53 protein-coding genes and 3 pseudogenes (2 of these 56 only partly in view) are annotated in these 55,586 nt (G+C 62.8%); 26 read left to right on the top strand and 30 right to left on the bottom strand.

Annotated features, from left to right (window positions below; translation table 11 throughout):
- The 3 genes in view from kdgD to WIX39_RS22925 are tightly spaced (at most 13 nt apart) and all read left to right on the top strand, a layout consistent with a single transcriptional unit that may run on beyond the window.
- Positions 1 to 416, top strand: partial view of a 5-dehydro-4-deoxyglucarate dehydratase gene (kdgD, locus tag WIX39_RS22935; RefSeq protein WP_081268616.1) — the 3' end only. The gene continues 496 nt to the left of window position 1, outside the view; the window shows 416 of its 912 coding nt (coding positions 497–912); its start codon lies beyond the left edge, outside the window; it ends in the stop codon at positions 414 to 416.
- Between the two features lie 8 nt (positions 417 to 424).
- Positions 425 to 1,750, top strand: coding sequence for a glucarate dehydratase (gene gudD, locus WIX39_RS22930; RefSeq protein WP_409195920.1), 1,326 nt, complete (start codon positions 425 to 427; stop codon positions 1,748 to 1,750).
- 13 nt (positions 1,751 to 1,763) lie between these two features.
- Entirely contained in the window at positions 1,764 to 3,200 is a 1,437-nt protein-coding gene (locus WIX39_RS22925; RefSeq protein WP_285414458.1) for an aldehyde dehydrogenase family protein, read from the top strand.
- A gap of 137 nt (positions 3,201 to 3,337) precedes the next feature.
- Here the strand turns inward: WIX39_RS22925 and WIX39_RS22920 are convergent, their stop codons facing one another.
- Entirely contained in the window at positions 3,338 to 3,610 is a 273-nt protein-coding gene (locus WIX39_RS22920) for a hypothetical protein (protein ID WP_409195919.1), read from the bottom strand.
- A 414-nt stretch (positions 3,611 to 4,024) separates the two neighbouring features.
- Positions 4,025 to 5,581 carry a glycine betaine ABC transporter substrate-binding protein gene (locus WIX39_RS22915; RefSeq protein ID WP_409195918.1) on the bottom strand — a complete coding sequence of 519 codons (1,557 nt, stop codon included), beginning with the start codon at positions 5,579 to 5,581 and terminating at the stop codon, positions 4,025 to 4,027.
- 110 nt (positions 5,582 to 5,691) lie between these two features.
- Between WIX39_RS22915 and WIX39_RS22910 the strand changes: the two genes are divergently transcribed.
- On the top strand, positions 5,692 to 6,792 hold the full coding sequence (locus tag WIX39_RS22910) for an ROK family protein (RefSeq protein WP_234382451.1): 1,101 nt from the start codon (positions 5,692 to 5,694) through the stop codon (positions 6,790 to 6,792).
- A 15-nt stretch (positions 6,793 to 6,807) separates the two neighbouring features.
- Here WIX39_RS22910 and WIX39_RS22905 read toward each other — a convergent pair whose 3' ends face one another.
- From WIX39_RS22905 to WIX39_RS22890, 4 genes are all read right to left on the bottom strand, one after another.
- The gene (locus WIX39_RS22905; protein WP_409195917.1) at positions 6,808 to 8,454 is read right to left on the bottom strand and encodes an Ig-like domain-containing protein; all 1,647 of its coding nucleotides are present in this window, start codon (positions 8,452 to 8,454) and stop codon (positions 6,808 to 6,810) included.
- A gap of 340 nt (positions 8,455 to 8,794) precedes the next feature.
- Positions 8,795 to 10,177, bottom strand: a complete 1,383-nt coding sequence (locus WIX39_RS22900; RefSeq protein WP_409195916.1) for a phospholipase D-like domain-containing protein — start codon at positions 10,175 to 10,177, stop codon at positions 8,795 to 8,797.
- Between the two features lie 25 nt (positions 10,178 to 10,202).
- A complete protein-coding gene (locus tag WIX39_RS22895) occupies positions 10,203 to 10,874 on the bottom strand; it encodes a glutathione S-transferase family protein (RefSeq protein WP_409195915.1) in 672 nt (223 codons plus the stop codon).
- Between the two features lie 191 nt (positions 10,875 to 11,065).
- Positions 11,066 to 12,187: a 5-methyltetrahydropteroyltriglutamate--homocysteine S-methyltransferase gene (locus WIX39_RS22890; RefSeq protein ID WP_106937390.1), complete on the bottom strand. Its 1,122-nt coding sequence runs from the start codon at positions 12,185 to 12,187 to the stop codon at positions 11,066 to 11,068.
- Between the two features lie 147 nt (positions 12,188 to 12,334).
- Between WIX39_RS22890 and WIX39_RS22885 the strand changes: the two genes are divergently transcribed.
- From WIX39_RS22885 to WIX39_RS22850, 8 genes are all read left to right on the top strand, one after another.
- Positions 12,335 to 13,453, top strand: a complete 1,119-nt coding sequence (locus WIX39_RS22885; protein WP_106933843.1) for an aromatic ring-hydroxylating dioxygenase subunit alpha — start codon at positions 12,335 to 12,337, stop codon at positions 13,451 to 13,453.
- A complete protein-coding gene (locus WIX39_RS22880; RefSeq protein ID WP_409195914.1) occupies positions 13,450 to 14,232 on the top strand; it encodes a GntR family transcriptional regulator in 783 nt (260 codons plus the stop codon). Before WIX39_RS22885 ends, WIX39_RS22880 begins: the two co-directional genes overlap by 4 nt.
- 40 nt (positions 14,233 to 14,272) lie before the next feature.
- On the top strand, positions 14,273 to 15,259 hold the full coding sequence (locus WIX39_RS22875) for a PDR/VanB family oxidoreductase (protein WP_409195913.1): 987 nt from the start codon (positions 14,273 to 14,275) through the stop codon (positions 15,257 to 15,259).
- Positions 15,260 to 15,426: 167 nt separating this feature from the next.
- Complete coding sequence (locus tag WIX39_RS22870; RefSeq protein WP_081268627.1) at positions 15,427 to 16,599, top strand: ABC transporter substrate-binding protein; 1,173 nt, start codon at positions 15,427 to 15,429, stop codon at positions 16,597 to 16,599.
- Between the two features lie 140 nt (positions 16,600 to 16,739).
- The gene (locus tag WIX39_RS22865; protein ID WP_081268628.1) at positions 16,740 to 17,612 is read left to right on the top strand and encodes a branched-chain amino acid ABC transporter permease; all 873 of its coding nucleotides are present in this window, start codon (positions 16,740 to 16,742) and stop codon (positions 17,610 to 17,612) included.
- A complete protein-coding gene (locus WIX39_RS22860) occupies positions 17,613 to 18,611 on the top strand; it encodes a branched-chain amino acid ABC transporter permease (protein WP_285414467.1) in 999 nt (332 codons plus the stop codon). It abuts the gene before it with no gap.
- A complete protein-coding gene (locus tag WIX39_RS22855; RefSeq protein WP_409195912.1) occupies positions 18,608 to 19,369 on the top strand; it encodes an ABC transporter ATP-binding protein in 762 nt (253 codons plus the stop codon). Before WIX39_RS22860 ends, WIX39_RS22855 begins: the two co-directional genes overlap by 4 nt.
- On the top strand, positions 19,362 to 20,066 hold the full coding sequence (locus WIX39_RS22850) for an ABC transporter ATP-binding protein (RefSeq protein WP_106933848.1): 705 nt from the start codon (positions 19,362 to 19,364) through the stop codon (positions 20,064 to 20,066). Before WIX39_RS22855 ends, WIX39_RS22850 begins: the two co-directional genes overlap by 8 nt.
- A gap of 7 nt (positions 20,067 to 20,073) precedes the next feature.
- Here WIX39_RS22850 and WIX39_RS22845 read toward each other — a convergent pair whose 3' ends face one another.
- From WIX39_RS22845 to WIX39_RS22835, 3 genes and pseudogenes are all read right to left on the bottom strand, one after another.
- Positions 20,074 to 20,805 carry a DsbA family protein gene (locus WIX39_RS22845; RefSeq protein ID WP_409195911.1) on the bottom strand — a complete coding sequence of 244 codons (732 nt, stop codon included), beginning with the start codon at positions 20,803 to 20,805 and terminating at the stop codon, positions 20,074 to 20,076.
- Positions 20,799 to 21,701 (bottom strand): annotated as a pseudogene (locus WIX39_RS22840) (MBL fold metallo-hydrolase); the annotation flags it as partial. The gene WIX39_RS22845 and the pseudogene WIX39_RS22840, both read right to left, overlap by 7 nt.
- Before the next feature lie 140 nt (positions 21,702 to 21,841).
- Positions 21,842 to 22,744, bottom strand: coding sequence for a LysR family transcriptional regulator (locus WIX39_RS22835; protein WP_409195910.1), 903 nt, complete (start codon positions 22,742 to 22,744; stop codon positions 21,842 to 21,844).
- 110 nt (positions 22,745 to 22,854) lie between these two features.
- On the opposite strand from WIX39_RS22835, the gene WIX39_RS22830 reads away from it, so the two are divergent.
- From WIX39_RS22830 to WIX39_RS22820, 3 genes are read left to right on the top strand one after another with little or no spacing between them, the layout of a single operon-like run.
- Positions 22,855 to 23,802, top strand: a complete 948-nt coding sequence (locus tag WIX39_RS22830; RefSeq protein WP_106933851.1) for a hydroxymethylglutaryl-CoA lyase — start codon at positions 22,855 to 22,857, stop codon at positions 23,800 to 23,802.
- Positions 23,799 to 25,004, top strand: coding sequence for a CaiB/BaiF CoA transferase family protein (locus tag WIX39_RS22825; protein WP_409195909.1), 1,206 nt, complete (start codon positions 23,799 to 23,801; stop codon positions 25,002 to 25,004). Before WIX39_RS22830 ends, WIX39_RS22825 begins: the two co-directional genes overlap by 4 nt.
- A 47-nt stretch (positions 25,005 to 25,051) precedes the next feature.
- The gene (locus WIX39_RS22820; RefSeq protein WP_409195908.1) at positions 25,052 to 26,041 is read left to right on the top strand and encodes a tripartite tricarboxylate transporter substrate binding protein; all 990 of its coding nucleotides are present in this window, start codon (positions 25,052 to 25,054) and stop codon (positions 26,039 to 26,041) included.
- Between the two features lie 91 nt (positions 26,042 to 26,132).
- Here the strand turns inward: WIX39_RS22820 and WIX39_RS22815 are convergent, their stop codons facing one another.
- The 3 genes from WIX39_RS22815 to rpoD all read right to left on the bottom strand — a co-directional run bounded on the left by WIX39_RS22815 (position 26,133) and on the right by rpoD (position 30,801).
- On the bottom strand, positions 26,133 to 27,260 hold the full coding sequence (locus tag WIX39_RS22815; protein WP_409195907.1) for an HPP family protein: 1,128 nt from the start codon (positions 27,258 to 27,260) through the stop codon (positions 26,133 to 26,135).
- Between the two features lie 19 nt (positions 27,261 to 27,279).
- Positions 27,280 to 28,515, bottom strand: coding sequence for a multidrug effflux MFS transporter (locus WIX39_RS22810; RefSeq protein WP_409195906.1), 1,236 nt, complete (start codon positions 28,513 to 28,515; stop codon positions 27,280 to 27,282).
- 102 nt (positions 28,516 to 28,617) lie between these two features.
- The gene (gene rpoD / locus WIX39_RS22805) at positions 28,618 to 30,801 is read right to left on the bottom strand and encodes an RNA polymerase sigma factor RpoD (RefSeq protein ID WP_234382454.1); all 2,184 of its coding nucleotides are present in this window, start codon (positions 30,799 to 30,801) and stop codon (positions 28,618 to 28,620) included.
- Between rpoD and WIX39_RS22800 the strand changes: the two genes are divergently transcribed.
- Entirely contained in the window at positions 30,794 to 31,123 is a 330-nt protein-coding gene (locus tag WIX39_RS22800; protein WP_234382456.1) for a hypothetical protein, read from the top strand. The genes rpoD and WIX39_RS22800 overlap by 8 nt on opposite strands.
- Before the next feature lie 123 nt (positions 31,124 to 31,246).
- On the opposite strand, the gene dnaG is transcribed toward WIX39_RS22800, so the two are convergent.
- Positions 31,247 to 33,268 carry a DNA primase gene (gene dnaG / locus WIX39_RS22795; RefSeq protein WP_106937392.1) on the bottom strand — a complete coding sequence of 674 codons (2,022 nt, stop codon included), beginning with the start codon at positions 33,266 to 33,268 and terminating at the stop codon, positions 31,247 to 31,249.
- Between the two features lie 82 nt (positions 33,269 to 33,350).
- Between dnaG and WIX39_RS22790 the strand changes: the two are divergent.
- Positions 33,351 to 34,193, top strand: a pseudogene (locus WIX39_RS22790) (YihY/virulence factor BrkB family protein); the annotation flags it as partial.
- 52 nt (positions 34,194 to 34,245) lie between these two features.
- Here the strand turns inward: WIX39_RS22790 and WIX39_RS22785 are convergent.
- A pseudogene (locus WIX39_RS22785) lies at positions 34,246 to 34,326 on the bottom strand (3-hydroxyacyl-CoA dehydrogenase); the annotation flags it as partial.
- Positions 34,327 to 34,501: 175 nt separating this feature from the next.
- Here WIX39_RS22785 and WIX39_RS22780 point away from each other — a divergent pair.
- A complete protein-coding gene (locus WIX39_RS22780; RefSeq protein ID WP_409195905.1) occupies positions 34,502 to 35,272 on the top strand; it encodes a restriction endonuclease in 771 nt (256 codons plus the stop codon).
- A gap of 11 nt (positions 35,273 to 35,283) precedes the next feature.
- On the opposite strand, the gene WIX39_RS22775 is transcribed toward WIX39_RS22780, so the two are convergent.
- The 14 genes from WIX39_RS22775 to WIX39_RS22710 all read right to left on the bottom strand — a co-directional run bounded on the left by WIX39_RS22775 (position 35,284) and on the right by WIX39_RS22710 (position 50,410).
- Positions 35,284 to 35,796, bottom strand: a complete 513-nt coding sequence (locus tag WIX39_RS22775; RefSeq protein WP_409195904.1) for a hypothetical protein — start codon at positions 35,794 to 35,796, stop codon at positions 35,284 to 35,286.
- A 16-nt stretch (positions 35,797 to 35,812) separates the two neighbouring features.
- The gene (locus WIX39_RS22770; protein WP_409195903.1) at positions 35,813 to 39,226 is read right to left on the bottom strand and encodes a hypothetical protein; all 3,414 of its coding nucleotides are present in this window, start codon (positions 39,224 to 39,226) and stop codon (positions 35,813 to 35,815) included.
- Complete coding sequence (locus tag WIX39_RS22765) at positions 39,226 to 41,454, bottom strand: hypothetical protein (protein WP_409195902.1); 2,229 nt, start codon at positions 41,452 to 41,454, stop codon at positions 39,226 to 39,228. The genes WIX39_RS22770 and WIX39_RS22765 overlap by 1 nt, the downstream gene beginning before the upstream one ends.
- Positions 41,454 to 42,062 carry a hypothetical protein gene (locus WIX39_RS22760; protein ID WP_409195901.1) on the bottom strand — a complete coding sequence of 203 codons (609 nt, stop codon included), beginning with the start codon at positions 42,060 to 42,062 and terminating at the stop codon, positions 41,454 to 41,456. Before WIX39_RS22760 ends, WIX39_RS22765 begins: the two co-directional genes overlap by 1 nt.
- Positions 42,063 to 42,074: 12 nt before the next feature.
- Entirely contained in the window at positions 42,075 to 42,536 is a 462-nt protein-coding gene (locus WIX39_RS22755; protein WP_409195900.1) for a GNAT family N-acetyltransferase, read from the bottom strand.
- A 41-nt stretch (positions 42,537 to 42,577) separates the two neighbouring features.
- The gene (locus tag WIX39_RS22750) at positions 42,578 to 44,548 is read right to left on the bottom strand and encodes a hypothetical protein (protein ID WP_409195899.1); all 1,971 of its coding nucleotides are present in this window, start codon (positions 44,546 to 44,548) and stop codon (positions 42,578 to 42,580) included.
- 2 nt (positions 44,549 to 44,550) lie between these two features.
- Complete coding sequence (locus WIX39_RS22745) at positions 44,551 to 45,117, bottom strand: hypothetical protein (RefSeq protein ID WP_409195898.1); 567 nt, start codon at positions 45,115 to 45,117, stop codon at positions 44,551 to 44,553.
- Between the two features lie 180 nt (positions 45,118 to 45,297).
- Complete coding sequence (locus WIX39_RS22740) at positions 45,298 to 46,152, bottom strand: phage capsid protein (RefSeq protein ID WP_409195897.1); 855 nt, start codon at positions 46,150 to 46,152, stop codon at positions 45,298 to 45,300.
- A 171-nt stretch (positions 46,153 to 46,323) separates the two neighbouring features.
- The gene (locus WIX39_RS22735; protein ID WP_409195896.1) at positions 46,324 to 47,088 is read right to left on the bottom strand and encodes a hypothetical protein; all 765 of its coding nucleotides are present in this window, start codon (positions 47,086 to 47,088) and stop codon (positions 46,324 to 46,326) included.
- Between the two features lie 24 nt (positions 47,089 to 47,112).
- A complete protein-coding gene (locus tag WIX39_RS22730) occupies positions 47,113 to 47,319 on the bottom strand; it encodes a hypothetical protein (RefSeq protein ID WP_409195895.1) in 207 nt (68 codons plus the stop codon).
- A complete protein-coding gene (locus WIX39_RS22725) occupies positions 47,316 to 47,534 on the bottom strand; it encodes a hypothetical protein (RefSeq protein ID WP_409195894.1) in 219 nt (72 codons plus the stop codon). The genes WIX39_RS22730 and WIX39_RS22725 overlap by 4 nt, the downstream gene beginning before the upstream one ends.
- A gap of 37 nt (positions 47,535 to 47,571) precedes the next feature.
- Positions 47,572 to 49,227: a portal protein gene (locus tag WIX39_RS22720; protein ID WP_409195893.1), complete on the bottom strand. Its 1,656-nt coding sequence runs from the start codon at positions 49,225 to 49,227 to the stop codon at positions 47,572 to 47,574.
- 17 nt (positions 49,228 to 49,244) lie between these two features.
- Positions 49,245 to 49,955, bottom strand: a complete 711-nt coding sequence (locus WIX39_RS22715) for a hypothetical protein (RefSeq protein WP_409195892.1) — start codon at positions 49,953 to 49,955, stop codon at positions 49,245 to 49,247.
- 11 nt (positions 49,956 to 49,966) lie between these two features.
- Positions 49,967 to 50,410 (bottom strand): hypothetical protein, encoded by a 444-nt coding sequence (locus WIX39_RS22710; protein WP_409195891.1) that lies wholly within the window; start codon positions 50,408 to 50,410, stop codon positions 49,967 to 49,969.
- 1,025 nt (positions 50,411 to 51,435) lie between these two features.
- On the opposite strand from WIX39_RS22710, the gene WIX39_RS22705 reads away from it, so the two are divergent.
- Both WIX39_RS22705 and WIX39_RS22700 read left to right on the top strand, forming a co-directional pair.
- The gene (locus WIX39_RS22705) at positions 51,436 to 51,624 is read left to right on the top strand and encodes a hypothetical protein (RefSeq protein ID WP_409195890.1); all 189 of its coding nucleotides are present in this window, start codon (positions 51,436 to 51,438) and stop codon (positions 51,622 to 51,624) included.
- Between the two features lie 47 nt (positions 51,625 to 51,671).
- Positions 51,672 to 52,037 carry a hypothetical protein gene (locus WIX39_RS22700; protein WP_409195889.1) on the top strand — a complete coding sequence of 122 codons (366 nt, stop codon included), beginning with the start codon at positions 51,672 to 51,674 and terminating at the stop codon, positions 52,035 to 52,037.
- A gap of 12 nt (positions 52,038 to 52,049) precedes the next feature.
- On the opposite strand, the gene WIX39_RS22695 is transcribed toward WIX39_RS22700, so the two are convergent.
- Positions 52,050 to 52,355 (bottom strand): hypothetical protein, encoded by a 306-nt coding sequence (locus tag WIX39_RS22695; protein ID WP_409195888.1) that lies wholly within the window; start codon positions 52,353 to 52,355, stop codon positions 52,050 to 52,052.
- An 885-nt stretch (positions 52,356 to 53,240) separates the two neighbouring features.
- Here WIX39_RS22695 and WIX39_RS22690 point away from each other — a divergent pair.
- The 3 genes from WIX39_RS22690 to WIX39_RS22680 all read left to right on the top strand — a co-directional run bounded on the left by WIX39_RS22690 (position 53,241) and on the right by WIX39_RS22680 (position 54,003).
- Positions 53,241 to 53,402 (top strand): hypothetical protein, encoded by a 162-nt coding sequence (locus WIX39_RS22690; RefSeq protein ID WP_409195887.1) that lies wholly within the window; start codon positions 53,241 to 53,243, stop codon positions 53,400 to 53,402.
- The gene (locus WIX39_RS22685; RefSeq protein WP_409195886.1) at positions 53,395 to 53,646 is read left to right on the top strand and encodes a hypothetical protein; all 252 of its coding nucleotides are present in this window, start codon (positions 53,395 to 53,397) and stop codon (positions 53,644 to 53,646) included. Before WIX39_RS22690 ends, WIX39_RS22685 begins: the two co-directional genes overlap by 8 nt.
- An 84-nt stretch (positions 53,647 to 53,730) precedes the next feature.
- Positions 53,731 to 54,003 (top strand): hypothetical protein, encoded by a 273-nt coding sequence (locus WIX39_RS22680; protein ID WP_409195885.1) that lies wholly within the window; start codon positions 53,731 to 53,733, stop codon positions 54,001 to 54,003.
- A 59-nt stretch (positions 54,004 to 54,062) separates the two neighbouring features.
- Here the strand turns inward: WIX39_RS22680 and WIX39_RS22675 are convergent, their stop codons facing one another.
- Positions 54,063 to 54,662: a hypothetical protein gene (locus WIX39_RS22675; protein ID WP_409195884.1), complete on the bottom strand. Its 600-nt coding sequence runs from the start codon at positions 54,660 to 54,662 to the stop codon at positions 54,063 to 54,065.
- 274 nt (positions 54,663 to 54,936) lie between these two features.
- On the opposite strand from WIX39_RS22675, the gene WIX39_RS22670 reads away from it, so the two are divergent.
- The 3 genes in view from WIX39_RS22670 to WIX39_RS22660 are tightly spaced (at most 1 nt apart) and all read left to right on the top strand, a layout consistent with a single transcriptional unit that may run on beyond the window.
- Positions 54,937 to 55,146, top strand: coding sequence for a hypothetical protein (locus WIX39_RS22670; protein ID WP_409195883.1), 210 nt, complete (start codon positions 54,937 to 54,939; stop codon positions 55,144 to 55,146).
- 1 nt (position 55,147) lies between these two features.
- Complete coding sequence (locus WIX39_RS22665; RefSeq protein ID WP_409195882.1) at positions 55,148 to 55,333, top strand: hypothetical protein; 186 nt, start codon at positions 55,148 to 55,150, stop codon at positions 55,331 to 55,333.
- Positions 55,330 to 55,586, top strand: the 5' portion of a protein-coding gene (locus tag WIX39_RS22660) for a hypothetical protein (RefSeq protein ID WP_409195881.1). The gene runs 91 nt beyond the window's last position; 257 of the gene's 348 nt are visible here — the first part of the coding sequence; its start codon is at positions 55,330 to 55,332; the stop codon falls past the right edge of the window. The genes WIX39_RS22665 and WIX39_RS22660 overlap by 4 nt, the downstream gene beginning before the upstream one ends.

Genomic DNA, 55,586 nt, shown 5'->3' with positions numbered 1-55,586 from the left:
TCAAGGACGGCATCGGCGACATCGAGGCCATGGTCGCCATCTACCAGAAGATGGGCGACCGCTTCGCCTACCTGGGCGGCCTGCCCACGGCCGAGGTCTATGCCGCCGCCTACAAGGCGATGGGCACGCCGGTGTATTCCTCGGCCGTCTTCAACTTCATTCCGAAGACCGCCATGGACTTCTACAAGGCCGTGGCCGCCGACGACCTGCCCACGCAGCACCGCCTGCTGAAGAACTTCTTCATGCCCTACCTCGAGCTGCGCAACCGCGTGCCGGGCTACGCGGTGAGCATCGTGAAGGCCGGCGCAAAGATCGTCGGCCACGACGCCGGCCCCGTGCGCGCGCCGCTCACCGACCTGAAGCCGGCCGAGATGGAGCAGCTCAAGGCGCTCATCGACGCGCTCGGCCCGCAGTGAGCCGGGCCATGAGCACGCCCACCGTCACCGCGATGCGCGTGGTTCCCGTTGCGGGCCACGACAGCATGCTGATGAACCTCAGCGGCGCGCACGGCCCGTTCTTCACGCGCAACCTGCTGATCCTGACCGACAGCGCCGGGCGCACCGGCGTGGGCGAGGTGCCCGGCGGCGAGAAGATCCGCCAGACGCTGGAAGACGCGCGCGGCCTCATCGTGGGCCAGCGCATCGGCAACCACAACGCGGTGCTCAACAGCATGCGCAGCGCTTTTGCCGGCCGCGACAGCGGCGGCCGCGGGCTGCAGACCTTCGACCTGCGCGTGACCATCCACGCGGTAACGGCCGTTGAAGCCGCGCTGCTCGACCTGCTCGGCCAGTTCCTCGAAGTGCCCGTGGCGGCCCTGCTCGGCGAAGGCCAGCAGCGCGATGCGGTGCAGATGCTCGGCTACCTCTTCTACGTGGGCGACCGCAAGAAGACCGACCTGCCCTACGAGAGCGACCCCGGCGCCGACAACGACTGGTTCCGCCTGCGCCATGAAGAAGCCATGACGCCCGAAGCCATCGTGCGCCTGGCCGAGGCCACGCATGCGCGCTACGGCTTCACCGACTTCAAGCTCAAGGGCGGCGTGCTGCGCGGCGAAGAAGAAGTCGAGGCCATCCGCGCGCTGCACGAGCGCTTTCCGCAAGCGCGTGTCACGCTCGACCCGAACGGCGGCTGGCTGCTGCAGGACGCCATTCGCCTGTGCCGCGACCTGCACGGCGTGATGGCCTATGCCGAAGACCCCTGCGGTGCCGAAGGCGTGTTCTCCGGCCGCGAGGTGATGGCCGAGTTCCGCCGCGCCACCGGCCTGCCGACCGCGACCAACATGGTGGCCACCGACTGGCGCGAGATGGTGCACAGCCTCTCGCTGCAGTCGGTCGACATTCCGCTGGCCGATCCGCACTTCTGGACCCTGCAGGGCTCGGTGCGCGTGGCGCAGCTGTGCCAGGCCTGGGGCCTGACCTGGGGCTCGCATTCGAACAACCACTTCGACGTGTCGCTCGCGATGTTCACGCACGTGGCCGCTGCCGCGCCGGGCAAGGTGACGGCCATTGACACGCACTGGATCTGGCAGGACGGCCAGCGCCTGACCAAGGCGCCGCTGCGCATCGAAGGCGGCTTCGTGAAGGTGCCCACGCGCGGGGGCCTGGGCGTGGAGCTGGACATGGACGAGGTCGAGAAGGCGCACCAGCTGTACCTGAAGCACGGCCTTGGCGCTCGCAACGATGCGCAGGCGATGCAATACTTGATCCCCGACTGGACTTTCGACAACAAGCGACCGTGCATGGTCCGCTGAAGGAACAACCCTCATGCAGAACTTCGACAACCTCATCGCAGGCGAATGGCGTGCCGGCGCGAGCTACAGCCCCAACGTCAACCCGAGCAACCTGTCCGACGTGCTCGGCCAGTACACGCAGGGCGATGCCGCCCACGTGGACGCTGCCGTCGCGGCGGCTACCGCAGCCTTTCCGGCATGGGCCACGGGCAGCATCCAGGCCCGCTCCGACGCGCTCGACAAGATCGGCAACGAGATCCTCGCGCGCAAGGAAGAGCTGGGCACGCTGCTGGCGCGCGAAGAAGGCAAGACCAAGGCCGAAGGCATCGGCGAGGCCACGCGCGCAGGCCAGATCTTCAAGTTCTTCGCGGGCGAATGCCTGCGCCTGTCGGGCGAGGTGCTGCCGTCGGTGCGGCCCAACATCGGCGTGGAGATCACGCGCGAGCCGGTCGGCGTGGTCGGCCTCATCACGCCGTGGAACTTTCCCATTGCCATTCCGGCCTGGAAGATCGCGCCCGCGCTGGCATTCGGCAATTGCGTGGTGCTCAAGCCCGCCGACCTGGTGCCGGGCAGCGCCTGGGCGCTGAGCGAGATCATCAGCCGCTCGGGCATTCCGGCCGGCGTGTTCAACCTGGTGATGGGGCGCGGCAGCGTGATCGGCAATGCGCTGGTCAATCATCCGGGCATCCACGCGATCAGCTTCACCGGCTCGGTGGGCGTGGGCCGCAACATCGCGATCCAGTGCGTCACCAACCACAAGAAGGTGCAGCTCGAAATGGGCGGCAAGAACCCGCAGGTGATCCTGGACGACGCCGACCTCGCACAGGCCGTGGAGCTGAGCGTGCAGAGCGCGTTCTACTCGACCGGCCAGCGCTGCACCGCGTCGAGCCGCCTCATCGTCACGGAGGGCATCTATCCGAAGTTCATCGCCGCCATGAAGGAACGGATGGCGAAGATCAAGGTGGGCGACGCGCTCGCGCAAGGCACCGACGTGGGCCCGGTCTCGTCGAAGTCGCAGCTCGACCAGGACATGGAATACGTCTCCATCGGCAAGGGCGAGGGCGCCACGCTGGCGGCCGGCGGCGAGCTGCTGAAGCTGGAGACCGACGGCTACTACATGTCGCCGGCGCTCTTCAGCGAATCGGCGGCAGGCATGCGCATCAACAAGGAAGAGATCTTCGGCCCGGTGGCAAGCGTGATTCGCGTGAAGAACTACGAGGAAGCACTGGCCACCGCCAACGACACCGAGTTCGGCCTGTCGGCCGGCATCGCCACCACGTCGCTGAAGTACGCCACGCACTTCAAGCGCCACAGCCAGGCCGGCATGGTGATGGTCAACCTGCCGACGGCTGGGGTGGACTATCACGTGCCCTTTGGCGGCCGCAAGGGCTCGAGCTACGGTCCGCGCGAGCAGGGGCGTTATGCGCAGGAATTCTTCACGACTGTGAAGACTGCCTATACGCTGGCCTGATTCGTTCGTTCGTTCAGGGCGCGTGCACAGGCCATCGGGTACTCCCCTCCGCGAATGTCCCCCGGCCTGCGGCCTCCTCCTTTATTTCGCTGCGGGGAGCACCCGACGCCCTGCGCACAGGGACGCAGCTTGGGCTTTCAAGCCGAGCCAGTTCCGGGTTCTGCGCTGCGCGCCTTTTCGTTCAGCTGAAACAGTTGGGCCGCTTTGCGAGCCAGGTCGACCGCTAGCCAGAGCAGGTTGTCCAGCTGCCTGCGCCCGTCGTCGCTGCACCAGTCGATCTCTTCGCCGTGGCACACCCACAGCAGGGCTTCGAGTTGGGAGAGGGTGTTTTCGAAAAGATCCGCGGGGTCTTGGGCGGTGTCTTCGGGAGATGCCGGCGTGCGAGGCCGGGCTATAGTCTTGGTAGCCATTTTTGTGCGGTTCCTTCACGGTGATGCACGAACTTGGTTAGACGGCTGGGGTGCTCGTAACACCTCAGCCGTCGCCTTTTGATACCTCGCATTTGCATCGCTGCTGTCGCACCGACGACCTGCCGCGAGGCAAGCAGCCTTCGAACATACAAGTGGGTTGTGGAGTTGCCCCCCCTAGCGGGGTGTGGAGTGACAGGGGCATTCACTCTAGAGAAGAACCGGGCGAAACAGCCGCACCGCGCTGCACGAAGTCTCGCCAACCGCCAACAAATGCAGCTTCCACAGCGGCGCTCAACGATCAGGCCGATGGGGTGCCTTGCGCAGCGAAATAAAGGAGGAGGCCGAAGGCCGGGGGACATTCGCGGAGCAAGGTACCCCGTCGGCCTGATCGCGCCCTGAACGACACAAGCAAAGCTAGGCCGCAAGCGCCCCGCGCCCGCGCCGCATCCAAAGCTCGATCAACTCGAACAGCCCTTCGCTGACCAAAGCCAACGCAGCAGCCGGCAACGCGCCCGCCATCAGCAGCTCACGGTCGTTGAGCGCCAACCCCGTCACGATGCGCTCACCGAACCCGCCGGCACCGATGAACGCCGCAATCGTCGCCGTGCCGATCGCGATCGCCGTCGCCGTGCGCACCCCCGCGAGCAGCGTCGGCAACGCCAGCGGCAACAGCACCAGCCGCAGGCTCTGCGGCGGCGTCATGCCCAGCGCCGTGCCCGCCAGCCGCAGGCCGTCGGGCACCTCGGCCAGGCCCGTGACCGTGTTGCGCATGATCGGCAACAGCGAATAGAGCGTCAGCGCGATCAGCGCCGGCAACGCGCCGATGGCGCCGAGCATCGAGATCAGCACCGCCAGCAACGCCAGCGAAGGCACCGTCTGCAACAGGCTCGCGAAGCCCAGCACCAGCGCGCGCAGCCGCACATGAGGGAACACCAGGATCGCGATCGGCACGCCGATGAGAATCGCGATGCCCACCGACAGCGCCACCAGGAACAGATGCTGCCGTGCCAGCTTCCACAAGTCCGGCCCGAACAGCTTGGCGGTGAAGCCGCGGCGCTCTTCCTTCGGCTGCTGCTGGCCCGCCTTCGCTTCCTTGCCGGTGCTCGCGAGAAAGTCGCGCGCAATCACGTCGAAAGGCACGCTCTGCAGTTCGGCGCGGGCATTCATCGCGATCATCGCGTGCTCGTCCACGCGGCCTTCGAGCGTTTTCAAAGCAGCCCAGGCCTCGGGCAGGCGTTTGGGCAAATCGAGCTTGTAGAGCACCACCGCGTCGTAGCGCGGAAAGTACTTCCTGTCGTCCTCCAGCACGCGCAGGCCCAGGTGGTCGATCTTCGCGTCGGTGGTGTAGATGTCGATCGCGTCGATCTGCCTGGCCCCTATGGCGTCATATGCCAGCCCGTGGTCGAGCCCCGAGGGTGTCTGCTTGAAGCCGTAGCGCTCGGCGAGGCCCTTCCAGCCGTCGGCGCGGCCTATGAATTCATTGGATAGGCCCAGCTTGAGTTCAGGGTGCTTCGCCAGGTCGCTCAGCGTGCGCAGGCCCAGCCGGTCGGCATCCGCCGCGCGCACCGCGAGCGCATAGCCGTCGTTGAAGCCCAGCGGAATCGCCACGCCCAGGCCCATCGGCGCGAGCGCCGCGTTCATGGCCTCGCGCGTGTCCGCCGGCGACCCCTTGAGTATTTCCAGCGCGATGGTGCCGGTGTATTCGGCATACATGTCGATCGCGCCCGAGCGCAGCGCCTCGTACACGATGGCCGTGTTGCCCAGGCCCTGCCGCACGACGGGCGGCGACGCGGTGTGCGGCGCGGCGGTCTGCGCCAGCAACTCGGCAAGGATGTACGACTCGGTGAAGCGCTTGGAGCCGACGCGCAGCGTGTCGTCCGCCGCATGCGCGACATTCGCGACATGCGCCAGGCCCAGCCAGGCGAGCGTCAGGAGCAGGGCAAGGCGGCGGAGGCAACGGGGCAGATGCATCGCGGCCAGTTTATAGACATCGACCGGATTGGCGTACCCGCCAATCTCCTACACGCCGTCGTGCGCGCAACCGATGGGCCGCGGGCTGCCGCGCGCGCACCATCCGAGTCATGAAGTCCAAACCCGCGAAGCCCGAAACTCCCGAAACGCAAAAGGCCGAAACGGCCGACCCCTTGCCCGCTGCCGATGTGCACGGCCTGCGCGAACTCCCCGGTGTGCATGTCGAAGGCTACAGCCTCCAGTTGCGCGACAAGGACGGCTTCGTGGGCGACCAGGCGAGCCAGACGGCCTTCAGGGAACTGCTCGAGCGCTGGCGCAAGCGGCGCCGCAAGAACGGCAAGGATCCGCTCGGAGTGCTGCACTCGCGCGACCTGAGCAAGAAGGCGCTCGACCGCGTGCTGGGCGCGAAGAAAGCTTCGGAGGCCGCCGACGTGATGCACGGCGTGATCGAGGAGTTCACCGAGGAACTGGCGTCCGTCATCCAGCGCTTCCTGCGCCAGCCCTCATGGCAGAAGGTGGAGCGCATCGTGATCGGCGGCGGCTTTCCCGAGAGCGACGTGGGCGAGCGCGCGGTGCTGCAGACGGGCGCCATCCTCGAAGAGATGGGCCTGCACGTGCAACTGGGCCGCCTCTCGCACAACGTGGACGACGGCGGCCTGATCGGCTGGGTGCACCTGACGCCGCCCGCGCTGCTGCGCAAGTACGACGCCATCCTGGCGGTCGACATCGGCGGCACCAACGTGCGCTGCGGCATCGTGAAGACGCGCTACCGCAAGGCGCCCGACTTCTCGCGCGCGGAGGTGATCCGGCGCGAGAAATGGCGCCACGCCGACGAAGGGCCCAACCGCAGCAACATGGTCGAGCACATCGCCGACATGCTGATGGACATGGTGCGCTACAGCGAGCGCAAGAAGATCCGGCTCGCGCCGTTCATCGGCATCGGCTGCCCGGGGCTGATCCGCCCCGACGGGTCCATCGCGCGCGGCGCGCAGAACCTGCCCGGCGACTGGGAAAGCCACGCCTTCCACCTGCCGACGGCGGTGTGGCGCCGCATGCTGACCCTGGGCGCCGACCCGATGCTGGTGCTGATGCACAACGACGCGGTGGTACAGGGCCTGAGCGAGCTTCCTTTCATGCGCGACGTGAAGCAGTGGGGCGTGCTGACCATCGGCACGGGGCTGGGCAACGTGAGCTTCACGAACAGGCCCTGAAGCGGCGGCCCGGCGCTACAGGTCTTCGGCCCGCAGTCCTTCGACGCGCACGTTCGCGGAGGCGGAGGCAACGTTGCCTGCCGCGTCGGCGGCGCGCACCTCGACGTTCGCGGCGCCCGGCCGCTTCGGCGTCCAGGCGCACACGTAGGGCGCGGCGCGCAGCGTGCACGCGGTCCTGCCGTCGACGATGAACTTCAGCTCGGCCACGGCCACGTTGTCGGAGGCGGTGGCGGCAAGCCGCGTCGCCATGCCGGCCGTTAGGCTTGGCGGAACCGACAGCGAGACGGCCGGCGGCACGCTGTCCGAAGGCGGGTTGACGATCACGTTGGCCGAAGCGACAGCGGAGTTGCCCGCCGCGTCGACCGCGACCACGCGGATCGTCTGCGCGCCGGGCGAGGTCGGTGTCCAGCTGCAGGTGTAGGGTGGGGCGGTGAAGGTGCAGATCGGAATGCTGTCGCGGCCCAGCACCTTGACGCCCCACACGCCCGCGTTGTCCACCACGGCCGGCGCGATGACGGTGAGCTGCCCCACCGTGGCCATGGAGGGGGCGGCGAGCGACACGATGGGCGGCGTGGCGTCGGCGCTGCCTAGCGCCAGGTCGATGGTGAACAGCGACTGCCCCTGCACGGCCTTCTGCTCGAAGGCGTCGAAGATGGTGAACCAGCTCGCGCCGGGCGCGCGGTTGGCGGCGCGTGCCTTGGCCAGCAGCGTCGTCTTGCCGACGGCGAAGCAGCTGAAGCCGCAGTTCCAGTCGAAGGTGAAGCGGCCCGACGCATCGGCCACGCCGGTCACCAGCATGACCAGCGGCTTGCCGCCGCCCGGGTCCCGCCACACCGACACCTGCGCGCCGGGCAGCGCGGCGCCGCTGTCGCGGTCGGTCACGCGCACCTGCGTGGCTGTGGTGGCGGCCATGAACTTCGAGCTGCCGAGCTTCGGCCAGTCGCTCCAGTCGGTGTCGATGTTGGCCTTGGTGCCGGCGGTGAAGCGGATCATGTCCAGCGTCGCGACGCGGTTGGCGGCGGGGTCGCGGCGCTGCTCGAACACGGTGCCCAGCAGCGGGTCGAGCCGCCAGTCCTGGCGGGTCCACCAGTAGCGGTCGGTGTCGCTCGACAGGGCGAGGTCGGTGATGGGCGCGACGCCGGTGGTGTCTGCCACGGCGATGCCGTTGTAGTACTCGCCCGCGCCGGCGCCGAACACATGCTCCAGCTCATGCAGCAGGGTCTTGAGCTGGCGGCCCAGGTAGTCCTTCTCGGTGGACTCCGGCGCCGCCGGCGTGATGGCGCGCGACAGGCGCAGCGGGTCGTGGATGGCGATCCAGTTCAGGTTCCAGGCCACGCCTTTCTGCGGAAAGGTCCAGCTGGTCGACAGGCCGCCGTGGCTGTAGCCGCGGGTGGATTTCGATACGCAGACCACCACCTCGCCGTTCACCAGGCCGTTGTAGCTGCAGGCCGGCGCGGCGGCGGGCGCCACCAGCTGCAGGTCGGTGGCGGGGTCGAAGACGAAGCTGCGCACGGTCTCGCGGGTGAAGACGGTGTTGACGTCGGCCACGTACTGGGCGAGCCGGCGGCCCGCCTCGGCGGGGCCGATGTCGGCGGCCAGCTCGGGGTCGACGAAGAACTTCAGGCGGTGGCTGCTGGGGGTTGCGCGGCCCACTTCGTCCATGGCGGCGAAAGCGGACGGTATTCCGGACAGTGCGATGAGAACTGGAAGCGCCAGGACCAGTTTCGCGAGATTCGCAAGTGCGCGCGGCGAGAAGAATGCTCGCATCGGATTTCCCCGGATGGCCGGGGCACTGGACTCGAACGGACGGCGCTTCGGGCCACCGTGTGGCGGCGTCCCGGGCGGGCTTCCCCGCAAGGCGAGGGGTTGCGGGAATCCGTTCGAGCCCGCCTCACGACTGGAAAATCAGGGGCCGGGCACGCCTGTCAACTACCGAAACCGGTGGATATTTTAGTGTCCGCGTTCGTCTGGTTGCACTTTTGTTGCATTTATGCACCCAAGATTACAGCTGAAAGGCTACCGTGAGCAGCAGCCCTTCGGCCAGATCGCGCATCAGGCCGGGACGCCTCGCGCGGTAGGGCTCGCCGGCCGATGCGGTGGTCTCGATCCACTCGGCCAGCCAGTCGATTTCCTCCTCGCCGTAGAACACCACCGCCGCCTCGTGGTTCAGCAGCAGGCTTCGCAGGTCGAGGTTGATCGAGCCGCACATCGCCAGCTCCTCGTCCAGCACCACCGCCTTGGCATGCACCATGAACGGCAGCATCCTGAAGTCCACGCCCGCGCGAGCGAGGTCGCGCATGGCGCGGGCGCGCACGAAGTCCGCCAGGCGATGGTTCGACTGCGCGGGCATCGCGATGGTCACCTGCACGCCGCGCCGGGCGGCCAGCCGCAGCGCGTCGCGCAGTCCGTCGCCGGGCACGAAGTAGGGCGTGATCGCCAGCACGCGGTGCTCGGCACGGAAGCAGGCGTCGATCAGCAGCGCGTGCGCGGTGTCCTCTGTCTGGTCGGGGCCGCTCGGCAGGAACTGGGCCATTGCGGTGCCGGGGCCTTCGGGCATGTCGTCGGCGGTGATGGCGCGGGCCTTGCGCGGGCGCACCGAACTCCAGTCGTGGTCGAACTGGCGCGCCGCCGCCGCGGCCACGCTGCCGCGCAGGTCGAACGACAGGTCGCGCCATGGCTGCGGGTGCTTTGCGTTGCCGGTGAAGTACTCGCCCGCGAGATTGCGCCCGCCCGACCAGAGCCAGCCGTCGTCGGCGATGGTGAACTTGCGGTGGTTGCGCAGGTTGCGCGGGCCGATGCGGCGCAGGCTGAAGAAGGGGCGGAACACCGCCACCTCGCCACCCGCCGCGCGCAGCCGGTCGAAGTGATGGCGCGGCAGCGACAGCGCTCCGAAGCCGTCGAGCAGCACCCGTACCTTGATGCCCTCGCGCGCCCGCTTCGCGAGCCGGTCGATCACCGCATGGCCGAGCGCGTCGTTGCCGATGATGAAGGTGCACACGTCGATGCGCTCCTTTGCGCCGTCGATCACCTCCCACAGCGCCTCGCGCGCGGCCTCGCCGTCGGCATGCATGCGGATGGGCGAGCGGCCCGGCGGCGCGAGGCCGAAGCTCTCGATCAGGTCGGCCGCCCAGTGGCCCGGCGGCACCGAGCGCGGCGGCCGGGGCGAGCCGGCCGGGCGCAGCTTGCGCTGGCCGAACAGCAGGTACATCGGCAGGATGAAATAAGGCATCAGCACCAGCCCCATGACCCAGGCGATGGCCGTGGTGGGGGCGCGCTGCTCGCGGCGCGCGCGGGTGGTCAGCACATAGACCAGCAGCGCGAAGGTCACGACGAGAAAGTGCTGCGAAGGTGTGGGCAGCCAGTCGAAACGGGTGTTGTGCGGCATGGCGCAATGATGCGTCAGCGCGGAATCAGCGTTGCAGGAAGGCCGGCACGCCGCGCCCTTGCGAGGCAAGGAACCGCATCATCGGATCGACCACCGCGCGTACCGCCGGCCTTTCGCCAACGCGGGTGCGCCATGCGAGCAGGCGCGGCGTGGCGTCGGTCATGCCTGCGCCCTTGCGGTCGGCGAACACGCAGGCCATGTAGAAGGCGATGTCCGCGAAGCCGTAGGGCCCCGCGAGGTAGTCGCGCGCGGCGAGCAGGCCTTCCATTTCGTCGTAGTAGCGCGCGCAGGCGGCGCAGGCCGCGACGGCAGGCGCGCTCTGCATCGCGTCCTGCAGGCCGAAGAGCTTGATGACTTGGGGGAAGAAGACCTCGTCGGACTTCTGCTCGAGTTGCCGCGCGCGGGCCCGGTCGGCAATGCCCTCGGGCCACAGCGCGGGAGCCGGATAGCGGTCTTCGAGGTACTCGAAGATCTGGGTCGAGTCGAAGAGCGAGACCCCGCCGTCGATCTCGTCCACCAGCACCGGCACCTGCTGCTTGACGGGGTTCACGCGCAGCACCTCGGGGTGCTTGGGCTCGTAGGCGTCGCCTTCGATGAACGGCACCATGACCAGTTCGAAGGCAACGCCTTTTTCGCGCGCCGCGATCTCGACCTTGGCGCCGAACATGCTGAGGGGGCCGGAGTAGATCCGGGTCATTGCAGCTGCTCCGTTGCATGACTTGATCCGCGATGCATGAAGCCGAGCCGGGCCATTCGGGGAACACCGTGGAACCGGCTTTGCCGGGCCACAGGTGTTGCCCCCGGCGAGGGGGTTGGCGAAGCGACACGAAGTGCGCGCAGACTGGGGGTGAGTCTTTTCATTCCCCCGACTTCAACAGAAACCGCGCGTCAGGTCGAGCCCCAGACCTCCTGCGCGGTCTCTACCACCAGGCGCAGCTTGTTGCGCTGCGCTTCCACCGCGATGTTGTTGCCGTGCACGGTGCTGGAGAAGCCGCACTGCGGCGACAGCGCGAGCTGGTCGAGCGAGGCGTACTTGGCGGCCTCGTCGATGCGGCGCTTGAGCTCGTCCTTGTCTTCCATCTCGCCGAACTTGGTGGTGACCAGGCCGAGCACCACCGTCTTGCCCTTGGGCAGGTAGCGCAGGGGCTTGAAGTCGCCCGAGCGCGCGTCGTCGTACTCCATGAAGTAGGCGTCGAGGTCCATCTCCTTGAGCAGCGCTTCTGCCACCGGCTCGTAGTTGCCGGCGGCGGCGTGCGTGCTCTTGAAGTTGCCGCGGCACAGGTGCATGGCCAGCAGCATGCCCGGCGGCTTCTGCGCGACCACCTTGTTGATGAATGCGGCGTAGCGGTGCGGCAGTTCGTTCGGGTCGTCGCCGCGCTTGCGGGCGGCTTCGCGCATGTGCTCGTCGCACAGGTAGGCCAGGTTGGTGTCGTCCATCTGCACGTAGGTGCAGCCGGCGGCGGCCAGCGAGCGCAGCTCGTCGCCATAGGCCTTGGCCACGTCGTCGTAGAACGCCGGGTCGAGCTCGGGGTAGGCGTCCTTGCTGATGCCGGCGCGGCCGCCGCGGAAATGCAGCATGGTGGGCGAGGGGATCGTGACCTTGGGCGTGTTGCCCGCGGCCACCTGGCTCTTGAGGTACTGGAAGTCGGCGAGCTGGATGTCCTTCACGTGGCGGACCTTGTCGATCACGCGCATCGCGGGCGGTGCGAGTTCCTCGGTGCCGTCGGGCTTGCGGATGGTGACCGGAATGTCGGTCTTCACGCCGCCGAGCTGGTCGAGGAAGTCGATGTGGAAATAGGTGCGGCGGAACTCGCCGTCGGTGATGCTCTTCAGGCCGATGTCTTCCTGGAACTTGACGATCTCGGTGATCGCCTTGTCTTCGACCAGGCGAAGCTGTTCCGGCGTGATCTCGCCCTTGGCCTTTTGCTCGCGCGCTTCGAGCAGGTATTTGGGGCGCAGGAAACTGCCCACGTGGTCGTAGCGGGCGGGCAGGGCGGCGTGCTGTGACATGGATGACTCCGTCTTGGTGAGGGGGAACTGGCCGGACATCGTATCGCCATCGAAACGTCGGAGGCTGTATACAGCGGCCTCGGTGTTTTCCCTATAAATGCCCGAAATGACTGGAAATTTCCGTGTTTCTGTATACATTGAGTATTCATGAAAACGCCCACGACCGCCTTTCCGCTGAACGCCTGGTATGCCGCCGCCTACGACGTCGAAGTGCGCCATGCGCTGCTGCCACGCACCATCTGCAACCAGAAAGTGGTGCTGTTCCGACGCACCGACGGCGAAGTCGCCGTGCTCGAAGACGCCTGCTGGCACCGGCTGATGCCGCTGTCGCTGGGCCGCCTCGAAGGCGACGAGCTGGTGTGCGGCTACCACGGCCTCGTCTACAACAGCCAGGGCCGCTGCACCCACATGCCGAGCCAGGAAACGCTCAACCCATCGGCCTGCGTGCGCAGCTTTCCGGTGGTCGAGAAGCACCGCTTCGTGTGGATCTGGCCCGGCGACCCCGCCAAGGCCGACCCGGCGCTGGTGCCCGACATGCACTGGAACGACGACCCGGCATGGGCCGGCGACGGCAAGATGATCCGCGTCCACTGCGACTACCGCCTGGTGGTCGACAACCTCATGGACCTGACGCACGAGACCTTCGTGCACGGTTCGTCCATCGGCAACCGCGAAGTGGCCGAGGCGCCCTTCGTGGCCACGCACGGCGACCGCTCGGCCACAGTCACGCGCTGGATGGAGAACATCGACCCGCCGCCGTTCTGGGGCGGCCAGATCCGCCATGCGCGCGGCTACACCGGCAAGGTCGACCGCTGGCAGATCATCCGTTTCGAAGGCCCGTGCACGGTGAACATCGACGTCGGCGTGGCCGAGGCCGGCAGCGGCGCGGTGCCGAAGAACGGCGACGCGGGCGACCGCAGCAAGGGCGTCAACGGCTACGTGCTCAACACCATCACGCCCGAGACTGACAAGACCTGCCTGTATTTCTGGGCCTTCTCGCGCAACTACTGCCTGGGCGAGCAGCGTCTCACGCACGAGCTGCGCGAAGGCGTCGCGGGCATCTTCCGCGAAGACGAACTGGTGCTCGAGGCGCAGCAGAAAGCCATGGACGAGCACCCCGACCACAAGTTCTACAACCTCAACATCGACGCCGGTTCGATGTGGGCGCGCAAGCTCATCGACCGCATGATCGAGAAGGAAAAGCCCGCGCGCGCCGCCATTCCGATCCACCCCGCCGAGCAGCCGGGCGAGAAGCAGGCCGCATGAGGGCCGCTGTGGTCTCCTCCACCGCGGAACAGCAGTCCGGCGACAGCGGCAGCTCGCAGGCCGTGAAGGCGCAATTGCGCCTGCGCGAAATGATCCTCGCGGGCGAACTGCCCGGCGGCGCGCGCATAGCCGAAGTGGCCATCTCCGAGCAGCTCGGCGTGTCGCGCACCCCGGTGCGCACCGCGCTGATGCGGCTCGAGCAAGAGGGCCTGCTCGAAGCGCTGCCCAACGGCGGCTACGCGGTGCGCACCTTTTCCGAGCGCGACGTGGCCGATGCCATCGAACTGCGCGGCACGCTGGAAGGCCTGGTGGCCCGGCTCGCGGCCGAGCGCGGCGCCGCGCCGGTGGTGCTGCGCGAGGCGCGCGCCTGCCTCGCGCGCATCGACGAGCTGCTGCGCGAGCCCGCGCTCGACGACGCGGCTTTCTCGCGCTACGTGACGCACAACGAACGCTTCCATGCGCTGCTCTGCGAAATGGCCGGCAGCCCGGTCATCGCGCAGCAACTGGAGCGGGTGGTGAACCTGCCGTTCGCGTCGCCCTCGGGCTTCGTCATCGTGCAGGCGAATTCGCCCGCCGCGCGCGACATGCTCGTGATCGCGCAAGACCAGCACATCCAGGTGCTCGACGCCATCGAGTCCGGCGAAGGCTCGCGCGCCGAGTCGCTGATGCGCGAGCACAGCCGCATCGCGCGGCGCAACCTGCGCGAGGCGCTGCACGGCACGCCGAGCGCCGAACAGCGCCCGCTGCCGGGCGTGCAGCTGATCCGCCGCCGCGGCTGACTCCTTCCTTTTCCTTCCTTCCTGTTGGTGTTGTTCCCCGATGAAAAGCGATCTTCAATGGATGCAGGCGCAGGTGGTTGCGCTGCGCGACGTGACGCCCACCGTGCGCGAGTTCGAACTGCGCCCCGACGGCGGCTTTGCCGGTGCCTATGAACCCGGCGCCCACCTGCAGGTGCAGGTGATGACGGCGCAGGGCAGGCTGCAGACCCGCTCGTACTCGCTGGTCGGCGAGGGCGACGGCCGCTGCTGGCGCATCGCCGTCAAGCGGCTGGACGACGGCCGCGGCGGATCGCTCGCGATGTGGCGGCTGGCCGTGGGCGACCGGCTGCAGGTCAGCGCGCCGCAGAATCACTTCGCGCTCGACATGTCCGCGCCCGGCTACCTGCTGGTGGCGGGCGGCATCGGCATCACCCCGCTGGTGCTGATGGCGCAGCGGCTGGGCGAGCACGCCCGGCGCGGCGGCGTGCCGGTGAAGATGCTCTACGGCGCGCGCAACGCCGACGAGTTCGGCTACCTCTCGCATCTGCGCGAAGCGCTGGGCGAGGGCGTGGAAGCGCACGAAGGCTCGGCGCCCATCGACTTCGCCGCGGCCATCGACGCGCTGCCGCCCGGTGGCCAGCTCTACACCTGCGGCCCGGTGCCGATGCTCGAGGCGCTCAAGCGCGCCTGGCATGCGGCCGGCCGGCCCATCGCGGACCTGCGCTTCGAGACCTTCGGCAGCAGCGGCCGTCTGGCCACGCAGGCGTTCCAGGTGCGCATTCCGCGCCATGACCTCGCCATCACGGTGCCTGCCGACTGCACGCTGCTCGAGGCGCTGGACGCCGCCGGCGTGCAGACGCTGTCGGACTGCAAGCGCGGCGAATGCGGCCTGTGCGCCATGGACGTGATCGCCGTCGACGGCGAGATCGACCACCGCGACGTGTTCCTCAGCGCGTACGAAAAAGAGGCAACCACGCGCATCTGCGCCTGCGTGTCACGCGCGGTGGGTACGCTCACGCTCGACTCCGCCTATCGCCCCGACAGCTGATCCCGCCCCGGGCGACAGCCGTCTTGCGCGATGATCGCGCAGTTCATTTATTGATCGCGCAACAATGCCAGCCTCATGAGGCGGGGTAGGTGAATGCCTGCTGCGCCCTTTGTTGCAAAGTGTTGAAAATAGCCCCGGTTTCGAGTTCCGTCCCTGAAGGAAAAAACATGCAAAGACGCCATCTCATCCAGACCGCAGCCCTGTCGGCGCTCGCGCTTTCAATGTCGCTGGCCAGCGCCCAGGACAACAAGTTCAAGATCGGCCTGATCCTGCCGATGACGGGCCAGTCGGCGTCCACCGGCCGCCAGATCGAAGCCGCCGCGCGCCTGTACATGGCCCAGAACGGCGACACCGTGGCCGGCAAGAAGGTCGAGCTGATCGTCAAGGACGACACCGGCCTGCCCGACGTCACCAAGCGCCTGGCGCAGGAACTGGTGGTGAACGACAAGGTCAACGTGCTGGCCGGCTTCGGCCTGACGCCCCTGGCCCTGGCCGTGGCGCCCATCGCCACCCAGTCGAAGACACCCGAAGTCGTGATGGCCGCCGCCACGTCGAGCATCACCGAGGCATCGCCCTACATCATCCGTTCGAGCTTCACGCTGCCGCAGGTGTCGGTGGCCATGGGCGACTGGGCGCCGAAGAACGGCGTGAAGACGGTCGTCACGCTGGTGGCCGACTACGGCCCGGGCAACGATGCCGAGAAATTCTTCAGCGAGCGCTTCCAGCTCAACGGCGGCAAGGTGATCGAGAAGCTGCGCGTGCCTCTGCGCAACCCCGACTTCGCCCCGTTCCTGCAGAAGGTGCGCGACGCCAAGCCCGACGCGCTGTTCGTCTTCGTGCCCTCGGGCGCCGGCGCGGCCGTCATGAAGCAGTTCCTGGAGCGCGGCATGGACAAGGCCGGCATCAAGATGATCGCCACCGGCGACGTGACGGACGACGATCAACTCAACGACATGGGCGACGGCGCGCTGGGCGTGGTCACCTCGCACCACTACTCTGCCGCGCACCCGTCGGCAATGAACAAGAAGTTCGTCGAGGCCTTCGAGAAGGCCAACCCGAAGATGCGCCCCAACTTCATGGCCGTGGGCGGCTATGACGGCATGCGCGTGATCTACGAAGCGCTCAAGGCCACCAAGGGCCAGGGCGGCGGCGAAGCGCTGCTGGCGGCCATGAAGGGCCAGGTCTTCGAGAGCCCGCGCGGCCAGGTGCTGATCGACGCGCAGACGCGCGACATCGTGCAGGACGTGTACCTGCGCAAGGTCGAGAAGAAGGACGGCCAGCTCTACAACGTCGAGTTCGACGTGATCAAGAACGTCAAAGATCCCGGCAAAGCCAAGTAAAGGGCTCGCCCCCAGGCTGCGCGCACTTCGTGTCGCTTCGCCTTCCCCCTACCGGGGGCAACACCTGAGGCCCGGCGAAGCCGGTTCCTCGGTGTTTCCCGAAGAGACCGCGAGGCGCGGCAAGTGTTTGAGTAGCTGACATGTTGACCATTCTTTTCGACGGCATCGCCTACGGCATGCTGCTCTTCGTGCTCGCCGTGGGGCTGGCCGTGACGCTCGGGCTGATGAACTTCATCAACCTCGCGCACGGCGCCTTTGCCATGGCCGGCGGATATCTCACGGTGTTTGCCATGCAGAAGCTGGGCGTCCCGTTCCTGGCCTGCCTGCCGCTGGCGTTCATCGTCGTCGCGCTGGCCGGGGCATTGCTGGAACGCACGCTCTACCGGCCGATGTACGGCAAGCCGCACCTGGACCAGGTGCTCTTTTCCATCGGCCTGGCCTTCATGGCGGTGGCCGCCGTCGATTACTTCGTCGGCTCTTCTCAACAGAACGTGCAGTTGCCCGAATGGCTGCGCGGGCGCACCGAGATCGGCGACGGCGCGCTGCTGCTGGGCATGGGGCACTACCGGCTCTTCATCATCGCGGTCTGCGCGGTGCTGACGGTGGTGCTGCAGCTCATCCTGTCGAAGACGCGCTTCGGCAGCCGGCTGCGCGCGGCGGTCGACGACCCGCGCGTGGCGGCGGGGCTGGGCATCAACGTGAACATCGTGTTCCTGCTGACCTTTGCCGTGGGCTCGGGCCTCGCGGGGCTGGGCGGCGCGCTGGGCGCCGAGATCCTCGGGCTCGACCCGACCTTCCCGCTCAAGTACATGATCTATTTCCTGATCGTGGTTTCGGTCGGCGGCACCTCGTCGATCACCGGGCCGCTGGCGGCCGCGCTGCTGCTCGGCATCGCCGACGTGGCGGGCAAGTACTTCATTCCCAAGATGGGTGCGTTCACCGTCTACCTGCTGATGATCCTGATCCTGATGTGGCGCCCACAGGGCCTGTTCACGCGCAAGGGGGGCCGCTGAATGAGCGCTCCGTCTTCCGCCGCCGATTTCCAGTCGGCCCTGCTGCGCAAGGCGCGCTGGCATCCGCTCGAGTTCGTGGCCTGGGCCGTGGCCTTCGCGCTGCCGCTGGTCATGCCTTCGCATTCGCTGCTGGTCAATGAAATCGCCATCGTCGCGCTGTTCGCGATGTCGCTCGACCTGATCCTGGGCTACACCGGCATCGTGTCGCTGGGGCATGCCGCCTTCTTCGGCTTCGGTGCGTATGCGGCGGCGCTGTTCGCCAAGCTGGTGATGCCCGACCCGACCGTGGGCCTGCTGTTCGCCGTCGTGCTGTCGGCGTTGCTGGGCCTGGTGGCGAGCGTGACCATCCTGCGCGGCAGCGACCTCACGCGGCTGATGGTCACCCTGGGCACGGCGCTGCTGCTGCTCGAACTGGCGAACAAGCTCGACTGGCTGACCGGCGGCGCCGACGGCCTGCAGGGCGTGGTGATGGGCCCGGTGCTCGGCATGTTCGACTTTGACCTGTACGGCCGCACGGCGGCCTGGTATTCGCTGGCGGTGATGCTGGTGCTGTTCCTGCTGATGCGCCGGCTGGTGCATTCGCCGTTCGGCGCCACACTGAAGGCGATCCGCGACAACCGGCTGCGCGCGATGGCCATCGGCATCCCGGTGGTGCCGCGCCTGGTCACGGTCTACACCGTGGCGGCCGGCGTGGCCGGCGCGGCGGGCGCGCTGCTGGCGCAGACCACCGGCTTCGCATCGCTCGACGTGCTGGCCTTCGACCGTTCGGCCGACGTGCTTCTGATGCTGGTGATCGGCGGCGTGGGCTGGCTCTACGGCGGGGTGGCGGGCGCCATCGTGTTCAAGCTCCTGCAGACCTGGCTGTCGGCGGTGACGCCGCAGTACTGGATGTTCTGGATCGGCCTGATCCTGGTGCTGCTGGTGCTGGTGGGCCGCGACCGCCTGCTGAAGCCCTGGACATGGTTCGGCGCCGGCAGGAAGAAGGGCGGTGCGGCATGAGCGACACCGTGCTTTCCACCCACGGCCTCGTGATGCGCTTCGGCGGCATCACGGCCACCAACAACGTGACGATGGAGCTCAAGCGCGGCGCCCGCCATGCGCTGATCGGCCCCAACGGCGCGGGCAAGACCACGCTCATCAACCAGCTGACGGGCGTGCTCACGCCGACCGAAGGCCGCATCACGCTGCTGGGCGAAGACATCACGAAGCTCGCGCCGCACAAGCGCGTGGCGCGCGGCCTGGTGCGCACATTCCAGATCAACCAGTTGTTCGACTCGATGACGCCGCTGGAAACGCTGGCGCTGGTGGTGTCGCAGCACCAGGGCGCGGGTGCGCAGTGGTGGCGGCCGCTCGGCTCCAGCAAGGCGATCGTCGAACGCGCGACGCAACTGCTCGAGCAGTTCCACCTGAGCGACGTGGCGCGCCAGCAGGTCAAGCACCTGGCCTACGGCAAGCGCCGCCTGCTGGAAATCGCGATCGCCCTGGCCTGCGAGCCGCGCGTGCTGCTGCTCGACGAGCCGGTGGCGGGCGTGCCCGCCGGCGAGCGCGAAGAGCTGCTGCAGACCGTGGCCGCGCTGCCGGCCGACGTGTCGGTGCTGCTGATCGAGCACGACATGGACCTGGTGTTCAGCTTTGCCGACCGCATGACCGTGCTGGTCAACGGCACGCTGCTGACCGAGGGCGACCCCGAAACCATCGCCAACGATCCCAAGGTGAAAGAGGTCTATCTGGGCCACGGAGAAGCCGCCTATGTCTGAGCTGCTGCGAATCGAAAACCTGAGCGCCGGCTACGGCGAGGCCGTGGTGCTGCACGACGTGGCGTTCACGCTGGGCGAAGGCCAGACGCTGGCGCTGCTGGGCCGCAACGGCACCGGCAAGACCACGCTGATCAACACGCTGGCGGGCGCGACGCGCCAGCACGGCGGCAGCATCGCGCTGGGCGGCCAGGCGCTGCACAAGCTGGCGCCGCACCAGCGCGCGGCGGCCGGCATCGGCTGGGTGCCGCAGGAGCGCAACATCTTCAAGTCGCTCACGGTGCACGAGAACCTCACCGCCGTGGAGCGGCCCGGCAAGTGGAACACCCAGCGCGTCTACGAGATGTTCCCGCGCCTGGCGGAACGCAAGACCAACCTGGGCACGCAGCTCTCCGGCGGCGAGCAACAGATGCTGGCCGTGGGCCGCGCGCTGGTGCTCAACCCCAGGCTGCTGCTGCTCGACGAGCCGCTCGAGGGGCTCGCGCCCATCATCGTGGAAGAGCTGCTGCGCGCCATCCGCCGCATCACGCAGGACGAGGGGCTGGCCGCGATCATCGTGGAGCAGCATCCGCAGGCGATCCTCGCGATTTCCGACGAGGCGGTGGTGCTGGACCACGGCACCATCGTGCACACCGACTCGGCGGCGGCGCTGCGCGCCCAGCCGCAGGTGCTGGACCGGCTGCTGGGCGTCGCGCGCTGAAGCCTCTTCAGATCGCGCAGCCGTCCGGGCCGCACACCGGCGGCGTCGCGGCGGTGTGGGTGGCGGCCGGCTGAGACGCCGCGACCAGCGCGGCGAGCTGCGCCTTCCAGTCTTCGGCGCGGCCCAGCCACGGGCCGATGTCGATGCGGCCCGCGCGGCCTTCGGCCTGCGTCAGCACGAAGGTCGGAAAACCCTGTCCGCCCGCGCGCTGCAGGAATTGCCGGCTCTCGGCAATGTGCTGCGCAGTCGGCGCGCCCGCGAGGCGATCGAATGCCGCGGCGAAAGCCTCGGCGCCGAGACCGAGTTCGGCCGCCAGTGCCTTCAGCACTCCCACGTCGGCGATGCGCCGGCCTTCCACGTAATGCGCCTGCTGCAGGCGATGCGCCATGTCCAGCCCGCCGCCGTCGCGCAGCGATTCGGCCGCGAGTACGGCGGTGGTCGGTGGTTCGGAGTCCATCACCGCGCCGGTGTCGCGCAGCAGGCCTTCGAAGTAGTTCTCGCCGAAGGGCTGGCCCGTCATCTCGGCGATGCGGTGGTCGTGCGGCATCACGTAGTCGCGCCACTGCGGCGTGATCTGGCGGCGGTTGGCGCCGGTCATCATGCCGCCGCCGTGGAACTCGACCCTCAGGCCGGGTACGCCGCGCGCTGCGTCGACCAGCGGCGCGGCGGCGTAGCACCAGCCGCACAGCGGGTCGAAGATGTAGTGCAGGGTGGTGGTGCTGTCATTCACTGCGGCCATTTCATTTCTCCCTTGATGACCTTGGCGCCGAGTTCCAGCGACGAGGCGTCTTCCAGCTTCGGGTAGCGCTTCTTCATCGCGGCGATGAGCGCGGCCGAGTCCTTGGCCTTGGCAGCCTCGGTCTCGAAAGCCTTGAGGTAGCCGCGCGTGAATTTCACCGACGCGATGGTGTACGGCGCCGAGCCGTCGGCATTCGGCAGGTAGTGGCCGGGCACCACCGTTTTCGGGTGCAGGGCCTGGATGCGGTCCAGCGTCTTGAGCCAGTCGCGGCGCGACTCGGGCGTTTGCGTGTCGGCCACCCACACGTGGATATTGGCCGACACGGGGATGCCGCCGACCACCGCCTTCAGCGAGGGAATCCACGCGAAGCTGCGCGCCGGCGTGGGGCCGTCGAGGCCGACGACCTGGATCTTGCGGCCTTCGAGTTCGAGGCTGTCGCCGGACAGCGCCTCGGGCACCACCAGCGACCTGGGCGCGTTGTCCTTCAGGATCGGGCCCCAGTGCGCCAGCTTGCCGTCCTTCGACGCCTGGATGGCGGCCACCGTCTGCGGCGTGGCGACGATCTTCGCGTCGGGGAAGGCGGCCTGGATCACGTCGAGGCCGAAGTAGTAGTCGGGGTCGCTGTGGCTGATGTAGACCGTGGTGAGCTTCTTGCCCGATGCCTTGATCTTCTGCACCAGCGCCTCGGCGTCGTTGCGCTGGAACTGCGCGTCGATCAGCACGGCGTCGGTCTGGCCGGTCACGATCTCCGACGAGACCGGGAACATCGACTTCGCGCCCGGGTTGTAGACGTCGAGCTTGAGCGGTCGGGCGGCCGTGGCGGCCTGCGCGGCCAGCGGGGCGAGGCTCAGCGTAGTGGCGAGGGCGGCGGCGGAGAGAAGGGCTCTGCGGAACATGGTGCGATCTTTCTGTGTGCGGTGAGGGGTGTGACAGCGCTGATGCTTCGAATGTTAGGTTGCGTGAACAGAAACAAAAACCCGACGAACCGCAATGAATCGTTTCCGATTCCGGTCGAATCGGAGGCGCGGCGCCCTTATTAGTCCGTGGCACAGCGCTGCAGATGCGCCACCAGCAACTGCGCCGAGGGCGACAGCGTGGCCTCGTCCCTGAAGCAGATCGCGAACCGCCGGCGCGCCCAGGCATCGGTCAGCGGCATCAGCCGCAGGCCGTAGGCGTCGGTGAAGGGCCGCGCCACTTCCGCCGGCACCACGCTGATCGCCAGCCCGGCCCGCACCACGCGCAGCGCGGCGTCGAAGTTCGACACCAGCACCCGGTGCACCAGCGGCTTGCCCGCCACCGCCGCCTCGCGCGCCAGCATCAACTGCACCGCGCTGAGCGCGGGCATGCCGACGAATTCATGGTCGAGCACGTCCTCGAAGCGCACTTGCGCGTGTTGCGCCACCGGGTGCGACGGGTGCGCGACGATGGCCAGGTGGTCGGCGCGGTAGCTGCGCCGCTGCAGGCCTTCGAGGTCGGCCGCGTCCCAGCACAGTCCGATGGAGGCGATGCCTTCGCGGATGCCGCGCACGATCTCCGGGCTCACGCGCTCCTCCATGTCGACGCGGATGTTGCGGTGCGCCGGGTTCTGCAGGAAGCCGGCCACGTCTTCCGCCAGCGACTCGGCCATGACCGACGCCGAAGCCAGGATGCGCACATGCCCGCGCGCGCCGCCGGCATAGGCGGCCATGTCACGCTCGATGCAGTTCACGCTGCCGAGCATGGCGCGGGCGTGCTCCAGCAGGGTTTCGCCGGCCGGCGTCGGCACCACGCCGCGCCGCTTGCGCAGCAGCAGCGGCGTGCCCACCGCCTCTTCGAGCTGCGCCAGCCGCTTGCTGATGGCCGAGCCGACGATGCTGGCCTGCTCGCCGGCGCGCGCGATGCTGTGCGTTTCGCAGACGGAGACGAAGAGGCGGAGGGTGGTCAGGTCGAGGTCGCGCATGGTGTCTCAAGATATTCCGGTTTGGAAGCGAATGACTTCCAAAATATATCTTCTGGATCGAATTGGAACTTCTAACATCCGGCGCATACCCTCACGACGGAGACAAAGTCTTGATTCACGCCTTCCTGCCGCCCCGCGCGGTCGTCCGCGAAGTGGGCCTGCGCGACGGCCTCCAGAGCATCGCCCGCGTGCTGCCCACCGAACGCAAGCTCGAATGGATCCGCGGCGCCCACGCGGCCGGCCAGCGCGAGATCGAAGTCGGCTCTTTCGTGCCGGCGCACCTGCTGCCGCAACTGGCCGACACCGCCGAACTGCTGGCTTATGCGAAGACGCTGCCGGGCCTGTTCGCGTCGGTGCTGGTGCCCAACCTCAAGGGCGCCGAGCGTGCCATCGCGGGCGAGGCCGACCTGATGATCGTGCCGCTGTCGGCCAGCCATGCGCACAGCCTTGCCAACCTGCGCAAGACGCCGGACGAGGTGGTGGCCGAGGTCGGCCGCATCCGCGCGGCACGCGACGCGGCGGGGTCGAAGACGCTGATCGACGGCGGCGTGGGCACGGCCTTCGGCTGCACGCTGCAGGGCCGTGTCGATCCCGACGAAGTGCTGCGGCTGATGCAGGCGCTGCTCGACGCCGGCGCCGACCGCGTGAGCCTGGCTGACACCGTCGGCTATGCCGATCCGGCGATGGTGCGCAGCCTGTTCGAGCGCGCGCTGCGCATCGCGGGCGACCGGCTGTGGTGCGGCCATTTCCACGACACCCGCGGCATGGGGCTCGCGAACGCGTATGCCGCGCTGGAGGTCGGCATCACGCGTTTCGACGCCTGCCTGGCCGGCATCGGCGGCTGCCCGCACGCGCCCGGCGCCAGCGGCAACGTCGACACGGAGGACCTGGTGTTCATGCTCCAGAGCATGGGCGTCGAGACCGGCGTCGACCTGCCGAAGCTGCTCGACCTGCGCCGCCGCGTGGCGGGCTGGCTCGATGGCGAAACGCTGCAGGGCACGGTGTGGCGGGCGGGTTTCCCCAAGACCTTTGCCGTGGTCGAGGGAGTCGCCGCATGAGCGCCACCGAAGAAAAGAAGCGCCTGCCGCTCGCGGGCATCCGCGTGGTCGAGTTCACCCACATGGTCATGGGCCCGACCTGCGGCATGGTGCTCGCGGACCTGGGGGCGGAAGTCATCAAGGTCGAGCCGATCGAGGGCGACCGCACCCGGCACCTGCTGGGCGCGGGCGCGGGCTTCTTTCCCATGTTCAACCGCAACAAGAAGAGCATCGCGCTCGACCTGCGCAACCCCCAGGGTCTGGAAGCCGCGCTGCGCCTGTGCGCCACGGCCGACGTGGTGGCGCAGAACTTCAAGCCCGGCACCATGGACAAGTACGGCCTGGGCTACGCCGCGCTCGGCAAGCTCAACCCGCGCCTCGTGTACGTCAACCACACCGGCTTCCTGCCCGGCCCCTACGAGCACCGCACCGCGCTCGACGAAGTGGTGCAGATGATGGGCGGGCTGGCCTACATGACCGGGCGCCCGGGCGATCCGCTGCGCGCAGGCACCAGCGTGAACGACATCATGGGCGGCATGTTCGGCGCCATTGGCGCCATTGCCGCGCTGATGCAGCGCGCCGAGACCGGCAAGGGACAGGAGGTGCAGTCCGCGCTGTTCGAGAACAACGTGTTCCTGGTCGGCCAGCACATGCTGCAGTACGCCATCACCGGCCAGGCCGCCGCGCCGATGCCGGAGCGCATCTCGGCCTGGGCGCTGTACGACGTGTTCACGGTGAAAGACGGCGAGCAGATCTTCCTGGCCGCGGTGAGCGACGCGCAATGGAAGACTTTCTGCGACGCGCTGGGCTTCGACGACCTGAAGGCCGACGCCGCACTGCAGACGAACAACGAGCGCGTGCGCGCGCGGCCCACCTTGCTGGCCGACTTGCGCGAGCGGCTGGCCGGGCGTTCGGCGTCGGAACTGTCGGCCATCTTCGAGGCCAACGGCCTGCCTTTCGCGCCGATCACGCGGCCCGAAGACCTCTATGCCGATCCGCACCTTAGGGCCACCGGCGGCCTCGTGGACATCCGCCTGCCCGACGGCGAGCGTGCCGGCGAAATGGCGCAGACGACGCTGTTCCCGATCACGCTCGGCGGCGAGCGCCTGGGCGTGCGCATGCATCCGCCGACGCTGGGCGAGCACACCCGCGAACTGCTGGCCGAACTGGGCTATGCGCGCGAGCAGGTCGATGAACTGCTTGCGGGCTCGGCGGTGGCCTGATCCACGCGCCGGCGCGAATTTTCAAAACCATAAAGAGAGACAAAGCCATGAGCGACAAGACATTCCTCCCGATGAACCGCCGCACGGTGCTGGGCCTCGGCGCCTGCGCCGCGGCGGTGGCCGCATGCCCGGCGCTCGCGCAGGGCTCGGACAAGCCGATCCGCTTCATCCTGCCGATCAGCGCCGGCTCCGGCGTCGACACAATCGTGCGCGCGGCGGCGCCCGCGCTCGGCAAGGCCTTCGGCCAGCCGGTGGTGATCGAGAACCTGCCGGGCGCCGGCGGCATCACCGGCGCGGCGGCCATCGTCAAGGCCGCGCCCGACGGGCTCTCGCTGGGCATGGTGTCGAACAACCACGTCATCAACCCGGCGGTGTTCAAGAAGATGCCCTTCGACGCGATCACCGACATCACACCCATCAGCGTGGTGGGCGCCACGCCGCTGGTGCTGGTGGCCAACCCGAAGCTGCCCGCAAAGAACGTGCAGGAGCTGATCGCGCTGCTGCGCGCCAAGCCCGGCGGCTACAACTACGCTTCGTCGGGCAACGGCACCATCATTCACCTGGCCGGCGAGATGTTCATGGACGAGGCCGGCGTGAAGGCACGGCACATCCCGTACAAGGGCACGGGCCCGATGGTCACGGACATGATCGGCGGGCAGGTCGAGATGGGCGTGGTGTCGCTGCCGGCGGTGCAGCCGCACATCAAGAGCGGCGCGCTGCGCGCCATCGGCCTGTGCGGCCCGACCCGTTCGCCGGCCGCGCCGGACATCGCGACCATCGCGGAGCAGGGGCTGCCCAACTACGCGGTCGAAGGCTGGTTCGCGGTGATCGGGCCGGCGAAGATGCAGGCCGCCGACGTGCAGCGCGTGCACGACGCGGTGGCGGCGGCCTTTACCAGCGCCGAGGTGAAAGAGGCAATGGACAAGCAGGGCAACGTCATCAAGCCCACCACGCCCGCGCAGGCCGCGGCGTATTTCCGCAGCGAGGCGGCGCGCTACGCGGCGCTGGTGAAGAAGGCGAACGTCGTCCTGGAATGAAGGATTCGCTCCTTCCCCTTCCGGGGGAAGGCTGGGATGGGGGCAGGCAGAGCGCCTTCAATGGGCGCCGCTTTGGGCATTGCACCAGGGCCTAGGCCGGACCGACCGCGCGGTAGAGCGCCCGCACGAAATCCGACTGCGTGATCATTCCCGTCAGGCGCTTTTCGCCGTCGATGATCGGGATGTGGTGGTGCCCGCCTTCGGAGAACAGCGGCACCAGGTCGACCACCGGCCGGTCGGCGCTGGCCACGCGCACCTGGCGCGTCATGATCTGGCCGACCACTTCGGGCTTGTTCGACATCACGGTGCGCGTGGCACGGATCAGCTCGCGCAGCCTGCCCGCGATGCCGTCGTGCTGCTGCAGGTCGAGCTGGCGGAAGAAGTCGGCCTGCGTGACGATGCCGACCACGCGGCGCGTGCGGTCCGTGACGGGCAGGGCCTTGATGCGGCGTTCGTGCATCAGCGCCCAGGCCTCCTGCAGCGGCGTGCCGAACTCCACCGAGATGGGCTCGCGCGACATGATGTCGGCGCAATGCAGCGTGCCGAGGCGGCGTTTGTACGACTCCAGCTCGGTCTGCTGGATCAACGATTCGAGGTCGTCGCGGCTGATGTCCAGCACCTGGTTGTAGCGGGCCAGCACGGCGTCGATGTCGGCCTGGCTGAAGCGCGCATCGGCCGCCGGCGGGCGCGCGACCTGTACGTGCGGATAGCGCCGGCCGGTGAGCGTGTTGTAGAGCACGCCCGCCAGCACCAGCAGCAGCGAGTTGGTGAAGAAGGGGAACAGCGCGGACGAGAAATGCGTGGTGTGCGTCAGCACCGCGAGCAGCGCCGCGGCGCCGCCGGGCGGGTGCAGGCAGCGCGCGCCGAACATCAGCGCGACGGCCAGTGCCACGGCCACGGCTGCGGCGATGGTCGGCTCGGGAATCCAGCTGGCGCAGGCGATGCCCACCACTGCCGACAGCGTGTTGCCCCCGATCACCGGCCAGGGCTGCGCCAGCGGGCTGGCCGGCACCGCGAACACCAGCACCGCGCTGGCGCCCAGCGGCGCGATCAGCCAGACGCTTGCGTGCAGCGGACCTGCCAGCCAGTGCGACAGCAGCGCCGCCGCCAGCAGGCCGAGGCCCGCGCCGGCCACTGCGCGCAGACGTTCGCGCGCATCGACGGTGGTGCGTGCCGGCAGCCAGGCGCGCGCGTGGGCCAGCAGGGCGTCGAACCGCATAGGAGCGTGCGCTGCCTGCTCAGCCTTCGTGCGCCACCATGCGCCCGATCTCGGGCCATCGGCCGTGCAGCCACACCCAGGCGACGAGTCCGATGGCGAGCATGGCCATGGAGGTCAGCGCCAGCGCGAGCGTGGAGTGCATCACCAGCGGCGCCACCGCGCCGGCCACGATGCCGTTGGCGGTGGAGCCGATCACCGCCTGCAGCGACGAGGCCATGCCGCGGCGCTCGGGGTGCAAATCGAGCACCAGCAGCGTGACCACCGGCACCATCAGCGCCCAGCCGAAGGCGAACACCGCCAGCGGCCACAGCGCCCATGCCACGTGCGCCTGGAAGAAGGTGTTGGCTACCACGTTGACCACCGAGGTGACCAGCATGATGAGAAAGCCGTCGCGGATCTGCCGCTTGGGCGCCACCTTGCCCGCCATGCGCCCGCTGGCGCGCGCGCCGAGCATGATGCCGCCGATGGTCAGCAGGAAGAACCAGAAGAACTGCTGCGGCTGCAGCGCGAGGTGGTCGCCGAGGGACGCGGGCGCGGCCAGCACGTAGAGGAACATGCCGTTGAAGGGCACGCCGCTGGCAAAGGCCAGCAGCAGGAAGCGCGGGTCGGAGCACAGGTCCCAGTAGCCGCGCATCAGGTGGCGCACCTGGAAGGGCTGGCGGTGGTCCTTGTGCAGTGTCTCGGGCAGCAGCTTGTAGTTGGCCGTGAACAGCACCACGCCCACCGCCACCAGGAACCAGAACACCGCATGCCAGCCCGCGTGCACGAACAGGAAGCCGCCCACGATGGGCGCGATGGCCGGCGCCACGCCGAAGTAGATCGTGACCTGGCTCATCACCCGCTGCGCCTCGGCGGGCGGGAACATGTCGCGGATCACCGCGCGCGAGACCACGATGCCCGCTCCGGTCGACAGTCCCTGCAGTCCGCGGAACAGCACCAGCTGCGTGATGTTCTGCGACAGCGCACAGCCCAGCGACGCCAGCGTGAACACCGCCAGCCCCCACAGCACCACCGGGCGGCGCCCGAAGCTGTCCGACAGCGCGCCGTGGAACAGGTTCATGAACGCGAAGCCGAACAGGTAGGCCGAGAGCGTCTGCTGCATCTCGGCCGGCGTGGCGCCGATCGACTGCGCGATGCCGGAGAACGCCGGGATGTAGGTGTCGATCGAGAAGGGCCCGAGCATGCCCAGCACGGCGAGCAGCACGGCAAGCGCCCAGCGCGGGGCCTGCCAGAGTTTGTCTGCATCGGGATTCATGGAAAGGCAGCTCCGTTGTACTTGTTGTCTGTCTACGAAAAAGAGAACGCCCGCCGCCCGTATGAGGGGCAAGGCGGGCGCTTTGGCTTCAGCGAACCCGGATTACAGGGTGTCGATGAAGCTGCGCAGCTTGTCCGAACGGCTCGGGTGCTTCAGCTTGCGCAGCGCCTTGGCTTCGATCTGGCGGATGCGCTCGCGGGTCACGTCGAACTGCTTGCCGACTTCTTCCAGCGTGTGGTCGGTCGACATTTCGATGCCGAAGCGCATGCGCAGCACCTTGGCTTCGCGCGGCGTGAGCGAGTCGAGGATGTCCTTGACCACGTCGCGCAGGCCGGCCTGCATGGCGGCTTCGATGGGCGCCGTGTTGCTGCTGTCCTCGATGAAATCGCCCAGGTGCGAATCGTCGTCGTCGCCGATGGGGGTTTCCATCGAGATCGGCTCCTTGGCGATCTTCATGATCTTGCGGATCTTGTCTTCAGGAATCTCCATCTTCGCGGCCAGGATGCCGGCGTCGGGCTCGAAGCCGAACTCCTGCAAGTGCTGGCGCGAAATGCGGTTCATCTTGTTGATCGTCTCGATCATGTGCACCGGGATGCGGATGGTGCGCGCCTGGTCGGCGATCGAGCGGGTGATGGCCTGGCGGATCCACCACGTCGCGTAGGTCGAGAATTTGTAGCCGCGACGGTATTCGAACTTGTCGACCGCCTTCATCAGGCCGATGTTGCCTTCCTGGATCAGGTCCAGGAACTGCAGGCCGCGGTTGGTGTACTTCTTGGCGATGGAGATCACGAGGCGCAGGTTGGCCTCGATCATTTCCTTCTTGGCATCGCGCGAAGACGATTCGCCTTCGTTCATGCGCTTGTTGATGTCCTTGAGCTGCGTGAGCGGCACCACCACGCGCGACTGGATGTCGGCGAGCTTCTGCTGCAGTTCCTGCACCGGCGGGATGTTGCGCCCGAGCACCGTGCTCCACGGCTTGCCGGCGGCGGCCTGCTTCTCGACCCACTTGAGGTTCAGCAGGTTGGACGGAACGACGTTGCCGTTCTTGTCGAAGCCGCTGAAGTCGCGGATGAACTCTTCCTGCGGGAAGCCGCACTTGTCCACGATGATGCGGCGCAGCTCGCGTTCCTTCTTGCGGACGTCGTCCACCTGCGTGCGCACCAGGTCGCACAGCTTCTCGATGGTGCGGGCGGTGAAGCGGATGGTCATCAGCTCGTCCGACATGGCCTGCTGGGCCTTGGCGTAAGCCGGCGTGCCGTAGCCTTCCTTGTCGTAGATCTTGTGGACCTTCTCGAACAGGGCGGCGATGCGGTCGAAGCGCTCGAGCGCGTCGCGCTTGAGTTCCTCGAGCTTCTTGGTCAGGGCCTTGGAGCCGCCCTTGCCGTCGTCGTCGTCTTCCTCGTCGAATTCGTCGAAGTCTTCCTCGGCGACGTAGTCGTCGGCCTCGTTGGGGTTCGAGAAGCCGTCGACGATGGTCGAGATGACGACCTTGCCTTCACGGATCTCGGCGGCCAGGCGCAGGATTTCGGCGATGGTGGCCGGGGAGGCCGAGATGGCTTCCATCATGGCCATCAGGCCGCCTTCGATGCGCTTGGCGATTTCGATTTCGCCTTCGCGGGTCAGCAGCTCGACCGTGCCCATTTCGCGCATGTACATGCGCACGGGGTCGGTGGTGCGGCCGAACTCGCTGTCCACCGTGGAAAGAGCCGCTTCGGCTTCTTCCTCGGCTTCTTCCACCGTGGTGGCGGTGGGCGCGGTGTTGTTCAGCAGCAGGGTCTCGGCGTCGGGCGTCTGCTCGTACACCGCCACGCCCATGTCGTTGAGCATGGTGACCACGACTTCCATGGTCTCGGCGTCGACCAGCTTGTCGGGCAAGTGGTCGGAGATTTCGCCGTGCGTGAGGTAGCCGCGGGTCTTGCCCAGCGTGATCAGGGTCTTCAGGCGCGAGCGGCGCTTGGCCAGGTCTTCTTCGGAGAGCACGGTCTCGTCGAGGCCGAACTCCTTCATCAAGGCGCGTTCCTTCGCCTTGCTGATCTTCATGCGCAGCGGCTTGACCTTCTCTTCGGTGGTCGTGGCTGCCGCGGGTTCGTCGCCGGCCAGGTCGTCCTCGATGTCCGACAGGTCGATGTCGCTCTCGGGCGCGTCCTTGTCAGCCTTGGGCTTGCGGCCGCGCTTGGCGCCGGTGGTGGCAGCGGCGCCGGCGGCCTTGGGCGGGCGCCCGACTTTCTTGGCGGCGGGAGCGGCGGCTTTTTTGGGATCGTCGAGAGAGGTCGATTTCGTGGGCACGGTTTTCACTTTCGTTGCGGCTGCCGATTTGGTTGCGGCGGCACCCGTCTTAGTTGCCGGCGACTGGCCGGCTTTCAACGGTTTTTCTGCTGCGGGCTTGGTGGCGACGCTTTTGGCAAGTGAAGGAGCAGGCTTCTTTGAACTGGGCATACGACCTCGTTACGGCAAGAAAAGACAAGCGGAATCACAGGCGCGCCGTCACGCGGACAGCGCCACCACGCCCGTGCACAGGCACGGACAAAACAATTGGGAAAGAGGAAGTGATTCCTCAACAGGCAAGATGTCGGGCGAACATTTGGTGTGCAGTCCTTGCGGTTATTGACCCTTTCCGCCGGAATTTACCGTTGGAGTGCGTTGCGCTAGGGGTCGGCCCGGAGGTGCTGCTGTCGCTCTTGCCTAATTTCGCCAGTTGCGAAGCCCTACATTATAGCGCGTTGCGCAAATTTCAAGCACTTTCTGTACCGGACGGGCGCAGGCGGTTGCGCAATTCGAGCCGGCGCGCCTCCAGCGCCTTGTAGCGCTCCAGGGCCTTCGGGTCCTTGCCCACGGCCGCGATGGCCTCGCTCTGCTGGGCTTTCAGGCGGTCGTCGAGCATGAAGTCGAGCACGCTGGTCAGCTCCTTGGCGGCGTCTGCCAGGTGCTGTTCTTCCTCGCCCTCGGGCACCGGTCCGGCTTCGGACACGGCCATGAGCCGCTCGGCCAGCGGCTCGAATTCGAGCCCGCGCAGGCCCTCGCGCAGCGCCGCCCAGGGCTGTACGCCGTGCTCGTGCAACTGGCTGTCGAGCCAGGTGAAGAGGGCGCCGTGGGCGCCGGGCAGCTCGCACAGCATCAGGTGCAGCTCGTGCGAAAGCGCCTCCCACTGCGCCATGTTCGACAGCAGCAGCCGCACCGCCACGTCGGGCCGGCTGGGCGGGGTGCCGCGGCCGCGCAGCGGCTCGATGGGCTCCTCGAACTTGCCGCCCCAGCGCTTGCCCTTGGTGAACTTGCGCTGCGGCTGGAACTTGGGCTTGCTATCGCTTTCATAGCGCGGCGGCTCGTATTCCTGAGGCGGCGGTATGTCGGGGTAGTAGTCGTCGCCGCCGCCCGTGTACATGGGCGGCTCGTTGTGGCGCTGTCCGGCGGAGGCGCCGCCAGGCTTGCGCGGGCCGGGCGTGGAGGCCCACAGTTCCGAGAGCGCCGCCGCGTCCAGCTGCACCAGCGTGGCGATCTCGCCCAGCAGCTGCCGCTTTAGCGCGCCGTCTGGCATGGCGCTCCAGAGCGGGCGCACGTTGCTGGTCATGTGGGCGCGGCCTTCGGCGGTGGTCAGGTCGCAGCCTTCGCGGGCGGCCTCGAGCATGAAGCGCGACAGCGGCGTGGATTCGGCCACGAAGCGGGCGAAGGCCTCGGCGCCGTGTTCGCGGATGAAGCTGTCGGGGTCGTGCTCGGCCGGCAGGAACAGAAACTTGATGCTGCGCACGTCGGTGGCGTAGGGCAGCGCGCCGTCGAGCGCCTTGCGCGCGGCGCGGCGGCCGGCGGCGTCGCCGTCGAAGCTGAACACCACCGATTCGGTGAAGCGGAAGAGCTTTTGCACATGCTCGCTCGTGCAGGCCGTGCCCAGCGTGGCCACCGCGTTCGGAAAGCCGAGCTGCGCCAGCGCCACCACGTCCATGTAGCCCTCGGTGACCAGTGCGTAGCCCCGGTCGCGGAAGGCGGCGCGGGCTTCATAGAGGCCGTAGAGCTCGCGGCCCTTGCTGAACACGGGCGTCTCGGGCGAGTTCAGGTACTTGGGCTTTTCGTCGCCCAGCACCCGGCCGCCGAAGCCGATGCATTCGCCCTTCACGTTGCGGATCGGGAACATCACGCGGTCGCGGAAGCGGTCGTAGCGCTTGGCTTCCTCCTCGCTGAGCTTGCCTTCCTCGTTGTTGACGATCACCAGCCCGCTCTCGGCGAGCAGCGGGTCGTCGTAGTCGGGGAACACGCTGGCCAGCGCGCGCCAGCCGGCCGGCGCATAGCCGATGCCGAACTGCTTGGCCACTTCGCCGGACACGCCCCGGCCCTTCAGGTATTCGATGGCGCCGGGCGCCTGGCGCAGGTGCTTGCGGTAGGCGTCGCCGGCCTTTTCGAGCACGTCGGTCAGCGTCGCCTGCTTCTGGCGCTGGCTGGCCGCGCGGGCGCGCTCGGCGGGGGAGGCGTCGTCTTCGGGCACCTGCAGGCCGTACTGCCCGGCCAGGTCATGCACCGCCTCGACGAAGCCCATGCCCGCATGCTCCATCAGGAAGCCGATGGCGTTGCCATGCACCCCGCAGCCGAAGCAGTGATAGAACTGCTTGGTCGGGCTGACGGAGAAAGAGGGCGATTTCTCGCCATGGAACGGGCACAGGCCCATGAAATTGGCGCCGGCCTTCTTGAGCTGCACATAGCGGCCGACGATCTCGACCACATCGGCGCGCGCGATGAGTTCCTGGATGAATGAAGCGGGGATGGTCATGTAGGCGAAGAGCGGCAAATCATACGCAAGCCGCCGAACGCCCGGGGCCGGGCGGCATACTGGCCGCGACCGAAATCCACGCATGACAATGTCCAACCCCTTGCAACATGCTGCTCCCGTGCTGCGCCACCCCGTGCGATTCGCCTGGGAAGCGCTGAAGGAGTTCCGCGCCAACCAGGGCCTGCTGCTCGCGGGCGCGGTGGCTTACTACGCGCTCCTGTCCATCGTGCCGCTGCTGATCGTCAGCGTGATCGCGCTGTCGCACGTCATCGAGCAGGCCGAATTGCTGCGCACCATCGGGCGGTACCTCGAATGGCTGCTGCCGGGGCAGTCGAAGGCCATCGTGGCCGAGCTGTCGAGCTTCCTGGATCACCGCGACGTGCTCGGGCCGGTGCTGCTGGTGACGATGATCTTCTTCAGCTCGCTGGCCTTCAGCGTGCTCGAGAGCGCAATGGCGGTGTTCTTCCACCACCGCAAGGCCGCACACAAGCGCCATTTCCTCGTGTCGGTGGCCATGCCGTACGTCTACATCCTGTGCCTTTGCGTGGGGCTGCTGCTGGTCACGCTGGTGTCGGGCGCGCTGCAGCTGGTGGGGCAGGAGAGCGTCGACCTGCTGGGCCACAGCTGGTCGCTGTCGGGCATTTCGGGGCTTCTGCTGTACCTGCTGGGGCTGGGCGGCGAGATCTTCATGCTGACCTCGCTCTACCTCGTGATGCCGGCCGGGCGCATGTCGCTGCGGCATGCGCTGCTGGGCGGCGTGACGGCCGCGCTGCTGTGGGAGGCCACGCGGCGCGTGCTGATCTGGTACTTCTCGACGCTGTCGCAGGTGAACGTGGTCTACGGCTCGCTCACCACGGCGATCGTGGTGCTGCTGAGCCTGGAAATTGCGGCCACCCTGGTGCTGCTGGGGGCCCAGGTGATCGCGCAGTACGAGCGCCTGGACCGCACCGGCAGCACCAAGCCGCCAGCCTCGGAGGTCAGCGGGGAGCCAATCGAATCGCTCCGTCCAGACGAATCACCTCGCCGTTGAGCATGTCGTTCTCGATGAGCTGAAAAACTCGAGATTCCCGGGCGAGGATTTCATCCGGATAAAAACTGATCCCGAAATTGAGCCCATGGCGCGTTACCATTGGTTTCAGTCTCCGCGTGCGGGCGCGATGAAATTTGCTGCGAGACGTTGCCTTCATCAGGCGCCTGCGTACGGCTTGACTTTTTCCATCCAGACCAAGAACTATGAGCATCCAAAGTATTTCAAAGCATGAGTTTGAGTCTCTTGGAATTGGGCGCGAAGGGCCATTCGTCATGCCCGAGAAAAGCTGGTTCAAAAGTACCGAGCTAGACCTTGCCGGAACTGTTTTCAAGGACCCGTTCGACAATGATTGGGCTTACGTCTTGTTGTCCAAAGAGGAGGACGGCGTCTATCGATACCACGATGGAGAGCACAGCCTTCCTAGTCGCGGCGAGGCAGAGGGACGGCTTCACACAAAAGCGCTTGGCATCGAGGCCACTGGTTCAATTACCGAAGAGTTGTACTCGGAGACCTCTGAGGTGCCGCCGGAGCCAGAGGAACATTCGGCTGGAGTCATCACGTCGATCGACGATGAGGTGAAAAAGTACTTCAAGAAGCATCCGGAAAAGTTGTACGAGATCACACCAAGGAAGTTTGAAGAGCTTGTGGCAAGCATCTTGAAAGACATGGGTTTTGAAGCCGAACTCACGCAGGCGACCCGCGATGGAGGAAGAGACATCATTGCCCATGTCAAGACAGCAGTTGGCAGCTTCCTGACGTACATCGAATGCAAGCGCTATGCTGCGGACAACAAGGTCGGAGTAGGAATTGTTCGTGAGGTAATCGGCGTCCATCACATTCGGAAGCCTGCAAAGAGCATCATCGTGACCACAAGCTTCTTCTCCAAAGATGCGGTCAAGGAAGCCGCGACGATGGAGAGCCAACTGGAACTAAAAGACTTCAACGACCTCAAGAAATGGTTGGAGGCCTATTGATGAACTGAGGGCTAGCTGCGAGCCTTCGCCATCAGCTTCTGAGCGTTCTTGAACAGCAGCACGTTGTCGCCATTGTTTTCCTTGGCGTCTTCCTTCTTGATGTTGTACTTGTCTTCCAAGGACTCCTGCATCTTCTGGAGCATGGTGACGGTCGCCATCGTCTCCTTAAGGATCGACATCTGGCTCTTGCGACGTTCAACGGCATCACGGTCGAACAGTTGATCGACCTTGATGAGAAGCAGACCCTGTAGCTCTTGGCAGAACTGACGAAGGATTTCGTTGATCGCCACGCCCAGCTGAGCGTGCATCTCCTTCTTCTCCTGGTACATCTTCTTCATGCGAGTGCGCTGAGCAGCAGCGTTCGCGTTCTCTTGGCTGCGGCGTCGGTTCTTCAACGCGAGTGCTGCCTTCTCTTCGATCTCCTTGGCCGCCTTCTCAGCCTTCGCCTTCGCGCGGTCCATGAGCGTTGTCTCCATCGCTTCCACGGCCGGCGTGAACTGCGAGAGGTTTACTTTCTCTTCCATCCCTGTCTCCTTGTTGTTATTGGTTGTCTCGGTGGTACTGGTAGTTCAGGATCAGCTTCGTGAACATCTGGCCGAGTGGCGTGTTCAGGTACGGAGCCATCTGTGAACTGTTCATCCAGATCTTTTCTTTCTTCTCGTCCGTCATCGTGTCGTCGGTTGCCATCTGACCTAGGCCCTTCACCGTCTTGGCGACCTTGCCCACGCCCCCCAAGATGGGAACCGATTCCTTATCCATGCTGTACTTCTTCGTGAGGCCCAGCCATTCGCCAGCTTGACCAAGAGAGGGTTCCATTACCTTCATCGCCGTCATCAGCAAGGAGGAGGGCAGCAAGATCGTGTTGTTGAGAGCGCGACCCCAGATCGTGTTCTGTGTCTTCTCGTCATTGATGTCGTCCTTACCGTACATCAGTTGCCATGTGTAGGCGCCGGCGTAGTTGTACGCAGCGAGCTTCATGTAGGTCTTCAAGATCGCTGAAGGTCCGCCTTGGAACGTCGGGACGATCTGCTTGTCAATCGCTGCACGGATGAACGATGTGAACTGAAGAACGGACGAGAAGAACCCAGCGTGCTCACCGCGCTCGATCATCATCTTTGTTGTTGCATCAGGCTCAAGGATGTATGAGTTGATGGCGCGCTTGTTGAACCCCATGAAGTGCTCAGCCGCTTGCGCGTCATCCCAAAGGTGAGCATTCGGGTAGTCGATGCCGTCCACGGTCTGGCCGTGCTGCAAGACTTGCGCATGCACGCGCTGTGTCATCTCATCGTCAAGGTTCGTCGCCAGACCGAAGCGGTTGTACTCGGACAACTGCACCTCGTTCAACGAACGCTCGCCCTTCAGGAACTTGATGAAGTTGTCGTTGATGTCAGTCGTCATCATCTTGCGGCCGGAATCGTTGAACGCCTTCATGCCGCTGAAGATGTGTGTCGTGTCAGCGAACCATTGAGCGCCACGCTTCCATGTGGAGACGCGAGCACGGTCCATCTCGGAGACGACAGTATTCATGCCATCGTTCATCGAGTCGTACATGAAGTGACGTTGGATTGTTCCTAAGCGGCGTGCCTGCTCGAAGTCGATGGAACCGGGCTTTGTTGGATCGGCAATCGCGCGGCGGATGCCTGCTACGATTTCTGTAGGGAACTCAACGAACACGCGCTTGACGGCATCGAGGACAGACATTGAGTGCAAGTCGCCCATGTTCGCGTTAAGTGAGCGACCGAGCATCATTCCGCTCATGCCAGTGCGGAGAGCAGCGACGATGTCCGATTGCCTCTCGGGAACACCTAGCGCACGGTCAAGAGCCCAGCTGATCTGCTCGGTGTCCTCCTTCGTGCGGTTGAGTATCTTTGCTTGTTCCTTTTCGAAATCCCCTGGCTTCAGGTCTGTTCGCTGGCCCAGTTCTACAATCTGGTTCTCTGCTTCTTGGTGGATGTGTGCTACCCGTTGGTCGTAGACCTTCGTCCACTCCGGGCTTTCGAAGTGCTCGCGAGGAACAATCGCACGAGCACTGCGCTTGACGTACATCTCCGTCAGGGCACTTGCGTCGTTCTCAAGGAAGTCGATGAATGCGTTTGTCGGCAAGTGGCCGAGAACCACGCCCTTTGCTGAGTCAGGGCCGCCCGTAGCGCCACGAAACTCGAAGTTGCTGAACTCACCGTCCGAATCGCGGAAGTGGTTGTAGAGACGCCATGCTTGATCAAGCGGCGTACCTTCCAGTTCGGGATCGTGAAAGCGAGCGGCAATACGGACGAACGGAGGAATGTCATCACCGGGAGCCATCGCGATGATCTTGTCGCGGCTCCAGAGGCGAGCATGACCGTACGTTTCTGAGATGCCTCGGTCTGCGTTCTGATCAATCTGCCAAGCACCAGCACGGTTGCCACGAGTAGCAATGTCGTTGGTGATCTGCTGATTGAGCATGCGGCTGTAACGAGTGACGGCAGGGATCGGTGCTTCGAAGCCGTTGTCGCCAGCGAACTTCGCCAGCATGTTGAAGTCCTTGCGCGCAAGGTCAGTCTCCATGCTCTTGCGTGTCCCCTTCAGCACAGGGCTCTGTGCCGCGTTCGTTCGGAAGCGGTCAACCATTTCATACGCACGTGCACGGTCGCCGTTCGTCATGACCTGTGTTGCCCAATCGACAATCGATTCGTGTTGCTCGGCGGTCATCTTCGACCACTCGGCCTTGTACTCAGCGAGGTTGTGATTCTCCAGTTCGTCCAACTTGTCGAGGTAGCGATGCTTGAACGACTCCACCTTGGAGCCAAGCGGCATCGGGTTTGCCGATCCTGATTCGGAAAGGCGTGTTGCTGTGTTGAGAGGTAGCAGGTCAGCGGCCAAGGCGCGCGTGCTCTGGTTCTTCGACATCAGCATGTAGCCGTTGAAGGTCATCGTCGCATCGGCCTTGTCGCCGAGAATCTTGCGTCCCAGAGCGTCAACGCCCGTAGCAATCGCAGTCAGCTTTGGGTTCTTCGGGTCGAGCGCGTACTGACCGGGAACGCCGTCAAATGGAAACGTAGCAGGTGTGTCGTGCCCACGTGCAAGAAGTTGTCCTGGCTGAGCGTATGCCGCGCCGCCATTGTGACCCGGAACCTCGATGTCCTTACCGGCCTGATCGATCACCGTGCGCGGTGGAAGGCCCTGTGTGAGAGGGTCGTCGAACAATTCGAATTGACGACCAGCCTCATCGCTGTGGACGCGCAGATTGTTTGCTGCCGCAGTTTCGCCAAGTACCTCATCCTTGCGTGCAGCAAGAGGTGCGTTGTTCCATGAGCGCAGAGGTGTCGTGTCGGGTTCAAGGATTGCCTTGCCCAGCTCTTGCTCGGCGGTCGTTCCCCTGTTGATGAAAGCCTGACGTGCAGCTTGTTCGTTCGGGCCAACCGCGCCACGGCGCGCGATGGCACCACCGACGCCTTCAAATGCACCTTGGAACGTACCACCGAGAATGGCAGCTCCAGCCACCGTGTATGCAGACTCCTGCATCGTTCGGGTTTCCTGCATCGCGTGCAGTGCTGTTTCCTTGCCTGCCGTCAGTGTGGCATTCGTCGCCGAAGCGATACCGACACGAGTGATGGCCGCACCAATGCGACCTAGCGTTGCTGGAACTGCGCGCATCGCGATAGGAGGGACGGCGAGCGATGCCATCGTGCCGAGCAACACTTCATCCTGAGAGAACGTAGCGCGAATTTGCTGGCCGAATGATGCATAGCTCAGGAGGTCACGTGCCTCGTCTTCCTGCTGCTTCTTGACATCGGGCGCATCGCTTTGGTGGTCGAGGTTGTCGATCACGTTGTTCAGGCGAGCGTCAGCGGCACGAACTTCCCTAAACGATGGACGCCATTGCTCACCCACGGCGGCGCGGGCATTGACGTTATCGCCTTGCGTGTACGTCAGTTGTGTGGAAAGCCGTTCTTCCGGCTTGAGTAGACCTGCCATTACCAGTCTCCCTGTGGTTGTAGTGTGCTTGGGTTGTTCGGTGTGTTGAAGCTGGCTGCTGCACGTGCGGCGGAGTTACCCTTCTTGCCCATGCGCTCTGCGACACCTGGCTTCTTGACGATCACTTCAGGTGGCTTCTTGTCGCTCGGATCGAATTCAATTTCTACAGGGCCGCGTGCATCAATGAGAGGCTTCGGAACACCCGTGCGCTTGTCGAGGACGTTGACGCGGTAGACAGGGTTCTTTCCTCTCTGTCCAACGTACGTGTACTGTGTGTTCTCTGTACCGCTCAGCGTCGTGGTGACGACAACTTCCTTGCCGTCCTTGTCGAAGCCACGTTCGTTGATCTGCAGGCCCTTCAAGTACTTCTCCTGCTGGTACTTCAAGTCAGGATCGGTGATGCCGAACTTGTCCGGCTGCTTGTAGCGAACGACCTTCTTTCCGTCTGTTGTCGAGACGGAGTAGTCACGCTGAACGACAGCCGCAGCATCTTTCGATGCGGCATCAGCGTCTTGGTTGTTCGTCTTGAACGAATTGCCGAAGTTCGCTTGGTACGTTGCTTCCACTTGGGGCGGCAACGTTGCTCCCTTGAAAACAGGGCCGAGAACCTTCTGCGCAGCGAACGGAGCAATCTTCGTCGTTGTGCTGTCCGTGTTTAGCTTGATACGGTCCTTGATGACCGCCTGTTCTTCTGGCGTGCGAATCTGATCATCGAGCACACCCTTGCGAGCTGCTTCCGGTGTCATGCCATGACGGTCCACGTTGTGGATGATCGTTTGCATTGGCTTCGGTAGCTGCTCCATCACGTTCGAGTCGATCTTTGTTAGGGTAGAAAGCTGACGCACGGCATCTGCAGCAATCGCTGGGTCATTGCTGTTCGCTCGTTGCTTCAGGTCACGCTCGCGCTTCTCGGGCAGGTAGCCGAAGCGACCCACGTACTGCTTGTCGAACTCTTGCTGTTGCGCAGGGTTCAGCTTGTTGTAGCCACTCGATGTCTTAAGCTTCTCGTACAGCGCATCGCCCATTTTTCGACTCTTCGGATCAGTCGGGTCGATACGTGCGCCACTGGAAACGAAGTCGCCTAGGCTTGCATCTGCTTGGCCAGCCTTCGCCGCCTTGTTCGCCGCCGCCTCAGCTTTGCGCTGACGCTGTTCAATCTCGTTCGTCATCTGGACGACGCCACGACCAAGAACATCCAGCATCGGGTTGCCAGGATCGTTCTCGATCATGTCTTTCATCTTCGAGCGTTCGACTATGAGGCGCTGCGCGATCTGCTGCGAGCTCGTCTTCGGGTCGGTCATAAACAGAATCAGTTCGTTCTGCACACCGTTCGCTGCCTTGACCTGCTCTTCACGGACGGCGTTTGCCTTCTCCCGGTCCTGTTGCTTGGCGTACTGACTGAAGTCGTTGCGCATGTCCAGCAGCTTTGTTGTGGAGAATCCACGCAGAGGGTCAGCCACCAATGCAGACTGATCGCCCGACTTGTCAGCGGCAGAACGTAGCGCAAGGCTGGAGTCCGCCAGTTCAACAACACGCTTTGGATCTTGGACGGCAAGCGTTTTCATCGCACCGTCACTCCAGATGCGGTTCTTGCGAGCAGCTACTTGGTCAGGTGTGAACAACACCGCTGCTGGTCCTGATTCGTAGGCTTCCGCTGCTGCTGCACTGGCAGCGAGCGCACCCAAGATGTCACCGCTCGCGCTCAGCGTTGCAGCGCGTGTCTGGTGGTTCTGCGAAATCTGCTCGATGTTGCGGCGGCCAATGTCAGCGATACGGGGCTGAATCACTCCGCGCATGTACGACTCATTGGCAGCGCCGACCCACTTTTGCTCGTACGCACTCTTTTCGTCACTCAGCCAATCGACCTTGTACTTCGGAGAAAGCTCAGCTTTCGCTTGGTCTAGACGTTGGTTGTAGTCGGTCTGAAGCTGTTCGGGCGTCCACATCTCGCCCTTCTCCTGTTGCGTCTTCTGCTGTTCGACACGAATCTGAGCCTCACGCGCTCCCAGTTCTGCGCCGTATGCTTCCAGCTTCTGTTTGTCGTTGACGATGCCAGCCTTGCGGATGACCTCTGTGCTTTGCTCAATCGTGTCACCAAGCTTCGCCATAGCGAGCGCTGGCAGCGTTGCAGATTGGATCGTGTCTTCCGGGACAAGTTGTGCGGCGCGTGGAGCCTGAGCGGCACCAGCGCTCAGCTTGCCGAATGTGTTTCGTGGATCAAGCGCCATTATTCGCGTCCCCATTTGAATGTGTCACCCCAGCCGGCCACCTGTGGACCGCTGGAGCTTGTTGTCGTTTTTGCGCCGGAGCTGTACTTGCCAGCAGCGTTCACAGCTGAACTGAGCAACGTGCCGACTGCCTGAGCCTGAAGCGCTTGGCCTTGCGCATCGCCTTGCTTGATCTGCTGCATCGCGTTCGATGTGCCGCCCTTGATGATGCTTTCCGCACCGAGCTTCCCTGCGATGTACTTCTGTCCGCCGTCCTGTAGCATTGCCAACGCATCGGCAGCAACGAGGTTGTCCGTCTCTTCTTGAAGCGTTTGCGCTGTGCCGCTGTCGTACGTGAAGCCAGATGCGGCAACGAGTGCTTGCTGTGAGCTACGGAACTCGCGTGCCTGACCTTGAAGCTTCTGAGCGTTCACCTGAGCAACGCGGCGTGCTTCCTCTGCTTCGTACATCATTGCGCCGGCTTCTGCGCCTGCGTTCTGTGCGGCAATGGCGGCACTGTCCCTGCCTGCACGTGATGCGGCTTTGCCTGCTTGCGCTTGTTGGTTCGCGCTGTATGCACCTGCGGCTACGGTTACACCCGCAATCACCAGTGATGAAACTGCTGCCATCTTCCTGTCCCTTTACAAATCTAGCTTGTAGAAGCCGCCGACATGCTCCATACCTACGTACTGGTACAGACGCTCAACGTGCTTCGAGAACACACCCGTTGTGTTCGTCACTTGCGCTTGTGATGCGCCTTTCTCTTTCGCTTGACGGAACGCTTCTTTGAGAAGGTTCACTGCTGTCATGCCGCCGCGATGTGCTGGGTGGATGAACAGAGCGTTGTCGTACATCACCTTCGTCTCACGGCAGAACCACATCACATCGACGCCGCCAACGAAACCGCCGACGATTTCCCCGCTGTCATCACGGCAAACGATCACGATGCCGTTCTCTGATGTGACTAGACTGGTGACGATGTCAAACACCTTCCCGCCGTCGAAGTCGTTGTAGCGCCCGTAGTTCGGGCTCTCGTTGAACATGACGACTGCCAGCTTCACCAGCGGCAGAACGTCTTCTATAGTTGCGTTCTCAATCTTCATGTTGTGTCTCCCTTGCCCTTATTTATGGTTAGCAGGGAGCACTAATCGTTCACGGATACCTTCATGACGACCGCCAGCAACGTGAACGGCATAGGAAGGTCCTGTTCGATCTTCATGTTGAGCGGCGTTCCCCAGCCCATCTGTGCAAGGCGCTTGTCACCGGAGTACGGAACTGGAGCCTTGTCGGCAAGCTGGCCAATCGAACTGAATGCAACTGGGCTGCCGTTCACCTTGCAGCTGACAGTTGTGTCGACAACCAGCGTGACTTCGTGAACGGAGAGCTGACGACCGCGGGCCGTGCCGCCATCCACTTGAGGGTTCGGGTGCAGCAGTTCAATCGTTGTCGTGTACGGCAGGCCGATTGCGACTTCCTTTGCTGCCACATCGAGGACGATCTGTCCGCCCGAGACGGTCTTGCGCGTGCCGTTGCTGTTGTCACCGACGATGACGACTTCCTTACCCTCAAGGTGGCCCAGTCCGGTCCAAGTTGTTTTGGCAACCGCGCTGGCACCAAAGATCGTGCAGTCGGACAGAGACTTCAGCACATAGTCGATGCTCTCGATGTACTTCTTGTAGACGCCATTTACGAGGCGTTCAACGCAAACGTAGGTCGTGTCGCTGTTGTTCTCAGGGATCGTCGCCACAGCCTTGAACCAGCCGTCGGTGTCGTGACGTGCCCATGCGATGACATCCTGTTCGTTCAGGTAGGTTAGTGAGACGAGGTAGCCATCCTTGCGGATCAACCAGACGTTGAAGTCCGGGTCTTGCTGGAACGCCATGTCGATGACGCCTGTGCCGGTGATGTGCTCAGAGGTCACAGTCATGTCCGCAGCAGTGTTCGATCCTTTCCCGAGGTCGTAAGCGGCAGCACGCACACGGCGACCATCACGCTGGATGAACACAGCAGCGTTGCCGATGCGCAAAGGGGAGACGAGGTTGCAGCCGTAGGTGGTCTGAGGCTTAACGATGGCCGTCTTCGGTGTGTAGACACCGCTCGTTGAACTCATCACGAACTCGTTGGCATAGCTCATGATCAGGAGGTCCGTTGGGGATGGAACCATGTGCAGGATCATGTCGTTGGATGAGCTTGCCAACGTCAGTTCGACGCCGTCGTTGTCATCCGGTCCGCGCGTGAAGTTCGTGATGTCGAGGTCCGAGCCTGATTTCGAACCCCAAAGCGTCTGCGGTTGGGCTGGAGTGCCAGCCAGGAACATCCGTTGTTGATAGAACGCAATCGCTGCCGGATAGTTGCCAGCCTTGAAAAGTAGTGCCATCGAGCCGGACACAGATCCGGTGACGCTCCATTCCTGCCGCTGCGAGTCGGCATAGATGCAGGTGACCGTCCATGTCTCGGCTGGGCTTCCAGCTTTACTAGCTGCAACCATCTGGCCGTAGCCAGTTCCCGAGAATGTCGCTGTGGCCGCTCCCCCGCCGCCAGGACTCGTCACGGTGAATGTCGAACCGGCGGTGTAGGTCGTGCTGTTGCTGATGATGCGGAAGCGGATGTTCGCGTTCTCGTACCAGTAGTCCGTCAGGGCGCGGTGGACGAACGCGATGTCGGTGAACGTCCAGCTCGTATCGCCAGTACGGAACAAGCGCTTCGGCGGGTAGTTCGGGTGAGTGAAGTAGACGCTGTTGCCGAACTGGGCAAACCGCAGTTCGTTCAGCTCGTCGCTTGTGTAGGGGTGTGTGATCTCGTAGCGCACACCCGGTGACGTCTCGATAAAGTCCCCGTCCTTGATAAACTGAATCCGGCTGTTGTTGAACACGCACAAGAAGCTCTGCGTGCGTGAGTAGATAAACGGCACCAGCTTGACGGCGAACGAGCTATCACGCACTTCGCCATGGAAGAACGTGCCAGGACGACGCTTCGTTCCACCGTGATAGAACGGCAGAGCGTTGAGCATCGTCTTCGTGCTGGTGTCGTAACCCTTGAGGTCCGTACGACCAAGCATCTTCGGAGAGACTTCACCGCCCAAGAAGGCGGTCTGGATCATCGTTGTCTTCGCCATGCTTAGGACCTCACGGCGATGAACGAGCTGACATCCGGGCCGAAGTCGTCTGAGATGTCCTCGGAGGCATCAATAGCGAGTGCCGATTGCAGGGTGAGTTGGAGGTTCTGCTGGGCGAGTGCGACCTGATCGGCGCTCTTGGTGATCGGATACGCATGGCGCAGCGTCATTGCTGCTGTCAGAACCTCGATGAACCCTTGTGACCACAGCGATGTGTCCGTCACTTCGGCGACGTACTTCAGGAAGCACGTGCTCTTGTTCGTGACGATGCGACGACCTTCCGCGTTGTACTTCTGGTCTCCGTCAACGGTCAGGATGCGGAGGCAATCGGCGGGGAGAGTGAACTGATACTTGTATTGGTAGAGCGGCGTTTCGACATCTGGCGGCAGTTCGATCCGACGAATGGCGAAGTTCCATGGGTGGCGGTCGAGGTATGCGCGGACGAGTTGCTCATAGAACGTGTTGCAGAGTGCGGCTTCCGTCCCTGCATCGTTGAGACTGTGAATTGGATTTGCGCCGAGTTGTGCAAGCGCGATGTTGCAGATTGAGACTGCACTGGTCATTGCCATAAAACATCTCCCTAATTGGTTTTGTTAGGGGGTATTTATGGAAACGCTGGACCGGATGAGAGGCGACTGACAAATGAGCAATGAAAGGAAACACGTCGCGCTGCTCACCGGTCTAGTATTTATCGAACAGGACAAAAGAAAGGGCTCCCTTTGGAGCCCTTGTTCATGCACCTGGGTCACTTAGACGGCGCAAGGCATCTCAACAACACCAGCACCGTCGATCAACACGGCGCCAAGACTGACCATCGTGTTGACGAGCCAAGAAGCCTTTTGAGGGATGTAGTTGACTTCCGTTGTTGGGTCTTGACCAACTGCGATACCGATTGCTTTCTTATTGAAGTAGAAAGCTGTTTGCACGTTAGTCGCGATAGGCAGCACGTCATCGGAAAGCACGATCACCTTGAAGCCCATCAAGTTTCCGATCTGACCAGAGAGAACTGGAACGAGGCCGGCTGTGTAGTCGGAACTGATGACCTTGATTTCATTCAGCATCTCCATGATCTGAGATGCGCCAACAGCGATGAATCGGTCGGATTCATCAACGTCTGCCTTGTTCAAGAGCTTGACGGCTTCCAAGTGCTTCGCATACGTCCAGCCACCTGCCGTTGTAGGAACAACGTTCGATCCTGAGAGCGCCGCAGTAACGATCGTTTGATCGACTTTGCGGTTGATTGCTTTGACGGTGCCCTTAACGTATTCCTCGCGCAGAGAAACGTTCGTCTTGATCTGGTCTAGCTTGTCGAAGTAGATCGGTGCATAGCTGTCTGCCAGCGTTGCGAGCACCAAGCTGTGATCCGGTTCAAGACCAGTCACGTCGCCATTGCGTGCCTTTGTGTTTGCAGTGAACTTGCCAAGCTTTGGGAAGTTGTATGTTGATCCAACTACGTTGCGGTGAGCGCGTACTGCGCCTTGTAGCTTCGATTCAGTTTGTTGGAATGCTTGGTGAATTTCGTCAGAGAACTGAGAAATGAAAATGTTTGGTTGCGTATTCGCCATACTTGCCCCTTTTTTTGTTCTTGTTAGGCGGGAGTTCATTGATTGCTGGCTTGTCTTCTTCCTTCGAAGGGCCTCAACTACTTCACCTACACAGGGCAATCGCGTATCTGCTCGGTCTTTCGTTACTCCTATTTATTAAGGTACTGAAAATTCACAGCACAAAGAAAAAAGGCTCCCGAGGAAGCCTTTGATGCTTCTGGTCTGTTCTGGCTATTTCGCGTTCTTCGCGTACCACTCAGCGACTTGCGCTTGCTTCTTCGCGTTCTTCCAGTAGTCTGGTTCGCCCATCAGCTTTGTGATGTCTTCCTTCGACTGACCGGTCGCGCCGGCTGAACTACGAACTGGCGTCACGTCTTCGCCAAGCTCGCCGCCAATGCGGGATAGGATGTCGATCACGAACGGGTTGTTGCCGATCACTTCAATGGGAATGTGCGATGGCACGTATGTTTCGAACGCCTTGATCGCTTGCTGAACGTTCTTGTCGTAGTCCTTGCCCCATTGATTCTCCAGATACGCCTTTGCTTTCTCCGGTGTGTCGGTCGTCTGTTCGTATGCCTTCTCGTATTGCTCGAGTGCCCATTGGTACTGCTTCGGTGTCAGGCCAGCCTGCAGTGCGTCTTCCTTGAAAGCCTTGTTCGCTTCTTCATCAAGCGTGATCGACTTCGGTGTGTATTCGTATGCTTCAATCGATTCGGGAGCGAAGTTGCCTTTCTGGCCGATCTTCTTTTCGAGGGATTGATAGCTCTTCGCAAGGTTCTGGAAATCGGGCTTGCCATCGCGGAGGAACTTCGCCGGAACCCAACTGAGGTCTTCACCGTCTTCGGTCGGCGCATCAACCTTCGCGGTCGTCTCAGCTGGCTTGTCTGCGGATGTTGCAGGTGCAGTCGTTTGGGGTTGTGGTGTCAACACGGTCGCAGCGGGTGTAGTCGCTTCAGGTGTTGGCGTGGATGTTTGTTCTTGTGAGTTGTCTGCCATTGCAGGCTCCTTTTCTTGTTGTTGTTACTGCACCTGTTTCCACAGGGCTTCTTTTTCATGCGACTCAGGAAGGACTTCCTTCTGACGGCGCTTGTATTCAGCGAACCATTGCTCGCGAATTTCTTGTGGCGTGTCTGGCGTTGTCATGTTTTCGTACTTCCATGTCTCTGGCGCTGGCTGTACCGGTATTGGTTGCACTTCCGGTGCTGGTGTCTTTCGCTTGTATGTCATTCTTGTTGTGCCTCATCGGGTAGTTGTGCGAGCTTCTGCAGCACGAATCGCACGACACTGCGCTGACCTTCGAGGAAAGCGGTGTGGTACGGGTCTTCTTTTGTGTAGCTGGCGATGTCATAGAACAGGGCAGTGAGGTCTTCAAGAACCTTCTGCCCGGTTGTGTCTCGTCCAAAGACGGCTTGGTACGCTTGCGCGTCAACGGGTTGGTACATAGGTGTGTTTCCTTTCACACCTATTTATGCAAACTCGTCACTGCGTGATTTCGTCGATCAGTTGATTTGCCTGACCTGGCTCTGGGCGTGCGCTCAATGCTCGGGCAGCCGCTTCCATCTGAGCTTGTTGGGCCTCTGCTTCCGCACGCTGCTTGCGAATCTGATCGATCTCGCGTTGATCGCGCATTAGTTCGACAGGGATGCCAAGAATCTCTGCTCGTTTCTGCGCCGCCTTGTCCACGTCATACGTATCGGCGACCTGAGGGCCGAATGCCTGCATCGATTGCGCAAGGCTGGATTCGTATCGGTCCATAGCCGTGACATCGTCCATACGCTGTGCGCGTGCGAGCGGCGACTTGAACTCAGGAACGAAACGCATCTCCATCAACTCTTCCGGTGGCTGACCAAGCACGCCAGCACGGAATGCCAGGTTGAAGCAACGCTCGATCAGCGGGTTCAGGAACTCAGCCTGCAGACGAGAGAACGTAGGGCCGAGGATCTGACGGATGATCTGTGTGCGAGTGCGAACCTCTTCGGCGGTCATCGGGGCACCGCTCTGTGAAGGTGCCAGCTCGTCCGACATCATCACGCGCTTGATCTGGCCTTGGAGGCGCAGGATTTCACCCTCAGCGATCCGCCAATTGCCACCAGAAGCGAGAGGCTTGATGTTTTCTGGATCGGCAACCATGATCACCTTGCGCGGGCCGATGCGAACTGTGGACGGGTTGAACACGCCGTCATGCTTCGCGACGAACGTTCCAGCGATTGCCATCTCACCGTTCGTCAGCACCATCTCGACCAGCTTGTTGAGCGTCTTGACATCTGGCAGTGCATCGTTCAGCGGGCCGACTGCGTATTCAGTTCCCGGGATGACAGACCAGCGAGGAATGACCAACGGAAATTCTTGGTAGCCGGACTCGTAGCAGACCTCTCCCGACTTCTCGCAGACGTACGTCGATTCGAACGGCATCGCCTTCGCCATCTTTCCTGATGAGCGTTTGCCAGCACGGAAGCGAGGACGGATGCAATGAACGTACGGGTGCTTCGCGATGCTTGTCGGGTCGTTCTCCAGCAGGCTCTTCAACGACGAAGGAAGGTTCGATGCACCGAACTTCTCCGCTGCTTCCGCCACAGTCATCATCAAGCGTCGGTAGACGGTATCGACCTTCTGAGCCTTGGTGCTGTCTGCGATGTACAGACTCGCAAGAGGCCAGTGTTCGAAATGCAGACGACCCGTTTCTTGGTTCATCTCAATGAACAGGCCGGCTTGACCAGCAACCGCGATGTCGATGAAGAACTCGAACGCCTCAGCGTTGTAGTTGGAAGAGTGGATCATCGAGAACAGCGTCTCGGATGACTGCTGCAACCACTGGCGCACAGGCCGCGGAATGTAGGCGTCAGGCGTGTTTGGGACGGCAAGGCTGAACCACTGAGACGTGCTCGGTGTTAGACCGCCGATCATTGATGCCGATAGCAGACGGCATGCATTCGTCTCCGTGCTGTCATAGAGCTTCGCCTGATCTGCGCGAGCCCTTGTCGCATTCGTGAATGGATCGTCGTTGTTGTAGAACCCCTGACCTCGCAGCGGATACGTGTATTCGAATGCCTCCTTCCATGTGTCTTCAAGAACGCTGCGTTGTGATTGCAGGCGTTTGAATGACTTCAGGATCTCTTGTCCCTTGTTGTCCCCCATAGCGACCTCTCTTGTTGTTATTGCTTTGGTGCGCCTGTCACTCCGCTCGTCATGATTCGCTCAAGGAGGGATTGCTTCGCTTTTGTTTTTTCTTCTTCGTCTTGTTGGCCAGGAGCGAACAACTGCTGCTTGTCGTCTGCACCGAGAACCTTCTTGTCCTCTTGCGCAACCAAGTCGTTGTCCTTGACATTGCTGACACGCAACATGTCGCCCAACATCGTCTCGCTGCTGATCTTTTGTTCAGCCGCCAACTTCGCTTGCTTTGCCTTCTCAGCAGCTACGCGCTCTGCCTCACGTGCTGCACGTTCCGCTTCGAACTGAGCCGCTTGTGCTTCCTGTTGACGTTGAAGCTCTGCCTGCTGCTGTGTGAATGCATCCGCCTGCGCCTGAAGCTGTGCCTGCCACTGGGCACGCTGCGCTTGGTTCTGCGCTTCGATCTGTGCGCGTTCTTGGTTGAGCTGGTAGTCCCAATCCAACTGCTTGACGACTTGCTCGCGCTGCTGGACGTATGAGGAGTTCAGGTACTGCTGGCCGTTGTATTCCGTGCCGCCGTATGCCTCGAAACCCTCTGGTGCCAGCGCATAGAACTGGCCTGTCTCATCGCTCGTCCATCCCGTCACCCAGTCGTATTGGTAGTCCTCGGTGCCGCTCTGGTACATGTTTTCGCCGTTGCCTGCCCACACAGCGCGTTGGCCGGTGCGTTTCTCCGTGACCGTCTTCAATGCCATGAGGACGCTCCTTACTGAGCCTTGGACGCTTGCTTGCGTCGCGTGCTCAGGCTTTGGTTAGCGTCGTCGTAGTTGTTGTCGTCATCCAAGTAATAGAACGACTCCAGGTACGTCTTGCGGCGTGCTTGGTCTGCGGCGAGTTGTTGGCTGTTCAGTTCGCTGTTGTTGCGAGCCTTCTCCGCCTCTTGTTGTGCGGCAAGTTCCTTCTGCTGCTCTTCCTGCAACAGACGGTCTTGCTCCTTCTGCTTCTCCGCCGCCAGTTGGTCTTGGTACTGCTTGGCTTGTTGGTCGGACTGCTGTTGGAGTTGCAGCATTCGCTGACTTTGAGCCTCGCGCTCAAACGCCATCTGGTTGTCGATGCGGCTTCGTTCGGCGTCTTGCTCTGCCTTCAAGCGATCACGTTCAGCAGCAGCACGTGCTTCAGCTTGGAGCTGAAGCATCAGTTGGTCCTGCATGCTCGGTCCTTTACTTCCTCTTCCCATTGTTTTTCTCCCATTCGATTTCGTTGAATGGAGCTATTTATGGAAGGAGGCAGAAGAGACGTTTAGTGCATTGGTCCCCCTAAACCGCTTTTTGAAAAACTGCGCAATTTCAAAGTCGTCTATAAAAATTCTGGGCGAAATCCTCTCTGGGGCATACCCGTTTTTTGCCGGGGATCCATACAGCCAGGTCGAAAAGTTCTCCGCAGTGAGCCGTGACGGTGCCTCACTGTGAGCGTCCCCAGCGAGCAATCTGACCTGGAGCGATGCTGTCTTCGCTGTGGCAGAGCTCGTCATGCCCCGATGGGGATTGCAGGCACTAGAACGGCCGAGAAGCCGTTGAAACGGTTCGGCTGGTGCGATGGCACAAGCACGTCTGGGAAATGCCTTCTAGGAGGTGGGTGAGCAAATCACTATGGATGACATGCTTCCTCCCAGCTATAGCCGTGATGTGATCCCAAAGCTGATGCAGGGAGCATGGTTGAAACAATAGGGTCCTACAGCGATTCAATTTGACTATCGGCCACACCCCAGCGATTCAAGAGTTGAATCGACCAGCATGGCAGCACGACCGATTTAATTTGTGAGGTACCACAGACAAACCGCATGTCGTTTCGCATGGTTGTCTCGATGGATGCAAGTGAGGTTGATCGTGTTCGCAGTGAGAACGGCACCGAAACCGTCTGACTGTTCGAACGATCGCTAATGGAAGACCGATGCAATGTCGGTCATGTTGTCGCTCCTCCTCGACATCTCCATCTCTCTTCTGTTTCCTCTTCTTCTACTAGTCGATTCATCCATGTCCATCTTGGATGTTTTCTCTATCTTGTTCGTTGTCTTCTTGATGCTATTGATGTGGTCAAGGAGGTTTTTGACATGCGCGTTTGCTGGAGAAAACCAAGTACCAGACTGAGATGTCAGCTCATTTGTACTTGAGATGTTGACCTTGATTGAACTCGTGTTGATGGTCACGTCATCGATTAACAAACCAAGGAAACGAAATGAACGCAACTATTAAAGAACTGCTGATCTTGGTCAAGGGGAAGGCTTTTGACGAGGCATTTCAGTTCGTTGACCAGTACTTCCAAAACATCATGTTCTCTATAGAGGCTGATGAGTGGAAGGTTCGGATGTCTCAAACTGAAAAGGAGAAGTTCATCAATGCACTGCTGACATACAAAAAGAAGTAATTCAATTCATCTATCTCAACTCACTTATTTGATTTAAGGAAACGATCATGACCGAACAAACCACTGCCACCTCCGCTGCGATGTCCAAGCGTCAAGCTCAACTGGAAGCTCTGATTGAGAAGGAGGAAAAGGCTCGGGCAGATCGACTGGCAAACCTCAAAGCTCGTCTGGAGAAGGAGCAATCGAAGACGAAGGAGCTGGCAGTCGGAATGGAAGGGCTCGGAGCGGTGATGGATCAGCTGGACTCGCTGACGACACAGCACTCTGTCTCGATGTTGAAACTGCTGGACTTCCTGGCTAAGCAGAAGGTGGGGGAGACGGCACGGGTTGTCTATCGCAGGAAGCGTGAGCCTCGTGCGGCGAAGCAACCGAAGGTCGTTGCAGCGAAGACGGTGGCTGCCAAGAAGAAGTAAGACGACATCACCTCAACCATCCAGGGCCGCAAGGCCCTTTTCTTTTTTCCGCTTGTGATACGTGCCAGCAACCTTGATGCGACGTTCAACGAATGCTGCATTGAACTCCTTCGTGATCCTGTTGAGCTTCACGATCTGCCTCACAAGTTCGTCATCGTCAATCTCACCTTGCTTATGCAGTTGCTTCAAGTAGACGGCAACGTGTTTGGCAAGTGATACACCAAGCACTGGCTTCTGTGTTTGGAATTTCCGTCCATCGGCGGTGTAGATGAAGTAGATGTGGACCGGAATGGCTGGGTTTGGTTGTCGTCCGTACATGGGATTCCTTTGTTGCATCGAGGTATTTATGGGTTCGATGCCACCTGATTTCCCGTGCTATGTACTCCCAAATGCCAAAACAAAAGGCCCACACCTGTTTGGATGTGGGCCCACTTGCTTCTCAAGGAGATGTGGCCTTCACAGGCGACAGATGTACTTATGCATTTCTACCTGCTTGTTAGATTTACTGATGGGCAAATCAATGCATACAGTGAGCCGCACGGGGTTCCTGCTACCGTAGCACTCAAATCTGTAGGGAAGTCGAACCAATCTCCGTCATTTAATTCATCTGCTTGTTGAGTTTGACTGAAGTCGGAGAGGAGAACAACTTGTCGCTGCGCGAATCACCTTCACATCTGCTCCTTTCGTCGCATCTGTTCAGTTGATTGATTTCATTCAAGAAATTTTGGACACAGTTATCCCTAATGCCTGCCGCAAAAATCAATTTGCGGTGAGAGACCCTGACCATGCCTGCCTATCGTCATGCTTGCAGTTAGCTTCCGCCTTGATGATGGACCAGTTGTGAAGTGATCCGTTCGGTCTGCTGTTCGTCATCGGTCATCAAGGAACCCGATGCAGCTTTGAGCTATCTGCTCTGGCGATACTGGCAGACGTTGCAAGTGTTGGGACACGTTCGTCTGATCTCTAGCCCGGTCTCTCGGCATAGTGCTGAGAGGTTTAGAAATGAAGGAACCCACGACGCTGGCAGGCTAATAATCGTGGGTTCCAAAGGTGATCGGTAATGAGTGCTGCCAGCTCTCTTTCATCTATTTATGGTCGGCCGATGAAGGCTCACCAAAAAATAGGTTAATGGTTACTAACATTGTGATGGATTGTGAGCGAGCACTGACCATAAATAAGGGTGCATCTTGAAAGGAAGCACTCATGGATCTCATCACAATTCTTCTTCCGCTGGGCGTTGGCGCTCTGGCAATCCACACATTCAACCTCCACCGCAGCCTGAAGCAATCCAAGCTACAGGCCCAGCTCGCACAGTCGAAGTACCAACTGCTCCTGGCTGTGCAGACGGAGCTTCCACTTGAATGATGTACACGGCATCAGCAGGCAGGAGTGGAAGTTCGTCGCCAATGCCTCCCGAGCCGACTTCGAGCTGCTCGTTGCTGCCGAGGAATGGATGGTGCTGGACAACCTGGCCGAGAAGGTCAGGTACTACGGCACTCAGTTCGAACCAGAGGAAGGCCACCAAGACTTCTTCGACCTCTACGACTACACGGTGGCGTACCTAGCCAAGCACAACGAATTACCACCCGCTCTGCGGAAATTATTATAATAATTTCCGTTTTACAAATGTTTGGCGAAATAGCTGGCGCCCTGTAGAATTCTCTTTCCCGCATTTTTCTAATGGAGAGATTTAATGGATCGAGGGATTACTGACGAGGCATTTGTGCGTAGAGCACTGGAGGTGGCAGAGAACGGAGATGGGCGCTGGGTAGCAAATCAGGCATCGTTTAATGTGCATGACGATGCATTGCTGGACCCTAAGACGCACGCCGCACTAATTACCGCAGTTTCGATTTATTCTGCCAAGAATAAAATTGATGATGAAGAAGTCGGCAACGCTATCGCTGCAACTACTGGTCGGAAGGCGCGAGCTCTGATCGACAAGCTTTGGCCGCAGGTCAGGTAAGTAAACCGCCAACACATGGAGCCGCAGCCTTTGGGCTGCGGCTTTTTTGTTTTCTGGCGCTAGTAGGAGGGAAACACGCCCTGTGAGGCATTGCGGATCAGCTTGTCTGCCTGCTTCATCATCCGGCTCGTCGTTGCGTTGAGGACGTTGCGGCCGTCCTTGTCATCCTTGTCCGCGTGTGGTGCGAGCTTCATCTTGACCGCCACTTCCCACAGTTTCATCTCCTTGACGTTTCGCAGGTAGTAGACCTCCAGCAGCCGTTCGATCTGGCGAACGTTCGGTGTCTTCGCTAATGGAAACTCGGCATGCTGCATCCTCGGCGGCCTGCCTTTCTTCGCCTGCTTCAGTGCTCTCAGTTTCCGCTCGACCTCAGTCAGCAATGTCTCTATCGGGTACTCGAGGCTGACGAGCAGCACAGCCTCCTTCAGGCCAACCGAATCCATCTCCCACAGGCTCCATTGGCGAGCGTCCTCCGGTGTCTCAATCACCTCGCAGAGGAACGGCTCAATGGTCTCGAAGTACTCCTCTGTTTCCTCCCACCACTTCTCGAAGCTGAGCTTCTGCGCGCTTCCAAGGAGCGCCCGTGTTCGCTTCTCCCAGTACTTGAGCGGGACGTACTGGAGCGCTTGGTGCCAGAGACGGTAGGGGGCTAGATTCATCCGAAAAGCTTAACACCAAAAGCGCCTTCGGAAATCTAGTCAATGTTAATGAATCGCCATCTCAACCAAACTTGAAACCAAGGCGGAGATCGCGCTGCCCCAGTTTCGAAAGGAACTTGTTCTTTAAAAAATTGTGTGGGGGAGAACCACTTCTAGAAGAACAAAAAAGGTTGGCGAGTAGTGCGCCCACAGTGTTATCGATTTGGATGGAACCCTCTCGAATGAGATGAGGTTCCCTTTTTGTATTGGTTCTTCAATTTTCAAAGGAGTTTTTATGAAGTTCAGAAAGAGATTTTTCAAAGTAAAGCCCGGCACTCAGCACGTCATTGAAGCTTTCCGGAAGCGGATGAAGGAACTGGGGTACGGAGTGAGCGTAGAGCAAGCCTGTCGCCTGATGGGGGTGCTGCCGATGGAGGACATGAACGTCTCGTACGCAGTCAAGTGGGCGGAGTGGAGCGTCATGTACCAAGAGGAAGGAGTTTGAGATGAGCGATGCGTTTTATCTCTACAAGTGCAGCTGCTGTGAGCGGCTGTTCATCAGTTCATTCAAGGAAGAGAAGGCGATGGAGATCACATCCACGCAAGCTCAGATGTGGATTGAAGCAAAGGAGAAGCTGGGATTCCCCCTGACTTCTATTCAGAAAGACATTCTCAAAGGAGTAAACGAATGAGAAAGAAAGAGAAATTCAACCCGTTGATGCTGAACCGTCCGCATGCAGACCTGGAAACGATGAAGTGGAAGGAGAAGTTCGGCCTCCTGGTCAACAGACTGGCGGGCGACTTCGACGACATTGCTACGTACCTGGGACACCACGCGGACCTTGGTGACTTCAATCGCCAGCCCTGGACTGCAGACTCATCCCGCATCGCATTCAACTGGGCGCTTTACATCGCTCAAGCGCTTGGCGAGGTGGGTGAACTCGA

It is taken from the genome of Variovorax sp. AB1(2024), assembly GCF_037482385.2.
In the GTDB taxonomy this organism is placed as follows: Bacteria; Pseudomonadota; Gammaproteobacteria; order Burkholderiales; family Burkholderiaceae_C; genus Variovorax.
The sequence above is the reverse complement of the archived record's forward strand: the minus strand, read 5'-3'. Positions and strand labels throughout refer to the sequence as shown.

Coding starts and splice junctions, on each gene's coding strand:
- WIX39_RS22890 (WP_106937390.1), bottom strand. CDS start 12,187: ATGTCACAGCACGCCGCCCTGCCCGCCCGCTACGACCACGTGGGCAGT.
- WIX39_RS22730 (WP_409195895.1), bottom strand. CDS start 47,319: ATGACATACAAGCGAAAGACACCAGCACCGGAAGTGCAACCAATACCG.
- WIX39_RS22915 (WP_409195918.1), bottom strand. CDS start 5,581: ATGCATCTGCCCCGTTGCCTCCGCCGCCTTGCCCTGCTCCTGACGCTC.
- WIX39_RS22910 (WP_234382451.1), top strand. CDS start 5,692: ATGAAGTCCAAACCCGCGAAGCCCGAAACTCCCGAAACGCAAAAGGCC.
- WIX39_RS22675 (WP_409195884.1), bottom strand. CDS start 54,662: ATGAATCTAGCCCCCTACCGTCTCTGGCACCAAGCGCTCCAGTACGTC.
- WIX39_RS22680 (WP_409195885.1), top strand. CDS start 53,731: ATGGATCGAGGGATTACTGACGAGGCATTTGTGCGTAGAGCACTGGAG.
- WIX39_RS22720 (WP_409195893.1), bottom strand. CDS start 49,227: ATGGGGGACAACAAGGGACAAGAGATCCTGAAGTCATTCAAACGCCTG.
- WIX39_RS22765 (WP_409195902.1), bottom strand. CDS start 41,454: ATGGCGCTTGATCCACGAAACACATTCGGCAAGCTGAGCGCTGGTGCC.
- WIX39_RS22895 (WP_409195915.1), bottom strand. CDS start 10,874: ATGACCCGGATCTACTCCGGCCCCCTCAGCATGTTCGGCGCCAAGGTC.
- WIX39_RS22875 (WP_409195913.1), top strand. CDS start 14,273: ATGAAAAGCGATCTTCAATGGATGCAGGCGCAGGTGGTTGCGCTGCGC.
- WIX39_RS22745 (WP_409195898.1), bottom strand. CDS start 45,117: ATGGCAATGACCAGTGCAGTCTCAATCTGCAACATCGCGCTTGCACAA.
- WIX39_RS22710 (WP_409195891.1), bottom strand. CDS start 50,410: ATGCAGGACCAACTGATGCTTCAGCTCCAAGCTGAAGCACGTGCTGCT.
- WIX39_RS22665 (WP_409195882.1), top strand. CDS start 55,148: ATGAGCGATGCGTTTTATCTCTACAAGTGCAGCTGCTGTGAGCGGCTG.
- WIX39_RS22865 (WP_081268628.1), top strand. CDS start 16,740: ATGTTGACCATTCTTTTCGACGGCATCGCCTACGGCATGCTGCTCTTC.
- WIX39_RS22845 (WP_409195911.1), bottom strand. CDS start 20,805: ATGGCCGCAGTGAATGACAGCACCACCACCCTGCACTACATCTTCGAC.
- WIX39_RS22925 (WP_285414458.1), top strand. CDS start 1,764: ATGCAGAACTTCGACAACCTCATCGCAGGCGAATGGCGTGCCGGCGCG.
- WIX39_RS22670 (WP_409195883.1), top strand. CDS start 54,937: ATGAAGTTCAGAAAGAGATTTTTCAAAGTAAAGCCCGGCACTCAGCAC.
- gudD (WP_409195920.1), top strand. CDS start 425: ATGAGCACGCCCACCGTCACCGCGATGCGCGTGGTTCCCGTTGCGGGC.
- WIX39_RS22740 (WP_409195897.1), bottom strand. CDS start 46,152: ATGAACTCCCGCCTAACAAGAACAAAAAAAGGGGCAAGTATGGCGAAT.
- WIX39_RS22860 (WP_285414467.1), top strand. CDS start 17,613: ATGAGCGCTCCGTCTTCCGCCGCCGATTTCCAGTCGGCCCTGCTGCGC.
- WIX39_RS22705 (WP_409195890.1), top strand. CDS start 51,436: ATGAACGCAACTATTAAAGAACTGCTGATCTTGGTCAAGGGGAAGGCT.
- WIX39_RS22885 (WP_106933843.1), top strand. CDS start 12,335: ATGAAAACGCCCACGACCGCCTTTCCGCTGAACGCCTGGTATGCCGCC.
- WIX39_RS22750 (WP_409195899.1), bottom strand. CDS start 44,548: ATGGCGAAGACAACGATGATCCAGACCGCCTTCTTGGGCGGTGAAGTC.
- WIX39_RS22850 (WP_106933848.1), top strand. CDS start 19,362: ATGTCTGAGCTGCTGCGAATCGAAAACCTGAGCGCCGGCTACGGCGAG.
- WIX39_RS22755 (WP_409195900.1), bottom strand. CDS start 42,536: ATGAAGATTGAGAACGCAACTATAGAAGACGTTCTGCCGCTGGTGAAG.
- WIX39_RS22835 (WP_409195910.1), bottom strand. CDS start 22,744: ATGCGCGACCTCGACCTGACCACCCTCCGCCTCTTCGTCTCCGTCTGC.
- WIX39_RS22920 (WP_409195919.1), bottom strand. CDS start 3,610: ATGGCTACCAAGACTATAGCCCGGCCTCGCACGCCGGCATCTCCCGAA.
- WIX39_RS22770 (WP_409195903.1), bottom strand. CDS start 39,226: ATGGCAGGTCTACTCAAGCCGGAAGAACGGCTTTCCACACAACTGACG.
- WIX39_RS22900 (WP_409195916.1), bottom strand. CDS start 10,177: ATGCCGCACAACACCCGTTTCGACTGGCTGCCCACACCTTCGCAGCAC.
- WIX39_RS22780 (WP_409195905.1), top strand. CDS start 34,502: ATGAGCATCCAAAGTATTTCAAAGCATGAGTTTGAGTCTCTTGGAATT.
- WIX39_RS22695 (WP_409195888.1), bottom strand. CDS start 52,355: ATGTACGGACGACAACCAAACCCAGCCATTCCGGTCCACATCTACTTC.
- WIX39_RS22825 (WP_409195909.1), top strand. CDS start 23,799: ATGAGCGCCACCGAAGAAAAGAAGCGCCTGCCGCTCGCGGGCATCCGC.
- WIX39_RS22870 (WP_081268627.1), top strand. CDS start 15,427: ATGCAAAGACGCCATCTCATCCAGACCGCAGCCCTGTCGGCGCTCGCG.
- WIX39_RS22735 (WP_409195896.1), bottom strand. CDS start 47,088: ATGGCAGACAACTCACAAGAACAAACATCCACGCCAACACCTGAAGCG.
- WIX39_RS22715 (WP_409195892.1), bottom strand. CDS start 49,955: ATGGCATTGAAGACGGTCACGGAGAAACGCACCGGCCAACGCGCTGTG.
- dnaG (WP_106937392.1), bottom strand. CDS start 33,268: ATGACCATCCCCGCTTCATTCATCCAGGAACTCATCGCGCGCGCCGAT.
- WIX39_RS22810 (WP_409195906.1), bottom strand. CDS start 28,515: ATGAATCCCGATGCAGACAAACTCTGGCAGGCCCCGCGCTGGGCGCTT.
- WIX39_RS22855 (WP_409195912.1), top strand. CDS start 18,608: ATGAGCGACACCGTGCTTTCCACCCACGGCCTCGTGATGCGCTTCGGC.
- WIX39_RS22820 (WP_409195908.1), top strand. CDS start 25,052: ATGAGCGACAAGACATTCCTCCCGATGAACCGCCGCACGGTGCTGGGC.
- WIX39_RS22815 (WP_409195907.1), bottom strand. CDS start 27,260: ATGCGGTTCGACGCCCTGCTGGCCCACGCGCGCGCCTGGCTGCCGGCA.
- WIX39_RS22700 (WP_409195889.1), top strand. CDS start 51,672: ATGACCGAACAAACCACTGCCACCTCCGCTGCGATGTCCAAGCGTCAA.
- WIX39_RS22905 (WP_409195917.1), bottom strand. CDS start 8,454: ATGGACGAAGTGGGCCGCGCAACCCCCAGCAGCCACCGCCTGAAGTTC.
- WIX39_RS22880 (WP_409195914.1), top strand. CDS start 13,450: ATGAGGGCCGCTGTGGTCTCCTCCACCGCGGAACAGCAGTCCGGCGAC.
- WIX39_RS22775 (WP_409195904.1), bottom strand. CDS start 35,796: ATGGAAGAGAAAGTAAACCTCTCGCAGTTCACGCCGGCCGTGGAAGCG.
- WIX39_RS22760 (WP_409195901.1), bottom strand. CDS start 42,062: ATGGCAGCAGTTTCATCACTGGTGATTGCGGGTGTAACCGTAGCCGCA.
- WIX39_RS22725 (WP_409195894.1), bottom strand. CDS start 47,534: ATGTACCAACCCGTTGACGCGCAAGCGTACCAAGCCGTCTTTGGACGA.
- WIX39_RS22690 (WP_409195887.1), top strand. CDS start 53,241: ATGGATCTCATCACAATTCTTCTTCCGCTGGGCGTTGGCGCTCTGGCA.